Annotated in this window: 36 protein-coding genes, 1 rRNA gene, 2 pseudogenes and 2 riboswitches; of the genes and pseudogenes, 27 read left to right on the top strand and 12 right to left on the bottom strand. The window is 40.4% G+C overall.

Translation table 11 applies throughout. The annotated features are described in order from the left end of the window. Positions 1-1,977, top strand: a 1,977-nt coding sequence (locus tag ACO1D1_RS23170; RefSeq protein ID WP_423337303.1) for a glycoside hydrolase family 2 TIM barrel-domain containing protein, incomplete at its 5' end; no start/stop codon positions are given. A gap of 60 nt (positions 1,978-2,037) precedes the next feature. Here the strand turns inward: ACO1D1_RS23170 and ACO1D1_RS23165 are convergent. Beyond that, positions 2,038-3,429 carry a sigma-54 interaction domain-containing protein gene (locus tag ACO1D1_RS23165; RefSeq protein WP_423337302.1) on the bottom strand — a complete coding sequence of 464 codons (1,392 nt, stop codon included), beginning with the start codon at positions 3,427-3,429 and terminating at the stop codon, positions 2,038-2,040. A gap of 270 nt (positions 3,430-3,699) precedes the next feature. Here ACO1D1_RS23165 and ACO1D1_RS23160 point away from each other — a divergent pair, with 270 nt between their 5' ends. The 19 genes and pseudogenes from ACO1D1_RS23160 to ACO1D1_RS23070 all read left to right on the top strand — a co-directional run bounded on the left by ACO1D1_RS23160 (position 3,700) and on the right by ACO1D1_RS23070 (position 23,301). Next, the gene (locus tag ACO1D1_RS23160) at positions 3,700-4,821 is read left to right on the top strand and encodes an aminomethyl-transferring glycine dehydrogenase (RefSeq protein ID WP_423337301.1); all 1,122 of its coding nucleotides are present in this window, start codon (positions 3,700-3,702) and stop codon (positions 4,819-4,821) included. Between the two features lie 74 nt (positions 4,822-4,895). Then, positions 4,896-5,036, top strand: a complete 141-nt coding sequence (locus tag ACO1D1_RS23155) for a hypothetical protein (RefSeq protein WP_423337300.1) — start codon at positions 4,896-4,898, stop codon at positions 5,034-5,036. 1 nt (position 5,037) lies between these two features. Beyond that, a complete protein-coding gene (locus tag ACO1D1_RS23150) occupies positions 5,038-5,841 on the top strand; it encodes an ABC transporter substrate-binding protein (protein ID WP_149868565.1) in 804 nt (267 codons plus the stop codon). A 49-nt stretch (positions 5,842-5,890) separates the two neighbouring features. Further along, positions 5,891-6,604 (top strand): amino acid ABC transporter permease, encoded by a 714-nt coding sequence (locus tag ACO1D1_RS23145; RefSeq protein WP_149868566.1) that lies wholly within the window; start codon positions 5,891-5,893, stop codon positions 6,602-6,604. Continuing rightward, positions 6,570-7,292: an amino acid ABC transporter ATP-binding protein gene (locus tag ACO1D1_RS23140; RefSeq protein ID WP_423337299.1), complete on the top strand. Its 723-nt coding sequence runs from the start codon at positions 6,570-6,572 to the stop codon at positions 7,290-7,292. The genes ACO1D1_RS23145 and ACO1D1_RS23140 overlap by 35 nt, the downstream gene beginning before the upstream one ends. 70 nt (positions 7,293-7,362) lie before the next feature. Continuing rightward, positions 7,363-9,066, top strand: a complete 1,704-nt coding sequence (locus ACO1D1_RS23135) for a M20/M25/M40 family metallo-hydrolase (RefSeq protein ID WP_423337298.1) — start codon at positions 7,363-7,365, stop codon at positions 9,064-9,066. A gap of 48 nt (positions 9,067-9,114) precedes the next feature. Then, positions 9,115-9,867 (top strand): SDR family NAD(P)-dependent oxidoreductase, encoded by a 753-nt coding sequence (locus ACO1D1_RS23130; protein WP_423337297.1) that lies wholly within the window; start codon positions 9,115-9,117, stop codon positions 9,865-9,867. A gap of 60 nt (positions 9,868-9,927) precedes the next feature. Then, the gene (locus tag ACO1D1_RS23125; protein ID WP_423337296.1) at positions 9,928-10,710 is read left to right on the top strand and encodes an SDR family NAD(P)-dependent oxidoreductase; all 783 of its coding nucleotides are present in this window, start codon (positions 9,928-9,930) and stop codon (positions 10,708-10,710) included. A gap of 24 nt (positions 10,711-10,734) precedes the next feature. Continuing rightward, a pseudogene (gene gcvPA, locus ACO1D1_RS23120) lies at positions 10,735-12,123 on the top strand (aminomethyl-transferring glycine dehydrogenase subunit GcvPA); the annotation flags it as partial. A 38-nt stretch (positions 12,124-12,161) separates the two neighbouring features. Continuing rightward, positions 12,162-13,739, top strand: a complete 1,578-nt coding sequence (gene gcvPB / locus ACO1D1_RS23115; protein WP_423337295.1) for an aminomethyl-transferring glycine dehydrogenase subunit GcvPB — start codon at positions 12,162-12,164, stop codon at positions 13,737-13,739. A 239-nt stretch (positions 13,740-13,978) separates the two neighbouring features. Then, a pseudogene (locus tag ACO1D1_RS23110) lies at positions 13,979-14,746 on the top strand (GNAT family N-acetyltransferase); the annotation flags it as partial. A 152-nt stretch (positions 14,747-14,898) separates the two neighbouring features. Next, the gene (locus ACO1D1_RS23105; protein ID WP_423337294.1) at positions 14,899-16,356 is read left to right on the top strand and encodes an RNA-guided endonuclease InsQ/TnpB family protein; all 1,458 of its coding nucleotides are present in this window, start codon (positions 14,899-14,901) and stop codon (positions 16,354-16,356) included. 647 nt (positions 16,357-17,003) lie between these two features. Beyond that, entirely contained in the window at positions 17,004-18,260 is a 1,257-nt protein-coding gene (hflX, locus tag ACO1D1_RS23100; protein WP_423337293.1) for a GTPase HflX, read from the top strand. 90 nt (positions 18,261-18,350) lie between these two features. Then, positions 18,351-18,397: riboswitch (PreQ1 riboswitch) on the top strand. Between the two features lie 252 nt (positions 18,398-18,649). Continuing rightward, positions 18,650-19,150: a preQ(1) synthase gene (gene queF, locus ACO1D1_RS23095; protein ID WP_423337292.1), complete on the top strand. Its 501-nt coding sequence runs from the start codon at positions 18,650-18,652 to the stop codon at positions 19,148-19,150. Positions 19,151-19,166: 16 nt separating this feature from the next. Beyond that, positions 19,167-19,808, top strand: coding sequence for a queuosine precursor transporter (locus ACO1D1_RS23090; RefSeq protein ID WP_423337291.1), 642 nt, complete (start codon positions 19,167-19,169; stop codon positions 19,806-19,808). 147 nt (positions 19,809-19,955) lie between these two features. Continuing rightward, entirely contained in the window at positions 19,956-20,384 is a 429-nt protein-coding gene (locus ACO1D1_RS23085; RefSeq protein ID WP_423337290.1) for a hypothetical protein, read from the top strand. A gap of 1 nt (position 20,385) precedes the next feature. Continuing rightward, positions 20,386-21,057 carry a PspA/IM30 family protein gene (locus ACO1D1_RS23080; protein WP_423337289.1) on the top strand — a complete coding sequence of 224 codons (672 nt, stop codon included), beginning with the start codon at positions 20,386-20,388 and terminating at the stop codon, positions 21,055-21,057. A 176-nt stretch (positions 21,058-21,233) separates the two neighbouring features. Further along, positions 21,234-21,908 (top strand): response regulator transcription factor, encoded by a 675-nt coding sequence (locus ACO1D1_RS23075; RefSeq protein ID WP_423337288.1) that lies wholly within the window; start codon positions 21,234-21,236, stop codon positions 21,906-21,908. A gap of 46 nt (positions 21,909-21,954) precedes the next feature. Further along, complete coding sequence (locus ACO1D1_RS23070; RefSeq protein ID WP_423337287.1) at positions 21,955-23,301, top strand: sensor histidine kinase; 1,347 nt, start codon at positions 21,955-21,957, stop codon at positions 23,299-23,301. Between the two features lie 399 nt (positions 23,302-23,700). Here the strand turns inward: ACO1D1_RS23070 and ACO1D1_RS23065 are convergent, their stop codons facing one another. Beyond that, positions 23,701-24,411 (bottom strand): polysaccharide deacetylase family protein, encoded by a 711-nt coding sequence (locus ACO1D1_RS23065; RefSeq protein WP_149872575.1) that lies wholly within the window; start codon positions 24,409-24,411, stop codon positions 23,701-23,703. Between the two features lie 331 nt (positions 24,412-24,742). Here ACO1D1_RS23065 and ACO1D1_RS23060 point away from each other — a divergent pair, with 331 nt between their 5' ends. Next, positions 24,743-25,633, top strand: coding sequence for an acyl-ACP desaturase (locus tag ACO1D1_RS23060; protein ID WP_149868580.1), 891 nt, complete (start codon positions 24,743-24,745; stop codon positions 25,631-25,633). 63 nt (positions 25,634-25,696) lie between these two features. On the opposite strand, the gene ACO1D1_RS23055 is transcribed toward ACO1D1_RS23060, so the two are convergent. The 7 genes from ACO1D1_RS23055 to ACO1D1_RS23025 all read right to left on the bottom strand — a co-directional run bounded on the left by ACO1D1_RS23055 (position 25,697) and on the right by ACO1D1_RS23025 (position 31,602). Continuing rightward, on the bottom strand, positions 25,697-25,846 hold the full coding sequence (locus ACO1D1_RS23055) for a DUF3934 domain-containing protein (protein WP_149868581.1): 150 nt from the start codon (positions 25,844-25,846) through the stop codon (positions 25,697-25,699). Positions 25,847-26,037: 191 nt separating this feature from the next. Then, positions 26,038-26,166: an anti-repressor SinI family protein gene (locus tag ACO1D1_RS23050; RefSeq protein WP_223820880.1), complete on the bottom strand. Its 129-nt coding sequence runs from the start codon at positions 26,164-26,166 to the stop codon at positions 26,038-26,040. A 120-nt stretch (positions 26,167-26,286) separates the two neighbouring features. Further along, positions 26,287-26,898 carry a TetR/AcrR family transcriptional regulator gene (locus ACO1D1_RS23045; protein ID WP_423337286.1) on the bottom strand — a complete coding sequence of 204 codons (612 nt, stop codon included), beginning with the start codon at positions 26,896-26,898 and terminating at the stop codon, positions 26,287-26,289. 212 nt (positions 26,899-27,110) lie between these two features. Further along, positions 27,111-29,057: an FtsX-like permease family protein gene (locus ACO1D1_RS23040; RefSeq protein ID WP_423337285.1), complete on the bottom strand. Its 1,947-nt coding sequence runs from the start codon at positions 29,055-29,057 to the stop codon at positions 27,111-27,113. Then, a complete protein-coding gene (locus ACO1D1_RS23035; RefSeq protein WP_423337284.1) occupies positions 29,047-29,808 on the bottom strand; it encodes an ABC transporter ATP-binding protein in 762 nt (253 codons plus the stop codon). Before ACO1D1_RS23035 ends, ACO1D1_RS23040 begins: the two co-directional genes overlap by 11 nt. 101 nt (positions 29,809-29,909) lie before the next feature. Then, positions 29,910-30,914, bottom strand: coding sequence for a sensor histidine kinase (locus ACO1D1_RS23030; RefSeq protein ID WP_423337283.1), 1,005 nt, complete (start codon positions 30,912-30,914; stop codon positions 29,910-29,912). Beyond that, a complete protein-coding gene (locus ACO1D1_RS23025) occupies positions 30,907-31,602 on the bottom strand; it encodes a response regulator transcription factor (protein ID WP_149868586.1) in 696 nt (231 codons plus the stop codon). The genes ACO1D1_RS23030 and ACO1D1_RS23025 overlap by 8 nt, the downstream gene beginning before the upstream one ends. 118 nt (positions 31,603-31,720) lie before the next feature. Continuing rightward, a riboswitch (purine riboswitch) is annotated at positions 31,721-31,820 on the top strand. 59 nt (positions 31,821-31,879) lie between these two features. Between ACO1D1_RS23025 and add the strand changes: the two genes are divergently transcribed. The 5 genes from add (at position 31,880) to ACO1D1_RS23000 (ending at position 36,482) form a co-directional block, all read left to right on the top strand. After that, on the top strand, positions 31,880-32,872 hold the full coding sequence (gene add, locus ACO1D1_RS23020; protein WP_423337282.1) for an adenosine deaminase: 993 nt from the start codon (positions 31,880-31,882) through the stop codon (positions 32,870-32,872). 190 nt (positions 32,873-33,062) lie between these two features. Beyond that, on the top strand, positions 33,063-34,037 hold the full coding sequence (locus ACO1D1_RS23015) for an efflux RND transporter periplasmic adaptor subunit (RefSeq protein ID WP_423337281.1): 975 nt from the start codon (positions 33,063-33,065) through the stop codon (positions 34,035-34,037). After that, a complete protein-coding gene (locus ACO1D1_RS23010) occupies positions 34,037-34,747 on the top strand; it encodes an ABC transporter ATP-binding protein (RefSeq protein WP_423337280.1) in 711 nt (236 codons plus the stop codon). Before ACO1D1_RS23015 ends, ACO1D1_RS23010 begins: the two co-directional genes overlap by 1 nt. Beyond that, complete coding sequence (locus ACO1D1_RS23005) at positions 34,734-35,891, top strand: ABC transporter permease (protein ID WP_423337304.1); 1,158 nt, start codon at positions 34,734-34,736, stop codon at positions 35,889-35,891. Before ACO1D1_RS23010 ends, ACO1D1_RS23005 begins: the two co-directional genes overlap by 14 nt. 45 nt (positions 35,892-35,936) lie before the next feature. Further along, on the top strand, positions 35,937-36,482 hold the full coding sequence (locus ACO1D1_RS23000) for a PepSY-associated TM helix domain-containing protein (RefSeq protein WP_423337279.1): 546 nt from the start codon (positions 35,937-35,939) through the stop codon (positions 36,480-36,482). A 99-nt stretch (positions 36,483-36,581) separates the two neighbouring features. On the opposite strand, the gene ACO1D1_RS22995 is transcribed toward ACO1D1_RS23000, so the two are convergent. Genes ACO1D1_RS22995 through ACO1D1_RS22985 form a run of 3 tightly spaced genes read right to left on the bottom strand, consistent with a single transcriptional unit; the run spans position 36,582 to position 40,301 of the window. Then, positions 36,582-37,715, bottom strand: coding sequence for a Ger(x)C family spore germination protein (locus ACO1D1_RS22995; protein ID WP_423337278.1), 1,134 nt, complete (start codon positions 37,713-37,715; stop codon positions 36,582-36,584). Continuing rightward, on the bottom strand, positions 37,699-38,805 hold the full coding sequence (locus ACO1D1_RS22990) for a GerAB/ArcD/ProY family transporter (RefSeq protein WP_423337277.1): 1,107 nt from the start codon (positions 38,803-38,805) through the stop codon (positions 37,699-37,701). The genes ACO1D1_RS22995 and ACO1D1_RS22990 overlap by 17 nt, the downstream gene beginning before the upstream one ends. Next, positions 38,802-40,301: a spore germination protein gene (locus tag ACO1D1_RS22985; protein WP_423337276.1), complete on the bottom strand. Its 1,500-nt coding sequence runs from the start codon at positions 40,299-40,301 to the stop codon at positions 38,802-38,804. Before ACO1D1_RS22985 ends, ACO1D1_RS22990 begins: the two co-directional genes overlap by 4 nt. 402 nt (positions 40,302-40,703) lie before the next feature. Between ACO1D1_RS22985 and ACO1D1_RS22980 the strand changes: the two genes are divergently transcribed. After that, positions 40,704-41,286, top strand: a 16S ribosomal RNA gene (locus ACO1D1_RS22980); the annotation flags it as partial.

Here is a 41,286-nt window from a genome sequence, read left to right as displayed (position 1 = left end):
TGTTATGTCCTCTACTCGTTCAGTTATCCAGCCGCCGATACTCCGACCCCAAAACCCAACAGCCTAGATAGGCGTTTTCGCATTTATCGTGAAACGCTTTCGCGTTTTTCGTGCGCCGCTTCAACCGGTAAATATGATTGGATCAGCGACGACCCAGCATGGGAAACGGCACATGTTTCCCGTTTAGAGCGGATGATTGCACGGGATAAAAACCATCCATGTATTATTATGTGGTCACTTGGAAATGAGTCATCGTTTGGCTGTAATTTCAGGGCGATGGCCAAACGGGCGAAGGAAATGGACCCAACCCGCCTTGTTCATTATGAAGGAGATTTTGAAGCAGAAGTTACAGATGTTTACAGCACCATGTACACATGGCTTGAAGAGCATGGGGACAGGCTGACGATGGACAAAGTGATTGAGAAAACAAAAAAGCCGCATATTCTCTGCGAATACGCCCATGCCATGGGGAATGGACCTGGGAATCTAAAAGAATATCAGGATTTATTTTACAAATATGATAAACTGCAAGGCGGCTTTATTTGGGAGTGGTTTGATCACGGAATTGAGACTGTGGCGGAGGATGGCACAGTTTACTACCGCTATGGCGGGGATTTCGGCGATGATCCGACAAATGGGAATTTCTGTATCGATGGGTTAATTATGCCGGATGGGACGCCGTCGCCTAGTTTAGCAGAATACAAGAAAGTGATTGAACCGGTTCAAACGGAATGTATCGATATGAAGAAGGGATTATTCCGTCTCATCAACCGCTATGATTTCTTGTCATTGGATCATTTAGAACTTACCTGCTCATTGTTTGAAGATGATAAACTGCTAGAGTCCTTTAAGGTGGAACTGCCAAAGATTGCGGGACGAGAAACAGCAGAGATTCAGGTGCGATCAGGACAAGATATCGAAAGGATTAGTGGTGCCCATTATTATTTCGTATTTTCCTATACCTTAAAACAAGATATGCCATGGGCCGTAAAAGGGCATGAATTAGCGAATGCTTCCTTTGTTCTTCCGGGTAAGGGAAAATTGCCAAAGGTACATCCTGAGGGGAAGCTTCATGTCCGTAAAGATGGTGCAATTGTAACGGTTTCTGGTAATGATTTTACGGTCACTTTTGATCACGTCAAGGGGACAATGAAAGAGGTTACTCGCAACGGCAAGGTTCAGATCGAAAAAGGTCCGCAGTTCAATTTCTGGCGCGCACCGATTGACAATGATATGTACTTGCTTTCGGATTATCGTACCAAATACTTCATGCACTTAGGTCATGAAATCGTGGAAGACGTCCAGTATGTGTTGAAAGATGGGGTTTTTGAGTGGCAGACCGATGCATTCTACGGGACAACAAACAGCTCGTGGTTCTATCAGCTTCAGTATCATTACAGTATTTATCCTGATGGAGATATTGTGTGTACTGTTAACGGTATTGCCTCCGGGGTGAGGGAAAATGCACCAGTAATGCTTCCGCGCCTTGGGGTGAACCTGCGCTTAAATAAGGACTTTGACGAGATACAATGGCGCGGCAGAGGACCGGGTGAAAGTTATGTGGATTCGAAAGAAGCGAATCATTTAGGCGTATACAGACAGACGGTTGATGGCTTGTTTACGAACTATGTGAAACCGCAGGAAAACGGCAATCGTTCTGAATGTGACTGGGTCAGTCTAACAGATCATGATGCGAATGGGCTTAGTTTCATCACTGATGAAACGTTTGATTTTAGCGCATCACACTATGAAATTAGCGATTTAGAACGAGCGAAGCATACGATTGATTTGAAACCGCGTGACTATGTTGTTTTAAATCTCGATTACAAACAAAATGGTCTCGGCAGTAATTCCTGCGGTCAAAATCAGCTCGAAAAATATCGTTGTAAATTTGAAGATTTAACTTTGAAATTCAGGATTTCGCCATTCAATAGTGAACTAACTTCAGCAGTAGATTTAGGACGCAAACAGTGTTAATACGGTGTCAGCCACCATGTGAATTCTTCACATAGTGCCTGACACCCTTTTAAATATTCGCTATATACTATATTTCTCCATTTTCCTATACAATGTCCTTACACTGACTTTTAGTTCCTTCGCTGCTTGCTTTTTTCCTTCAAGATCATAGCCATATTGATTGAGTTTTTGTAAGATGATCTCTTTTTCTGCCTCTTGTAATACTCCTCGTTCCTTTATAGAGTGAGGGATTCTCGATTTTGATTTCCTTCCTATGAAATCAGGTAGTGACGATTCGGTCAATTGTGTGCTTTTTTCGATATTCATGCTGTACTCAATGACATTTTCCAACTCGCGGATATTCCCAGGCCAATGATATTCCTTTAATCTCTTCAAATAACTTTTGCTATACGTTTGAATGAACTTTCCTGTTCGTATTTGCAGCTTTTCCAATAGGAAGGGGAGTAACTCCTCGATATCTTCTTTCCTTTCCCTCAATGGAGTTAAATGGAGCGGAATTACCTTTAGTCTGTAATAGAGGTCTGAACGGAATTGTTTTAATTCCATCAGTTCTTCCAAAGATTGATTCGCTGCTGCAATGATTCGAACATTTACCTTTTTGGGCAGTGTCCCGCCTATTCTTTGTACTAAACCGTCCTGCAATACTTTTAGAAGCTTTGGCTGGAGATGGATAGGGAGGTCTGCAATCTCATCTAAGAAAAGCGTTCCCTTATCCGCTAGCTCGAAATAACCCGGTTTTCCTCTTTTTCTTGCACCAGTAAATGCTCCTTCTTCATAACCAAACAATTCGCTTTCAAATAAAGATTCTGGAATACTCGCACAATTTATTTCCACAAAATCTCCCTTTTGAAACATGCTTTGTTCATGAATCATCTTTGCCAATAAGCTTTTCCCTGTTCCAGTCTCTCCCGTAATCACAATCGAAGAAGTGCTGTTTTTGATGTTTTTCAGCAGCTCTTTTATTTTTTGCATTTCCAAACTATTTCCAATAATATAGTCGGTTTTTTCATGTCTTCTCCTTATTTTCGGTACCCCGCCGGTTTCAAGAAGGATGATCGTAATAATATCCATTAATTTAGTAATCCAGTAGTTATATTCCTTTTGACGGTCAATCAAATTTTTTTGACCATCTTCGGTAAAACTTACGAATGAAAGATAACCGTAATGGGTATTGTTTACCGTTAAATTCTGAACAATTTCTGCTGTTGAAGGACATTTATTTTGGAAATGACAGCCCCGGCACATATTCGTATGACCTGGCTTATGTACAAATTTAACAGGGTTTTCATATAGCTTTTGAAAAAAAGCCTGATGCACCCGGTTCCCTTTCTTTCTCCTATATTCTTCTGTCGAGGCAGTTAAAACCCCCTCATTATTGAAAAAGGCAATTTCTATCTTTAAAAGCTCGGCAAATGTATGAATAACCTTGGTGATAGACATGATTGAAGGCAATATAAGCCCTCCCTTCGTTTTTTCACTTTCAGAGTTTTTGGTCGCTTAAGAGAAAAAAGTAGTGGTTGGAAGTCTACAAGGTTGATATAGGTCTTGTTATCTATTATATAGAAATATTCCAAATATTGCGAATCTGTCAACTATTTGCCAATAATGGCAAATAAAAATCATTCTTTCAGGTGAACTTCCTGAGTTTTATGCATTTATTAGGTTGGCACATTTATTGCAATATAGTTCATTGACATGCTTACGGAAATAGGAGGTATTCATATGACAAAAAAGGTACATCCTAACTTGCAAAATATGGTATCTGGACAAAATGAAGGAATAGTACCGGAAATTTATGCGGACTGCTGGCAGAACAAAATACCGGCTGTTTGTGACGAAGGAGATCTAGGGCCGGAATTCCTAACATCTTTTGCTGGTGAACATCTTTGGAATCAAGGACAGCTGCAGATATTGTTAGAATCTCAAAGGTTACTAGCAGAGTTTATAGATATGGAAATTTTGAAGATTATTACCTTTGATTGGGGCAAAGCAGCAGCCATAGCGATTAGAATGGCTGCCCGTATTACAGGGAGAAAGAAGGTCCTCGTGGCAAAAATAGTATCCCCGGAAAGATTTAACATCATTAGATATTACGGCTCACCAGAGCTAGATTTTGTTGTTATTGCTTACGACAAAGATACTGGCCTGTTAGATTTAGAAGATTTGAAGAAAAAATTATCCAGTGATATAGCAGCGGTCTATTTCGAAAATCCCACCTATCTAGGATCGATTGAATCGCAGGGTAGTGAAGTGGCTGACATGATTAGGGAACATAGAGCACTGCAAGTTGTTAACGTTGATCCTGCTTCATTGGGGGTACTAGCCTCCCCAAGTCGCTATGGTGCCGATATTGTTTGCGGAGATCTCCGTCTGTCTGGGATGCATTGGAAGGACAGGGAAACACAAGTGGGATTTATTGCCGTAAGGGATGAAGAGAAGTATATTAATGAGTTTCCTCCCCACTTGGTTGGAACCGTTTCAACGGGGCTGCTTAGTCAGAATGCAATGTACGAAATAGGTCAAACCCTTATGCAAAATTGTCAATATGCAGTAATGGAACTAAATAAAATAGCGGGTGTAAAAGGTGCTAGATTTAGTTCACCTTTTTTAAAAGACTTTATTGTTGATTTTAATGGAACGGGTCTGTCTGTGGAAGTGATTAATGAAAGACTACTAGAAAAGAATGTTCTTGGAGGCAAGGATCTATCCATGGATTTTCCTGAGGTAGGTCAATCTGCCCTATACAGCGTAACAGAACTTCATACACGAGATGATATCGACTCATTGATTGAAGCACTTACTGAAATTTTGGAGGGAAACGAATGGGGAAGAAAGGAGGTTTGATTCGCAAATGAGAAGCAAAGTCCATCGTTTTCACGAGATAAACTGGAAGGAACGTTCAGGTAATATCGGAGCCCGTGGACCATGAATTATGCCATTGGATGCTTGATTTTGTCCGTATGGAAACAGAACATGGCGGAGCTGGATCCTTTCAGGAAGAAGAAACGGAATCAAACGTAAGACCGAATGTTATAAAACTAATTATAAGAGGTGAATGAAATGAAGAAGATGTCTATTGCTATCATTGTAGGTTTAATGTTCCTTTTTGTTTTAAGCGGCTGCAGTTCAAGTAAATCGAATGGATCAGAGAAGAAGGAAGTAAAGGATGAGAAAATGGATTTGGTCAACGATGGGAAATTAACATTTGCCATGAGTGGTTTGCTTAAACCGTTAAATTATAAAGACGGAGGAAAACTTGTTGGTTTTGATGTTGAAATCGGCAATGAAATCGCGAAAAGGGTTGGGTTAGAGGCTAATCCAGTAACAAACCCATGGGAAACGATTATACAAGGATTGAAAGGAAAGAAATATGACGCGATTATCGGAAGTATGACAGCAACGGAAGAACGGGCGAAACAGGTAGATTTTACAAATCCCTACTATATATCCGGCGCACAAATCTTTGTAGCGGACTCCAATGATACGTTGAAGACGAAAGATGACTTGAAGGATAAAAGAATAGGGGTAATGCAAGCAAGCACGTATAAGATAGTTGCCGAACAATATACAAAAGATATTAAAAATTATCCAAGTGATGTCTATGCCCTGCAAGACCTTGGACCAGGCCGTGTGGATGCAGTTATAACGGATAAAATCGTTGGAATCTCCGCTATGAAAGAATCAGGATTGAAAATTAAGGATGTTGACGAAATCCTACAAGAAGAAAAAATTGCGATTGCGGTTAATAAGGACAATCCAGTCCTTCTAAAAAAGATAAACGAAGCAATTAAGTCAATGGTTGACGATGGAACGTATGAAAAGATAAGCGTGAAATGGTTTGGCAAGAATCTCCTGGAAAAGTAATGCTTAGTGATTTGTTACAGTCGATTTTCCTAAGGGGGTACAAGTGACTATGAATTTTATCGAAAGTATTGCTTCTATTTTCCAAACCCATGGAATGGCATTTCTAAAAGCGACCGTGACTACTGTGGAACTTACGGCTGTATCCTTATTGATAGCTATGGTAATCGGTTTGATATTTGCCTTTTTCAAGGTTTCTAACATTACCATTCTAGAAAAAATAGCCGATACCTATATTTTTCTAGTTCGAGGGCTTCCTTTGATTGTCCAGCTTATGTTTTTGTATTATGGCATATCAAGCGTGCTCGTGTTAAATGATTTTACCGCAGGTGCACTTGCCTTGGGAATTCACTCTGGTGCCTATATAGCTGAAATTTTTCGGGGATCTATTCAATCGATTGACCGTGGACAAATGGAGGCGGCTCGCTCCTTAGGGATGCCATACACACTTTCCATGCGCCGTATTATTCTTCCTCAGGCATTTAAAAGAGCAATTCCAGCATTGGGGAACCAATTTATTATCGGATTAAAAGATTCTTCCCTTGTAGCTTACATTGCTGTTACAGAATTGTTTAACAACGCTCTCTCCGCCCAGGCTGAGAACTACATGCCGTTTGAGACCTATTTTGTTGTTGGACTTTACTATCTATTCCTCGTTCTTGTTTTTACCATAATCGTTAATAAGATCGAGAAGAAGTTAGATGTAGGAAAGAGCAGGGGAGGGAAACGTTTTGATCAAAGTGGAAAAGCTATGCAAAGCGTTTGATGGATTAGAGGTTTTAAAAAATATTTCATTAGAAATTAAGAAATCAGAAGTAGTCGTACTGATTGGGGCCAGCGGTTCAGGAAAAAGTACATTATTAAGGTGCATTAACTTTCTTGAAATTAAAAATAGCGGTGAAATTGAAATCAATGGACAATTAATTGATACAAACAAAACTGATTTAAATAAAGTAAGGGAAAATATGGGGATGGTCTTTCAGCACTTTAATCTATTCCCGCATATGACCGTAATGGAGAATGTGATTGAGGCACCTATCCATGTAAAGAAAATAAGTAAGCAGGATGCAATCGAGAAAGCGACAAAGCTCTTGGAAAAAGTAGGACTGGCAGATAAAGCACAACAATATCCTGAACAATTGTCCGGGGGCCAAAAGCAAAGGGTGGCCATTGCCAGGGCGCTGGCAATGGAACCTGATGTAATGTTATTTGATGAGCCGACCTCTGCTTTAGATCCAGAGCTTGTTGGCGAAGTGCTGGAGACGATGAAGAGTTTGGCAAGAGATGGAATGACGATGGTAATTGTTACACATGAAATGGGGTTTGCAAGGGAAGTCGCCGACCGTGTCATAATGCTGGCAGATGGACAAATGATTGAGGAGGGCCACCCCTCTGTCTTCTTTACCAAGCCAGAGCATGAACGGACACGACGATTTTTACAACAAGTTTTATAGAGTAAGAATGCCATTCGAATGAAAACTACTAAAAACCTTTTTTAAATATATTTAAGGAGCGTAAGATGATATGCTTTCTAGTCGCGAAGAAGTATTAAAAATAACAAATGAATTAGTAGAAGTGGAAAGTGTTGTTAATACCATTGGTGAGATCGATATGGCTAACAGCTTGTATCAACAGATAGGATCCTTGCCCTATTTTCAAAAAAACCCCTCCTATGTGATCAAGTCGGTAACAGAACATGATGAAATCGAGAGGTATAATGTCCTGGCATTGGTGAAAGGGACGAAGGAGAAGAGTAATAAAGCCATCATCTTAATGGGGCATATGGATACGGTTGGAATTGAGGATTACGGAAAATTAAAAGACAAGGCATGCTTTCCAGATGAATTAATGAAAGCGCTGTCTAATGAAACGATCCCGCCCCTTGTAAAAGAGCACTTAGATTCAGGCCAGTGGCATTTTGGCCGAGGAGTCTTAGACATGAAGAGCGGTGTAGCAAGCCATTTCTTTCTATTAAAATACTACTCCGAGCACCCTGAGAAATTATCTGGAAATCTTGTTTTTTTAGCGGAGTGTGATGAAGAAGATAGTTCCCATGGCGTTTTATCAGCGCTTGGAGATTTAAAGAGGTGGAGAGATGAACATCAATTGGATTATCTGGCACTGATCAACTCGGATTTCGTTGCACCAAGATTTGAGGGGGATCGGAACCGATATATCTATAAAGGGACAGTCGGTAAACTGCTCCCTTCCTTCTTCATTACCGGTTCTGAAACTCATGCAGGTTCCTGCTTTGAAGGGTTGGATCCGAACTATCTTGCAGCAGAGCTGACCAGGCAGATAAGCTACAATCCAGATTTATGTGATGAATCATTAGGAGAAACCACTGTCCCGCCCGTTTCCTTAAAGCAAACAGATTTTAAGCCGACATATACGATACAAACAGCCTTATCTGCCTATGTTTATTTTAATTTCTTTATCCACTCTTGGTCGCCGAAAGATGTCTTAATTAAGCTTAAGGATCAAGCAGAACTGGCGTTTAATCATGCGTTAAGTAAATTAGCAGAGAGGCATCGAAAATATTGTGAACGCAGTGGACAGCACTATTCCGAATTGCCATGGAAACCGAGGGTCATTATTTACGAGGATATGCAAAAGCTCCTTGTCGATCAGCATGGTGAGACCTTTTTGCAGCATATGGAAAAGTTTAAAACAAAGCTTCTATTAGATAATACGCTTGATACAAGAATGTTCGCAGCACGGGTCGTGGAAGAAGAATGGAACTGGATGAAAGACAAGAGCCCGGCAATCATCATGTTTTATTCGTCCCTTTATTCACCTCGTATTGAGATGACTGGGAAAAATGAACGGGAACAAAATTTGCTGAAGGCATTGGATGATGCTGTTGAAACTGTGCAGCCACACTATCCACATCCCATTGTGACAAGAAATTACTTCCCATATGTATGTGATATGAGTTGTGTTGCATTAAGTGATGATGAGGAAGGGATTCGTGCTGTTTCTGAAAACAATCCAGGGTGGGGTACAAAACATTACGTAAATTATGAAGCAATTCGTGAGATTAATGTACCTGTTGTCAATATCGGTCCATATGGCTATGATGCCCATAATCGCTATGAACGAATGGAAATACTGTATTCTACCGAAATAGTGCCGAATCTTACAAATGAAGTAATCTGCAGATTATTGGGGATGGATAGCAAGCAAACGGCCCAGCTTTTAGCTGACGAAACCATTACAAAAGGCTAAACAATCGTTTTGCCAACTTCGTTTTAATAAAGGAAAGGCGATGATGATTTGAACACAGGAAAATATTCAGACAGTCTTCAAGATAAACGTGTAGTTATCACAGGCGGAGCAAGCGGAATCGGTCTCGCCACTGCCATTCGGTTCGCCGAAGAAGGATCAGTTGTCACGATATTGGATATTAATGAAGAACGAATTCAGAGTACTCTCAAGGAATACCCAAGAATTAAGCATGGAATAACAGCCGATGTCAGTAACGCGCAAGAAGTTAAGGATGCTTTTGAGAAAATCGATTCTTTGATGAGCGGAGTAGATGTCCTGATTGCGAACGCTGGAATTAGTGCTAGGGCTAAGTTTATCGATATCACACCAGAACAGTGGAGAAGAGTACTCGGAATTAATCTCGATGGGATTTTTTATACCGCTCAGGAAGCTGCTAAACGCATGCTTTCCCAAGGGAATGGGGTTATTTTGATGACGGCTTCAACGAATGGACTGGTGGGACATCCATATTATGCTGATTACAATGCATCGAAAGCAGGGGTCAATCTCTTGGCCAGAACAATGGCATTAGAGCTTGCACCGACAATTCGGGTGAATACCGTCTGCCCGGGATATGTTTTAACACCTATGCAAATTGCAGAATATACCCCAGAGATGCTGGAACAAGTGAACGAAAAAATTCCTTTAAAAAGACATGCTCTTCCAGAAGAAGTAGCGGGTCTGTATGCCTTTTTAGCATCTCGGGAGGCCGCCTATATCACCGGCCAGCATATTCCCATTGATGGCGGGGAACTAGCGTGAATTTTTCAACAGTCAGCAGGAAAATAAAGGCGAAAAGTAGTAAAGGAGTGTTTCTTACTAATGATTAACTACGAAGAATTAATGCAATTAGATGGAAAAGTGGCATTGGTGACCGGCGGAGCATCTGGAATCGGATTGGCAGCGGCCAAACTTTTGGCCGAAGCCAATGTCCGTGTAGCCTTGCTTGATATAAATGAAGAGCAAGGATTAAAAGCGGTAGATGAAATTGCTAAAAATGGTTCGGAAGCAGTGTTCATTCGGTGTGATGTTACATCGAATAATGAATGTAAAAATGCCGTTGAAAAGGCAGAAGAATTATTTGGGAGAATCGATATTCTCTTCAATAATGCAGGTGTCATTAAGAGGAAAAATGTAGTCGATCATCATGAGGAAGAATGGGATTTAGTTTTGAATGTTTCTTTAAAGGGTGTGTTTTTATTATCGAAATATTCCATTCCGCTGATGGCTAAAAATGGCGGAGGGAGTATTATCAATACCGGATCCGGCTGGGGGCTGAAAGGCGGGGATGCAGCCGCTTCTTACTGTGCAGCGAAAGCGGGTGTAGTCAACTTAACAAAGGCAATGGCAATCGATCATGGTAAACAAAATATCCGTGTCAATTGCATATGTCCTGGTGACACAGATACACCGTTATTACGAGATGAAGCAAAACAATTACAATTTGACGAAGAATCATTCCTAGCATCGTCAGCAGTTGGCCGGCCGCTTGAAAGGATTGGAACACCTCATGATATTGCAAAGGGTGTATTATTTCTAGCAAGTGATATGGCGTCGTGGGTCACGGGCACAGTATTAACAGTAGATGGCGGGGGTTTAGCCTAAAACGAGTTTGGAGGAGAAAACATGATGAATAATTTAAAGAACACAGCGCATCCATATATTCCGAATACAGTTCCAGAAGTACAGGAAGAGATGTTAAGGGAGATTGGTGTAAAAACAATTGATGAGCTTTTCGACGGTATACCGGAGGAATTGCATTATAAGAAAGAAATGAATATTCCTAAGGCACTTTCAGAATTTGAGCTTAGGAGATATATCGAAGGAATTTTAAATAAAAACATTAATACGAAAGAATACTTAAACTTTTTAGGGGCTGGCTGTTGGAATCATTATGTTCCGGCCGTGTGCGATGAAGTGAATCAACGGGCGGAATTTTTAACGGCCTATGCCGGGGACCCATATGAAGATCATGGCAGATATCAAGCATTATTTGAGTATCAAAGTTTGATGGCAGAATTAGTAGATATGGATGTTGTCAATGTCCCGACCTTTGATTGGGCACAAGCAGCAGCCACCTCCATCCGAATGGCAAACCGGATTACGGGACGAAAGGAAGTCCTTTTACCGAAAACCATTGCACCAGATCGCTTGAAAATAATTAAAAACTATTGCTCACCGCATATTGACTGTATTCTCGTGGACTATGAAGAGGATTCTGGTCAAATCAATATGAACGATCTTAAAGCTAAGCTGTCAGCAAACACGGCTGCTGTCTATTTTGAAAACCCTTCCTATTTGGGATTTATTGAAACACAAGGTCAAAAGATTAGTAAACTGGCAAAAAGCTTTAAAGCGATTACGATCGTCGGAGTTGATCCGAGTTCTTTGGGAGTCCTTGAGCCTCCAAGTCGTTATGGGGCTGATATTGTATGCGGTGACCTGCAGCCGCTTGGTATGCATATGAATTATGGCGGCGGTCAGTCGGGCTTTATCGCTACACATGATGATGTAACTTTTATTCAAGAATATCCATCGCGGCTTTTTGGGATTGCCCCTACAGTGGTCGAGGGAGAGTATGGGTTTGGAGATGTATTCTATGATCGAACATCTTTTGCCCTTAGAGAAAAAGGGAAAGAGTCGGTTGGAACCCAAACCGCATTATGGGGGATTACAGCAGGTGTATATCTTTCCTTACTAGGACCAAATGGCATGTATGAGCTCGGTAAATCGATTATGCAAAAATCCCAATATGCGATGGGGCAACTGGAGAACATTCCGAACGTTGTGGCATCCCGATTTGTATCCACAAATTTTAAAGAGTTCGTTGTGGACTTTTCTCATACAGGAAAATCAGTGAAGGAAATAAACCAATATTTATTAGACCATGGCATTTTTGGGGGCAAAGACTTATCGGAGGAGTTCCCGGAATTAGGGCAGTGTTCATTATTTTGTATAACGGAAATTCATTCAAAAGAAGACATCGATCGCTTAGTAAGTACCATTCAAGATTGTGTGGAATCAATTGAAAATAAGGGAAGAAAGGAATGGTGTACATGCAAAAAATTAACCGGGATCATAAAGTCAGAAATTATCATCAGGCAAAATGGGATGAGCCCATTATTTTTGAACTCCATAAAAGCGGCGAACGAGGAGTCACGCTCCCTCCTGTTGAAGAAGAAATTACAAACAATGTCGGCGATGGAGTTTCAGCTATACCATTGGAAATGGTCAGAAAAAAGACTCCGAAATTACCTGAAATCTCGCAAAATAGAGTGCTGCGCCATTATTTACGTCTATCACAAGAAACATTAGGAGCCGCCTTTAATGTAGAAATTGGGCAAGGAACATGCACGATGAAATACTCTCCTAAAATTAATGAAATGTTTGCCTCTTCACCGAAAATGTCTGAGCTGCATCCATTGCAGGATGAAAGAACTGTCCAGGGAATGCTTGAAGTTACGCACAAATTAGATTTATGCATGCGAGAGATTTCTGGTATGGACTTCTTTAGTTTTCAACCAGGAAGTGGGACACAATCATTATTTACGATGGCGTCAATTGTTCGGGCGTATCATGATGCCAATGGTGAGGGAGAGCAGCGGAATGAAATCATCACGACGATTTTTTCCCATCCATCACAAGCGGCAACTGCTGCCGTAAAGGGCTATAAAATTATTACATTATATCCTGATCAAGACGGCTTCCCAGATATTGAGAAGCTAAAAGCGGCCGTTTCCGAAAGAACAGCAGGTTTTGTAGTCGCTAATCCCGAAGATACAGGAATCTATAACCCAAGAATAAAAGAGTTTACTAAAATCGTCCATGATGCTGGGGGAATCTGCTATTATGACCAAGCGAATGCAAACGGTTTGTTAGGCATCACAAGAGCGAAAGAGGCAGGCTTTGACATGTGCTTCTTTAACCTTCATAAAACCTTCTCAACCCCACACGCATGTGGCGGACCAGCAACTGGTGCATTGGGTGTCGTGGAAAAGTTAAAGGAATTTATGCCGGGACCGTTAGTTGAAAAGCAGGGTGATAGCTATCATTTGATTGATAACTTGAAACATAGCATTGGGAAAGTCCGGTCATTTCAAGGGGTTCCTCAAACTGTGCTGCGTGCCTATGCATGGATCAGGGCCCTTGGTGCCGAAGGTCTTAAGGATGTAGCGAAAATTGCTGTGTTAAATAACAATTATTTATACCATAAAATACTTACTATTCAAGGCGCCGATGCACCCTACATCAAAGGAAAAAGACTTGAGCAGGTTCGTTATAGCTGGGAGCAGTTAACGAAAGATACAGGTGTCACAACAGATGATATTTCCCGCCGTATGGCTGATTTTGCCCATCATTATTGGTCAAGTCATCATCCATTTGTTGTACCTGAGCCGTTTACGCTGGAACCGACTGAATCCCTTTCAAAAGCCGATTTAGATGAGTACATCGCGTCATTAACACATATCTCACACGAAGCATACACAAATCCGGAAAAGGTGAAGCATGCCCCGCATAATAGCACAATCCATCGTGTGGATGAGCAGGATTATTTCGAAAATCCGGAAAAATGGTGCATTACATGGCGGTCATATTTAAAGAAGGCAACTAAAACGGAAAAAGTAAATTCTTAATTCGAATTAGGAGGGGTCAGTCGAAAAACTTGCCTGTTCATTGTGCGAGGATGATAAACGGCTCGAGTCCTTCAAGGTGGAAATGCTAAAAGTCGCGCCGAGATGCTAAATAAGGGTGTTAAAAAGCGAGGAGCACATTTTGATGCTCCTCGCTTCTATTTGTTGGGAAAGTACTTAATTTCTTAATAAAATGGGAACCTTAATGATGTATATTTTTATTTAGTTAAGGGTGTGAGCGTGTGCCAGATACGGATATGTCCAAATATGAAAAGAAAATTATTATTCGCAATATTCGCTTGGATGACATTGATGAAATTATTGCACTAGGGAAAACCTGCTTTCCGAATATGGATCCATGGAAACGGGAGCAGCTGCTTAGTCACATTCGCATCTTCCCTGAGGGGCAGTTTTGTGTAGAATTTGAGGATAAAATTGTCGGTTCCTGTTCAAGTCTAATTGTTAATTTTAACGAATATGACGACCAGCACACCTGGGATACAATCACGGACAATGGATATATCACCAATCATGACCCCGACGGATTCAATCTATACGGAATCGAAGTGATGGTGGATCCGGAATATCGCCGGATGAAACTGGGACATCGTCTTTACGAGGCTCGGAAAGAACTGGCCGTTCGCTTAAATCTGCAAAGCATCATTATCGGCGGCCGAATCCCCAATTATCACAAATATAAGGATGAAATGACGGCACGTGAATATGTTCAAGCTGTGGAAAAGCACAGCATCTATGACCCCGTGTTATCCTTTCAGCTTCTGCAGGGTTTTACAATAAAACGGATTAATACAAGTTATCTTCCAGATGACAAAGCATCTGCTTCGGCGGCAACCTTAATGGAATGGAACAATGTCGATTACCGGCCGAAGAGTAAACGGATTTACCGGACCGCCTTCCCTGTTAGAATCTGTGCGGTCCAGTACATGATGAAAAAGATTGATTCGCTTCAGGATTTTAGCAGACAGGTTGAATATTATCCAAAAGCAGCGTAAAACCCCTAACTTTGAGATATGGGAATATAAGCTGCTTTTTGTTATTTTTTTTATTGAAAACCAAATAACTTACTATACTTTTTGGTGTAATCTGGTATAATTAAATTATGTTTAGAACACATGTTCCTTGGTGGAAGGAGGTGAATACGGTGTATAGATCCTATAAAATACAAATTCATCCTCAACATGAGTTGTTTGAATACTGTGATTCTCTATGTTTTAAGGCGAAAAATTTGTACAACATCACCAATTACTATATTCGTCAAGTATACACATCGGTAAGAAAAGAAATAAGAAATGAAAATCAACTTCAAGTGTTAAGGGATATTGAAACTCATTTACCACAAATGAATGATATTCGTCTAAAAAGCTATGAAAAAGCAAAAGCAAGACCTAGGAAGGTAGACAAAAAAGGCAAAATTATAGAACCAAAGTTGAAACTCTTCAAAATGCCAACCCAAGAGAAATCATTCATAGGATATACCTTTGTAGAAGCGCTATTCAAGGTCATGAACCAGATTGATTACACCTCAATGCCCTCTCAGTCCAATCAACAAACGATGAGGAAAGTTTATGATGATTGGAAAAGCTATTTTGAAGCCTCTAAGAAATATAAACTCAATCCTGCCAGCTTCTCCGGTAAGCCTAAGATTCCAAAATATAAACCTAAAAATGGCCGAACAACGTGCTATTTGACGAATCAAATTACTGAAATAAAAGATGGGAATATACTAAAATTACCAGGAACCCATCTTCAACTAAACGTGGGGAAAATCTCTCTTTCTGAAGGAAAATTACAACAGGTTCGGATTGTACCGTCCTATGGCCGCTATGTATTAGAGATCGTTTTTAAAGGTGAACAAGAAAAGGAAATCAAACGAACGGATAAACAAAAAAATGAATTTATTTTTACCCCAAGACGGGTAATAGGTATTGATTTAGGTGTTGATAACCTTGCAACTATCGTCGATAACACGGGGCTGAAACCTCTGCTTATCAAGGGCACAGGGCTAAAATCAACCAATCAATACTATAACAAATTAAGAGCTAAATACATGTGTATTATAAGAAATGGAAAGGGTCCAAAAGAAGGGATCTATAACACCAACCGGCTGATTTCCTTGGATCGAAAAAGGAATAACCGCGTCATGGACTTTTTACATAAAGCAAGCGCAAAAGTGGTGGAGGTTGCCTTAGAAAGAACGATCGATACCATCATCATAGGAAGAAATGTTGGTTGGAAATCGGGAGCAGAAATGAAAAAGTCTGATAAGCAAACTTTCATTCAAATTCCGTATGCAACTTTCATAGAAATGATTCGATTCAAGGCCGAACGTCAAGGTATTCAAGTCATCGACCGTGAAGAAAGCTACACCAGTAAGTCTAGCTTCTTGGATCAGGATCCAATCCCGACATTCGGAGATGAAATTCATCCCAATTTTAGTGGGTATCGATGTAGTAGAGCTTTTTATAAGATAAAAGGCTCAAAAGTTCTCATTCATGCGGATGTAAATGGCGCCTTTAATATTGTCCGCAAACATGTAAAGGATGCCTTTGAAGGACTTGAAAGAAAACATTTCCTTCAAGCTCCTAAGAAATCATCATAATGAGAAAAAAAGCAAAGCTGAAGGCCTTGGCCTGATGTGGTAGCGGGACTTGTGGTAGCCCGTGAAAAGACAATGGGCTATTAAAGCCTATTCTTTCGAAACCCCTAATATAAAGGTATGGGGATACTCATTAAGACGCTCGCGAAATTCCAGCTCGATGCGTCAATCACGCGACAGACGGCATGATTTGTATCAGATTGTCTGGAAAAATAAAAATTAGTCCTTGAATGCAAGGAATCCATTGATTTCCATTTCTGGTAATGTTATGATTTAAGTAATTATAGAGAAATGGAGGTTTTCCTAGTGTATTTTTGCAGATTGCGATTCCAAATTTTGAACCGTTAATTGAATACGTTCAAATCTCTGCCGGCTGTGCAGAGTAAATGGGATTGGTCTGCCTTTTTTAAGGAAACCTTTATTTTACGGTAAGTGAAAAAAGGGGGCGAGTCGGCCCTCTTTTTTGCTGTCTATAAAAATAAAATACGGGATATGAGAAATGCTTTTTTCCCATACCTTCTACTTTCTCCCCAGCCAAGATTAGTTTTTGGCCCCTTTTGGGCATCTTTCGTGATGCATTCATCCCTTTACTTTGCACAGGCAGGTCGTCTGTGTTTTTTGTCTGTTTTTAAAAAAGGAGGAATTTACTCATGAGAGAAAATCAAAAAGCGCTTATTGTTGGTGTCAATATCAATCATCAAGCTGATTTTTCTTATTCGATGAAGGAATTGGAGAACCTGGCAGCTGCCTGTGAAATCGAAGTTGTCACCGAAATTACGCAAAATTTAAATCGCATCAATAAATCACATTATATCGGTACTGGTAAAATCGAGGAAGCGAAACGGATCCTGGAAGAGACTGATGCAGATGTAGTCTTATGTAACGATGAATTATCGGCAACGCAAATTCGGAATCTGGAAGAAGGGCTTGATCGAAAAGTCATTGACCGGACAATGTTAATTTTAGATATATTTGCCGAACGAGCCAAAACGAGAGAAGCGCAGCAGCAGGTGGAAGTGGCACGCCTTAAGTATTTGCTGCCGCGAATCATTGGCTCAAGGGAATCCCTGGGGCGTCAAGGCGGTGGCGTTGGTTTGAAAAATAGAGGTGCCGGTGAAACAAAATTAGAACTGGACCGCCGGAAAATTGAAGCAAAGATTGCCGACTTAAATAAAGAACTAGAAACGCTTGTCTCGCAGCGGGAAACGAGGCGCAGCCAACGGAAAAAAAGCGGCATTCCGCTCATTTCCTTAGTAGGCTATACAAATGCCGGCAAATCAACAATCATGAATGCCATGCTCCGAAGGTCACATCAATCACCAACGAAACATGTGTTTGAGAAGGATATGTTATTTGCAACACTTGATACTTCCGTTAGAAAAATAAAGCTTGCCAATCACCAGCCGTTTTTGCTTTCTGATACAGTTGGTTTTGTGGATAAGCTTCCGCATCACCTTGTAAAAGCATTTCGTTCAACATTGGAGGAAGCGGCAACGGCAGATTTGCTCATCCATGTGGTTGATTTTTCAAGTCCGTATGTTGAAAATCTCATTAATGTAACAAATCATACGTTAAAAGAGATGGGAATCAATCAAATCCCAACGATTATTGCTTATAATAAGTCGGACATAGCCGATGTTGAATTTCCTGTGGTGAAGGATCGAAGCGTTTATCTTTCTGCTAAACAAGGAATAGGAATAGAGGAATTAGTCGATGTGATCAGTGCGCAGATTTTTAAACATCCGATCCATTGTGAAATGCTGATTCCATTTGATGAAGGCCGCCTCATAAATTACCTGAATGAGAATGCAAATGTACTTTCAACGAGCCACGAAGACAATGGCACCAAGTTAACGATGGAATGCAATCAAGATGATTTTGAAAAATACCAGGAATACGTTGTTTAACTGTCTGGAATAGTTTCCGGAGGTAAATTTTTGTTTGACGTTTTAGAAACAGTTCTTTATGATAATAGGGAAACGAATACCCGTACTTAAACGGGAGAGGTTCATAGCTGATACCCTCTATAAAAAACTATGGATACATGACTCTATGCCATGTCCATAACGGACATGGCTTTTTTGTTTTTTATCCCGAAAGTTTGTATAGGATCTTTGGCTGAAACTCTCTTGATAAAGTGTGGGAACACATTTTTATGTCTAGCTCCAGCGCCTAGCCCCTCGAGGTCACAAGCCAATCCGTCCAAAAGGTTAAAAAGCAACCTTTCGGCCGGCTCGTCTTGTGCTTGTCGGGGCTGATCAAGGCGCTTGCGCTTTTCTTACTAGGGGGTTTTTTTATGTCTGGCCGCAAGCCTACAGAAGGATTAAAGGATTTAACATTATTAGGGAATCAAGGGACGACCTATTCATTTGATTATGCACCCGAGGTATTGGAGTCAGTAGACAATCTGCACCCAGAGCGTGATTATTTTGTAAAGTTTAATTGCCCGGAGTTTACGAGCCTTTGCCCGCTGACCCGGCAGCCGGATTTTGCGACAATGTATATCTCATATGTTCCGGATCAAAAAATTGTCGAGAGCAAGTCTCTGAAACTGTATCTTTTCAGCTTTAGGAATCACGGCGATTTCCACGAGGATTGCGTTAATATCATCATGAACGATTTAATTAAATTGCTTGATCCGCGCTACATTGAGGTATGGGGTAAGTTCACTCCAAGAGGAGGAATTTCCATTGACCCATGGTGTAACTACGGGAAGCCTGGAACGAAGTATGAGGAAATGGCCAGCTACCGGTTGATGAACCATGACCTTTATCCAGAAAAGGTTGATAATCGCTAAGGGAGGCAGGAAGAAAATGATTTTTTATTTAAATGGAATTTTTGTAGGGCTGTTGATTTTGGCGAACATCGTTGCGGTTAAGCTTTTTAGCATCGGGGATTTTGCCATACTGCCTGCAGCAGTCATTGTGTATATTTTTACCTATCCTCTCATTGATGTAATCGTCGAGGTGTATGGAAAAAAAGAAGGACGGAGAACGGTTCAGGCGGGACTGATTATGCAAATCCTTGCTTTAATTTTCATAATAATTACGATTCATCTCCCGGCCGCACCTGTATTTAAAGAACAAGTGGAATTTGAAACGATCTTAAATGGAAGTTTTCGGGTTATTCTAGCGAGTTTAATTTCTTATGCAATCAGCCAAAACTTGGATGTATTTGTTTTTAATAAATTAAAAAAACGTCATGGTCAGAATAAGCTATGGCTTCGCAATAATGCATCCACAATGCTGAGCCAGTTGATTGATACAACAATCTTTATCACGATTGCCTTTTATGGAACAATGCCAATCGCTATCCTGGGAAGCTTGATTCTAACTCAGTATATCTTTAAGTTTGCAGCAGCCATCCTAACAACACCATTAGTTTATGGGCTCGTCCATTTCATACGGAAACAGGAAACAAAAGAACAGCACACCACTGTAATGAGTGATTACTAAATTGCATGTTTCGAAGCAGTCGTTTTAGCGGCTGCTTCTTTTATTTTTTCTATTTCTATTAAATTTTTTAATCTCTAGTTAATCTTTCACCAAGTTTTCACCGTTCTTTTATACACTTCAATCATCAAGAACGAAAGGAGGAATAAAGTGATGAATGCTAGAGTGAAAAAAGGGATCTTTTGGGGTGCTGCTATCACTACCATGATGTTGTTCATTAATGTTATCCACTATTTTGTAGGAGGTACCAGCGCCTTTGCCGAAGGACGGCATGGCCATGGACCTGGAGGACCGGGCGGCATGAGGCAGCATGGCGATTTTGGACCGCCGCAGCATATGATGAACGGTCCCCATCAAGGCAGCGGATTTCATTGGCTTGGAACCCTGCTGTTCCTAGTAATCGGAATCGTCATTTTGGTTTTAGTAGTGAAATGGCTAAGAAGGAAAGCAAAAGCTGCTTCAATGCAGCAGTTTATTGATACATCGTTAATGAGTTCACACCAACCGTTTTTGAATCAAAATGCACGTATGTTAGATCAGTGGGAAAAAAATATAACAACAAAAAAGGAGAGTTTATAAAATGGGTATTTTTAAAAGATTAAAAACAATTGCGAAGGCTGATATCAATAGTTTGCTTGATGGAGTAGAAGATCCAATTGCACTGTTAAACGAATACTCACGTGAAATGGAGCAGGAAATGGCAAAGGCCCAAAGAGCATTATCCCGGCAAATTTTTGTTGAGAATAAACAGGCTGCCCTTATTCTCGAAACGAAGGAATTAGTCGATAAAAGAACCCGTCAGGCTAAGCTTGCTATTGATCAAGGCGATGATTCGATAGCAAAACTGGCAGTACAAGAAAAGTTAAACCAAGAAAAGCAGTTAAGTTTCTACGAGCAGCAATATGATGTGATAAAAGGACAGACAGAAACCCTTCGAGAAAAGTTGGCTGATCTGCAAGAAACCTATCGCGAATTACAGCAGAGGAAAATCCTTTTAGCCTCTCGGGCAAATGTGGCGCAGTCGATGAAACAAATTCAGAAGGCAACGGTTTCCTTCCAGACAGACAATATCTTGAGAGGAGTAGCCCGGGCAGAGGATAAAATATTAATGATGGAGGCGGAAGTGCAAGCTGGCAGTCAGTTTGCAAGTCCATTACTCCAGCATGATGCGGTCCTTCAAAACTATGTCAACGAGGAAGATTTACATCGTGAAATTGAAAAACTTAAAAATGAAAAAGTGACTCTAAGTTAAGTAGAGATAGCTAGGAAAGGGAGCCCCAGTAATAAACCTGGTGCTTCTTTTGTTTTTAAGCTGCTGTTACAATTTCTTAAGTTAACGTTAAGATTGTAATGGTAGGATTCGAGTTGACGGGGAGCATTTTTTTAAAAAACCCCCAATTAACTTGAATTTAAAGGGGTTCGTGAGAGATGAACATTTTGTTAGCAGAAGATGATCAGAGCCTGGGCGAATTAATCATATATATGCTGAAAAAGAAGGCCGGTTACAAGGTCGAGTGGGTGATGGATGGTGAAGACGCCTACGATTATGCCGATTATTCTCATTATGATGTGTTAATTCTGGACTGGATGATGCCGAATGAGAGTGGGGTGGATGTCTGCCGTCGCCTGCGAACACATGGCTATTCCGGTGCGATTTTAATGCTGACTGCTAAAGATACCGTGCAAGACCGGATTGAGGGATTGGATTCAGGTGCAGATGATTATCTGGTGAAGCCGTTTGAAATTGATGAACTTTTGGCCCGTTTACGTGCACTTGCCCGCCGCAATTATGCACCGATTTTGGAAGAGGAAATCCGGATTGATAATTTAGTTTTGAATCGGTTAAGCCATATGGTTTGTTTGGGAAATGAGAGTGTTCAGCTGAGCCCCCGCGAATTTCAGCTATTGGATTTATTGGTGCAAAATAAGGGACAGGTGCTGCCGCGCGAGGTTATTCTTGAGCGGATTTGGGGCTATGATGCCGATATTGCTCCTAAAACCATTGATGCAACGGTGAAATTAATTCGAAAGAAGTTAGTTGCTTTTGGTAAGCAAGATCTACTTCAAAGTATTAGAGGGGTAGGTTATAAGCTTGAACACTAATTTTCTTTCATTCTTTCGTTTATTCATCAACCATAGGGAGAAAGATGTGTTTAAAAACACTCAAGGTCGATTAACTCGAATTTATAGTGGATTGCTGATTTTATTTCTAATCCTTTTTATTGTCATTGTGTATTCGGTTCTATATGTTGTGATTTTAAAAAATGAGGAACACGAACTGCAAACATTGGTGAATCAGGAAGCTAGATTCATTGAAAATGATTTGTGGGAAAATAACAAAGGTGACCTTCGTGGATTTCAAAATCAAGAGGTTGTGTTTGCGGGTGTGAATCAATTTTTCTATTATGTCGTCGATTCAAATGGAGAAATGCTAATGGGGAGTGAGACGAATCCCCGTTTTCGCCCAGATTTGCTGCGCCTTGTGAGCGCTGGATTCCGGAAGGGTAATGAAGTTCGTCAAGAAACATTGCGGGTTAGGAATTTTCCGAATGGCGGGGGGAGGAAAGGGGAATTTCATTCTCCTAATGAGGATCAAGATGTCCGCCTGATGATTGCGAGACAATCACTTTACTATAAAGGTCAATTCGTCGGAGAGCTGTATGTAGGAAAGGACATTTCATTTATTTATCAGCTATTTAGCTGGCTAATCATCATATTTGCAGTATTAGGGATTTTATTTATAGGTATCGCCCTAATTATTAGTGTGAAGATGTCCGAAAGAGCAATGATTCCTATTAGTAGTGCATTTAAAAGACAGCGTGAATTTGTGGGAGATGCCTCGCATGAACTGCGGACACCCTTAAGTGTGTTGTTGTCTTCGATAGATGCGATGGAAATGACAATTGAGCTGGAAAAAGGGGGAATGATCGCGAAACTACTCACGAATATGAGGCAGGAAGTAAAGAGAATGACCCATTTAGTTACTGATTTATTAACGCTAGCACGTTCTGATTCCAATACAATCGAGCTTAGAACCGAAGTGTTTGACTTTCGGCCGCTGGCGGAAAAGGCGCTGGAATCTGTCCAGCCGTTGGCTGCTGCAAAACAAATAAAGCTTGGCCTGTCTTCGCCATCTTCTTTGCAAGTTGCTGCGGATCATGAAAGATTATCACAGCTGCTATATATTCTATTAGACAATGCAATAAAATACACCCAAAGCGGAGGGGAAGTGAAGCTCGGTCTCTCCAAAAAGGGGAATGAACTATATATCGTCGTTCAAGACACCGGAATTGGTATTAAAAAAGAGGACCTTGGGAAGATTTTTGAACGTTTTTACCGGGTAGATAAATCCCGTTCACGACAGGCCGGCGGACACGGATTAGGCCTCTCCATCGCCAAATGGATAGTAGACACACATAAAGGAACGATAAAAGTAACCAGTGCTGTTGGAAAAGGAAGCACATTTGAAGTGAGGGTGCCTGACACCAATAAATAGTTTGGTACGGTGGCAGAGTTGTAAAAGGTGCCTGACACCAATAAATAGCTTACTACAGTGGTAGAATTGTAAAGGTGGGGATGTACCAATGAGGGGGATTTACTGGGCGTTTTATGGGCCGAGTGCAATTTAAAAGATGTATCTAGTATTATTCTACTTGGAGGTTCGTTTGGATTTTGGGCCTCAACATCGAAGTAGAGCCTGTCTACTTCGATGTTTGATTGAATTTTTAGTCCAACCCCCGATGTAGAAGCAGTCTACGTAGGGGTTTGGCGAAATTTTAAGCTCCAATCCCGATGTATGAGTGGTCTACGTAGGGGTTTCGTGTATTTTTAAGCCCCCACCCCAATGTAGGATTGGTCTACAACGCACTTCCCTCCAACTACAACATTCGCCGGCTCATTTACGTCCATCTAAGTCCTGAAGTTCATTTACTGTTACAAAGTTATATCCTTCTTCGGTAAGTGCTTGGAGAATCCCTTCAATGGTCTTAAGTTCCTCCCCGGTTTGATCATACATCGGATGCAACAAAATAATCGATCCGGAGCTTACCTGATTCTTTACATATTCCACTTTGTCAGCCGCACTAGTGTAAAAGGTGTCCGGTTCAAGATTCCATGTGATGGTGTCTCTATTATGTTTATTAAGAAAGTAGGGCAATCCTACTAGTTTCTTCCCGTTTGGCGGACGCACATCTATTTCTCCAGTAAAACCGGCATCACGAATCAATTGATCTGTTTGTTCTATTTCCTCTTTATAATAGGCAGGCATTTTAAAAATCATCCGCTTATGAGAATAGGTATGATTGCCGACTTGATGGCCTGCGTCGACAATTTGCTTAGCCGCTTCCGGATTGTTCTCTATCTCATTCCCGATAAGAAAGAAGGTCGCCTTTGCGTGGTATTGATCCAAAAGTGGCAGGATTTGATCGACATTGTGTGTCGGCCCATCGTCAAATGTTAATGCTACTACCTTTTGGTCCGTCTCCACTTGATCCGTCAGACCGCCAAATAACTGGAAGGTTCTCGAATTCATTAATTTATAAGTGCTAAAAAGCAGCAGGAACACAACAAGAATTCCAACTCCCATATATACTAATTTCTTTTTCATATATACAGCCTTTCTATTCATTATGTATAAAACCAAAATCCATTTCATTATAACAAAAACCAAGAAAATCTGCCCGACACTAAAGCGATCATGCATTTCCTCAAAGAAAGTGGTGACCTGGAATATCGGGCACCTAGGAATATGAAAGGTCCTACTATTAGTTAAAATCAGAATAGTTGTGCTATAATTAAATTGGTAACAGGTACTAATATCAGATATAACAAAATAAAGTTGATTTGAGGATAGTTTTCAGGAGTAATATCCAAACCTTTTAAAAAGAAATTTCATTAAAATATGGAAACAAATGATCAACGCGAATGGAGGGGTTATGTTGTTAACAAATGATTTGGACTTTCGGTTAGAGCCTAAACTTATAGAATTATATGAAGAACATAAAAAGCGGGCTGAAAAAATAGATTGGGGTTACCATGATTTCTTGCCATGGGATAAGGCAAAGGACTTCCGGCGTGTTCCGTGGGATGAAAGTCAGGTCACACTTCCGGCATCCATTGTAACTGCAGTTGAAACAGCGCTTTTAACGGAAGTAAACCTGCCCTGGTTCACCTCTCATCTGGATCAAACCTTTAAAGGCTCTTTAACAGTTATTAAAGATTTTGTTCATACGTGGACAGCGGAAGAAGACCAACATTCAAACCTTCTTGAAACGTATCTTTTAATCACACGTAATGTCGATCCGAAGCGTCTTCGCCAATTACATAAACAAACAGTTGAGAATGGCTGGAATCCGGATTACCATACACCTTTTGAAACCATGGTCTATACATCTTTGCAAGAACTGGCAACTATGGTGTTTTATAATAATGTAGCGAAAGTGGCCGGAAAGCATGATAAGGATTTGGCTAGTTTGCTCCGGCGGCTAGCAAAGGATGAAACATTGCATTATGCCTTTTACAGGGATGTGATTAAATTCCATCTGCAATTAGAGCCTAATTACTGTTACCATTTGGGAAATGTTATTATGAACTTTCAAATGCCAGGGACAGTAATGCCCGATTTTGAAGATCGGATGTCCATTATTGCAAAAGAGGCAAATTATGGCCCATTGGAATATTTTGATCAGGTTTTAGATGTGATTGTTGATTATTGGGAGCTGGAAAAGCTTCGGCCAATTGCACCAGAAGCAGAAAAAGCCAGGCTGGACATTCTAAAGTATCATGCCAGGTTGAAAAGAGTCAGAGACCGCTTTTATAAAAATAAGTAAATGCACAGAACAAGAGCCTGCCCCCGATGTGGTTAACCCTTAACGCACTGGGGGACAGGCTCTTTACTTGTTATTTTCGTCAGCAGATTTTTTAACCCCTTTGCTGACATATGGCTTGGCACTTTTTGCTTTGTTGGCACTGGCTTGCCAACGATTCCAGCCCTTCTTACCTGTTCCCTGGCCAATTCCGCTTTTCCCTTTAGCTTTAACCATGTAACCACTCCAATATATTTTTTTGTCCAGATATAAGTCGTGGTTTAGTGTACCATAAACAGTTAGTATTCGTAAAAAAGTGTTCTAAGTTATACAATTGGAGGAATGAGAAACAGGAACCTTCCACCAGATGATGAACGCTTTATCATACTGAGGTCAGGTACCTGTCTATGCCCTTTTACTTTGACATCTTATCCTTGCTGCTGCTTCAGAAACTCTTTGACTTCGGCTGGCGTTAATCCGATTTGTTTTGCAAGCAACATTAGATAAATCCATTCCTCGTCAAGCCTTTCGACCCGTGCGCCAAGCTTGGAATCCACTCCTATCATCCCCTAGGAAAAAAATTTATGAATAAATGTATGTAAAAACTGTGATTGTCTTTTAATGTAACGATACTATTGAGCTAGCAGTAAAGGGTTATTATGAAACTCGAAAATTTATCACTGTGTACTGCAACCATGATGTATCATTATCCCGTTTAGAAAAAGTGTGACAATTTCATTTGCTAATATCTCTGGTGATTTTTGACCTTGCAGCAATTTTGAAATCGTTAGACGTTCGATGGCTCCAACTAAGCTTTCCGCAACAATAGCCATGTCAATATTGGGGCGAAAATAACCTTGCTGCTGTTCAAAAGTCAGATTGTCTTTTATTTGGGATGCTAAAGTATGCTTGATGTCATCTGCCTCATCCGCAATAAAGAATCCAATTCGAGCCAGGTCTGGCTCCTCAACAAAGAAACGAAAAATGGCTGCTAGTCCATTGCTGATTCGATTTGCAAGGGAGGAATATTCAATTCCTGGTTCAAGGCGACTTTTTGTCGTAAGATCAGACAACTCTTCACGAAACAAATCGACCAATTCACCAAATAGTGCTTCTTTACTATCAAAGTATAAATAAAAGGAAGGCTGGCTTAAGTTAGCTTGCTTCACAATGCTGCTCACTTTTGTTTCGTAGAATCCTTTATGAGCAAATTCCTTTGCAGCGATTGAAAGCAATAATGCCCTGCTTTGTTCTCCTGATGCTCCCTTTTTTCTTCCCCTTTGACCCATTAATGTCCCAGCTCCTGATGGAAAAAATATATTACTTAAGAGTATTATATTTTGGAAAATCCTTCTAGTCAACAATAATACTCTGAATCTTTAGTAATATTAACCTATTAACATTGACCCTGAGACCCTGTACGGTAAGGCACAAATATGTGCCATTTTTGAATAAAAAAGACACCGGCGATTGGCCGGTATCCCAAAATCAACTTTATCTATTAGAGTGCTTCCTTAATCACCTTTTTATAATAAAGAACAGAAAGGATTCCAAAAATCGAGTACAATCCTGTATAAATCACCATGACGATAATCATCGGTGTCCACACCTCGGTACCGAATAAAAACCAGCCAGACTGCACGGCGAAATAGCTGTGGAAGAGGCCGACGACTAAAGGAATGCCGAAACTAAACAGCTGTTTTGCTTGAATACCTTTAAGCAGATCTCCCTGAGTAAAACCAAGCTTCCTTAGGATCGTATAATTCGGTTTTTCCTCTTCACCCTCACCCATTTGTTTAAAATAAAGAATACATCCGGATGTAATCAGGAAGGTTAACCCAAGAAAGCCTACAATAAACATCACTAGCCCCATATTTTGTTTCTGATTGTTGCTCATTTCAAGACGAGAGAAATTTGTAGAATTCTCACTGAAAGTCATTTCTTGGAAAATATCATTAGCCTTGCTAATATTAGCTTCATTCTTAATATTGATCCCGATATATAGGGTGGATTCTTTCTGAATCTCTGGGTTGAGATCGTTCTTTAAGCGCTGAAAAATTGTTTCGTCCACAATGGCAACGGGCAATCCACCATTGGTGAAGTTGTAGGGAATGATGAATTCCTGTTCCAAACCTGTATATTTCTGTGAAATGGTTTCCTTTTGTCCTTTGAGCTCGATTTGTCCGGAATCTTTGAGGGACATAAATTTTTGCAACATATCATTATACCCAGTAAACAGAGTTTCATCCGCAGATAAATCAACGTCTTTGACGGCTTTATCACTAACCACTGGGAGGGTCATAATATTCGGATCAAAGTTTAATTCTTTTAAATTTGTTTCCATTATTTGCTTTACATTTGCATTTACCTGTAAGACATCAGTTCTTTTTTCACTATAATCAATTCCCTTCGCCTCTAATACTTCTTCAAATTTCTTTGCATCGTCGACATTTGTCAGTGAAAAATGGGCAGGTACACTATTTTCAGCGCTTTTTTCTGCTGAATAATACGATATATAACTTAACGATAATAAACCAATCGCAAGCGCTGATACTGTCGTAATGATCGTTAACAATAGAGCATTCGATTTCATTCGAAACATAATCGAGGATAGTGATAATACTTGATTAATATTTAAATACCCCTCCTTCTTTTTCCGAATGACATTAAAGATAAAGCTGACGGAGCCTTTATAAAAAAGATAGGTTCCGATAATGACTGACCCGAGAATAAAAATCATCGCACCAAAAAGTTCTGTCATTGTGACGAAATCGCCACTAAACAATTTAGATGAAATATAATAGCCGGAAATAATCGAAATTAACCCAATAATGCCGATGATAATTTCGAACCATGACATCTTTTTCACTTTTCCTTCTGTCGATGAAACCACTCTAAATAAGGAGAGGATACTTTGTCTCTTAATAAATACATAGTTCATCAGCATGATAAACAGGTAGATGATTAAAAACACCACAACTGTTTGAATCAGTGCTTTCGAGGAAAAATGCAGTGAAGCAATTGCATCTACACCGGTTACTTTAAATAGAATCATTAAAATTAGCCGAGAAACCGAAAATCCGATAAAAATTCCGATGACTAACGAACCGAAATAAAGGATAAAATTCTCAGCTGTCAGGATGTTGAAAATCTTGTTTTTTGTCATCCCGATTAATTGAAATAAGCCAATTTCCTTGCTGCGCCGTTTAATAAAGATGTTATTGGCATAAAGCAGAAAGATGGAAACAATCGCGACCAGTAAAACCGAAGCTGCCTTTATCGCTGCGGCCCCTTTCATGGAGTCCTTTGTTTCGTTCATCGCCGGGTCATACTGCAGGGTGACAAAGGCGAAGTAAAGGGCAACACTAAAGATCAGCGCAAACACATAAAGATAGTAATTTTTTATATTCTTTTTTAAGTTGCGAAAAATGAGTTGCTTAACGCTCATTTGGCACACCGCCTAATACACCTTGGGTTTTCATGATGTCTTTAAAGAACGTCTGCCTTGATTGCTCGCCTCTATTTAATTGGGTGTAAATCTGTCCGTCCTTGATAAAAATTACCCTGCCACTGAAGCTCGCTGCCACCGGGTCATGGGTTACCATGATAATCGTTGCTTTGCGATTTTGATTCAATTCGCTTAATTTGTTTAGTAAATCTGATGCGGATTTTGAATCAAGGGCACCTGTGGGCTCGTCAGCAAAAATAATGCTTGGTTCGTGAATAAACGCCCTTGCCGCAGAAGTTCGCTGTTTTTGACCGCCGGAAATCTCATTTGGATATTTATCCTTGATGTCAGTTATCCCAAGTTCCGCTGCCACTGCGTGAAACATTTCATCTGCTGCTCTCTTTGAAATTTTTGAGATGGATAACGGCAAGAGGATATTTTCTTTCACTGTTAATGTATCAAGTAAATTATAATCTTGAAAAATAAATCCTAAATGATGCTTGCGGAATTCTGCAAGCTGGCGCTCCTTCATTGCTGTCATTTCTTTTCCTTCGATCGTAATCGTGCCGCCGCTCACCTTATCAATGGAAGATAGCACATTGAGTAAGGTGGTCTTTCCGGAACCAGAGGCGCCCATAATACTGACGAATTCCCCTTTTTCAACACTTACATCAATCCCTTTTAACACTTCCTGTTTATTTAATTTATTGCCATAGCTCTTATGAATCTTATACGCTTCTAATATCTTCATACTGACACGCTCCCTCTAAATCGATACTTTTATTATAATTAGCAAGATAAATCCAATCCTTCGATTAAGCGAACAAATGAGAAAAGCATGTGACATTGTTGTCACATGCCTGCAATATGGACGAAATCATTTTTTTTGGGAAAGGTTAGTGTAAAAGTGGTTCCTTCTCCGGGTCGTGATTGGACATTCATTTCAATTAATAACGGCTTGGCGATTCTTTTTGTTAAATATAACCCCATACCTGTTGCGGCATGATCATGATGAGACGTTGTCGAGGTAAAGCCCTTGTCAAAGATGCGAGGCAAGTCTTTAGGGTCAATCCCTCGCCCAAAATCGGTCACTTCAAGAACAGTCTGCCCATCTTTATAATGGCTTGTAATGATGATGTCTGACGTTTCACTGTATTTCACCGCATTTGTCAACAGCTGCCTGATGATAAAGGCAAGCCACTTAGCATCCGTCAAGGCGGCAGCGGCATCTAGTTCAACATCAAAGCCAATCCCTTTTTGCATGCACCATGATTGTAACGTCTTAATCTCTTTAAAAAGTAACGTCTTTAAATCAGTTTCTTCTATATATAAATCATTTTCCATAAACGGGATGCGTTTTTGATGAAGCTGCTGGTCTAAAAGCAGATGAATTCGCAGCCATTCGTGTATTAATTGAGCTTTCATCCGTTCATTGTCTAGGCGGTCGATCATTAAATGCATCGCTGTCAATGGTGTCTTGACTTCGTGAATCCAGGCCAATAGGTCATCCTTCTCCTGTTCCAGCATCAGCAGGTTTTGCGAAGCCTCTTTTTTAAGCCATTCGGTTTGGTTCACAATGCATTGCTCAATCATTTTTTCAAACGGGCTCTCAGGCGCTGCTATATTGGTTAAATCAAGATTGTTTTCCCACTCCGCTAAGCTTTGATAAAACCTTGTTTCCTTCTGATAACGAAATATCAAAAAGAGAGAAACAACAAGCATTGAAAGGAAGACAATATAAAGCAGCGGCAAAAAGGGAATCGCCGTATCCAGAAAAGAAACAAATAGAATCAGTGCTTGAATAACCAAAAAGAGAAGGATCCAGCTGCGCCGTTCGATAAGATAGTTTTTAATCATAGCCATTTGCCTCTTCAATCGCGATGTAGCCCTGGCCCACCTTTGTTTCAATAAATCGTCCCAGGCCGAGCTCGTCCAATCTTTTTCGCAGTCGATTGACATTAACCGTTAAGGTATTATCACTGACAAAGCGTTCATCCTCCCAAAGGCTTTTAATTAAGTCCTCGCGGCTGACAATCTTATTTTTTTGCTCAATCAGCTTTTTTAAGATGAACGTTTCATTTTTTGTCAGTTCCACCGTACCATCGTCATTGCTGACGGTATTTTTTTCGTAATCTACTGTTGCACCGCACCATGTTTTCAGAGTGATCTGCTCGGTATTATAATTATAGACGCGCCTTAGCGTCGCCTGGATTTTGGCAATCAGCACATCAAAATGGAACGGCTTTTGGATAAAGTCATCGGCACCAAGCTGCATCGACATCACCATATCGGTGGGATGGTCGCGGGAAGATAAAAATAGAATTGGAACATTTGAATGGGAGCGGATCATCCGGCACCAATGAAAGCCATCAAATTTTGGTAATTGAATATCAATGACCACTAAATCCGGCTTGTGTTCCGTAAATTCCTCCATGACCTTATTGAAATCCGTAATCCCATATACATCATAAGACCAGCCCATCAGCCGTTCTCTAATTTCATGAAATAATGTAACATCATCTTCAATTAACAGTAGTTTAAACAATGGATTCACCGCACTTTTTTCACATATCTTCATTAATTGTATAATATATCCTAATATGGTGCTATAGGAGGCCAATTAAATTACCATTGACAATAAATATAAATTTTATTATTCTTTATCATAATTGAATCATTGTATTCGTATAACTCCAATGATATGGTTTGGAGGTCTCTACCAGGAACCATTAATTCCTGATTACGAAGAAGGTACATGTGCGTGTATTTTCTTCGTAATCAGGAATTTTTTTTTATAAAAAAATTTACGGGGAGGAAACAACATGAACTTTTCAACATTACCTAAAATTGAACTTCACTGCCATTTAGACGGAAGTCTACGGGCTGAGACAATTATTGATATAGCAAAAAAAGAGGGCATCAGTTTGCCGACGTTTGATTTAAAGGAAATACAAAATGAGCTGATTGCTCCAATAGATTGCGAATCCCTTGATGAATATTTAAAGCGATTTGCTATCCCTAATTTAGTTATGCAGTCAAAGGAAAACTTAAGGAGAATTACCTTTGAGCTTTTTGAAGATGCGGCAATGGAAAATGTGAAATATATGGAGGTGCGGTTTGCACCATTACTTCACACGGCTAAGGGCTTATCCGTTACCGAAATTATTCAGAGCGTGATCGATGGAATGAGGGAGGCGGAAGCGGAATACGATATTCTAGGCAATGTCATTCTATCGTGTATGAGAACGATGTCGCCTGAAAGTGCGTTTGAAGTCGTTGAAAAAGGCAGGGAGTTCCTTGGAAAAGGAGTGGTTGCCATTGATTTATGTGCATCGGAAGAGGAAGGGTTCTGCGGTGATTTCGTCGCACCCATCACATTAGCAAGAGAGTATGGCTACCGGGTCACGATTCATGCGGGAGAAACGGGAGTCGGTAAAAATGTGCTTGATGCTGTTGCATTATTGGGCGCGGAAAGAATTGGCCACGGCGTCTTCATTAAGGACTGTCCTGAGGCCTATGAAATCGTGAAGGAAAAACAAGTTGTCTTGGAAATGTGTCCAACAAGTAATGTCCAAACCAAAGCAGTGAACCTTTATAGTGAACATCCCATCTATCCATTTCATCAAGAGGGTATCAAGGTGACGGTCAATACGGATAACAGAACGGTATCTGATACAACAATGGCGAAGGAATGTACGATTGTATTTAATGAATTCCACCTGACAGAAGAGGATTATCGAAAAATTTATCTGACAAGTGTGAATGCTAGTTTTGCGGAGGAAATCACAAAGGAAAAGCTTAGAAAATATTTATAAACATTAGATGGCCGCAGCCATCTATACACAAACCATTTCAAAAGTGCCTAACGTCCAATCCGGATACCGTATTGGAAGTTAGACACTTTTTTTATTTATTAAGGATAAGTTAAGGCTTGCCCATGATAATGGGTTCATGAAATAAATTGCTTTGGTGTTGGATCATAGATAAAGGAGCAGAGGAACGAACATGAAAAAATGGATTTGGATTTTAATAAGTGTATTAGTAATCGGTTTTGTCGGATATCAATGGTATCACTCAAAAAACAGCACAAGCGGGGCAGCTGTACAGGTTCGAACGGCTGCGGTCCAAAAAGGAAAGTTAGAAGTAAAAATCAGTGCTTCGGGAACAGTAGAACCCGTTACAAGTGTTGATATTAAAGCAGCAGCGGATAATCCAGAAATCGACGAAGTATTAGTGGCCGCAGGGGACAAAGTAAATGAAGGGGACGAATTGGTGACCTTCACAGACGATAGCGATCCGATCACGGCACCGGCTGCAGGAACGATTACAACGGTTTCAGTAAATGAAGGAGAGCGGGTGACAAATGGAACAGTTGTAGCCCATCTAACAAACTATGATGATTTGCAAACCGTTGTCCAGGTGAATGAATTAGATATACCGAAAGTGAAAAATGAGCAGGTAGTGGACTTAACTGTTAGTGCGTATCCTGATGCAGCCTATACAGGGAAAGTAACGAATATTGCAGCAGAAGGGAACTCACAAAACGGAACAACGACATTTGATGTCACGGTCCATATTGATCAACCAACAAACCTTAAAGTAGGGATGAGTAATGAGGCAAGTATCCTAACAGAGAGCAAAGAAGATGCCCTATATGTACCTATTGATGCTGTCCATACAAACAATGGTGAAAAATATGTCATTGTTACTTCGGCAACATCAGGTACAGAGGAGGACGGTGTGACAACCGATCAAAAGACTGTGAAAACAGGGATTGCCACAGACGAATATGTGGAGATAACAGAAGGAGTTACAGTCGGTGATAGGGTTCAATTACCACAGCTTTCTTCAGGTAATTCCACCTCTAATCAAAAAAGCAGGATGATGCAAGGTTTGGGAGGTATGAATGGCGGCGGTTTCGGTGGAATGCCTCCAAGCGGCGGTGGACAAGGAGCACCCGGCGGAAGGAGTGGCAATTAATGAACTCACCAATTATTAAAATAAGCAACATGATGAAGACGTATAAACTTGGCGGAGAAACAGTCCATGCCCTAAATGATGTTTCCCTTGAAATCCAAACGGGTGAATTCATCGCCATTATTGGTCCATCCGGTTCAGGTAAGTCGACGTTAATGAATATGATCGGCTGCCTGGATCGTCCGGATAATGGTTCTTATCTGCTAGATGGGAAAGATATTGGAAAAATGGGTGACAACAGTCTAGCAAAGATTCGCAATCAAAAGATTGGCTTTATATTTCAAAACTTTAATTTATTGGCCAAACTTTCAGCGCTGGAAAATGTTGAACTTCCGTTGTTATATGCTGGTATTTCAGCTCGGGAAAGACGCGGACTGGCCTTAGAAGTCCTATGTAAGGTTGGTTTAAAAGAACGGGCAGGACATTTGCCAACCCAGCTATCTGGCGGTCAGCAGCAAAGGGTGGCAATTGCAAGAGCACTCGTTGGAAAACCTGCGATTCTGCTGGCCGATGAACCGACTGGTGCTCTTGATAGCAAAACAAGCAAAGAGATTCTCGGGCTAATGAAGGAATTAAACGAGTTAGGTCATACAATCATTCTGATTACTCATGATCTTGAGATTGCGAAAAAGGCAAAACGGATGGTCAGTATTCAAGATGGCCAATTGGTAGAGAACGGGGGTGTGCTGCTTGGGAATCATGCAATCTATTAAAATGGCACTTCGAAGTATTAAAGGCAATAAGCTCCGGGCAGTCCTCACCATGCTCGGCATCATAATTGGTGTCGCTTCTGTTATAGTGCTTGTGTCGATTGCTCAAGGCTCAACAAAAGCTGTGACAAGCCAGATCAATCAATTAGGAACGAACCTTTTAACGATTAATACCTACAGTACAGATATCGATTTAACAGAAGATAAAATTGGCGAATTAAATCAATTGACCGGTGTAAAAGCCGTATCACCTGTTGTTTCAGGCAGAGTCTATGTGAAAAAAGAAAGGACATCTTCGCAGATTATATTAACAGGTACGAATGCAGCCTACGCCGATGTTCGTGATACGGAGGTTAGTCAAGGGCGTTTTATTACTGACTTGGATGTAGAGTACCGGCAAAAAATAGTTGTCCTTGGCTCAGATACAGCAGAAACCTTCTTCGGAGCCGATAACCCTGTAGGTCAATCAATTCAAATAGAAGGTACTTCTTTTAAAGTCGTCGGTGTGCTTGCTTCTAAAGGAAGTTCTTTGGGACAAAGCGGAGATAATGTCGTGATTGTTCCACTTAGCACCGGTCAGCGTTTAGTAGGGAGCACCACAATCAGTACGGTTTATTTGCAAGGAAAAAGTGAGGAGCAAATGGATTTTGTGATGAATGAGGTCAAATTAGCGCTTGCTGGGATGTATCCGGGGAAAACAGATGATTATGGTGTATCAAATCAGCAGGATGTGATGGATACGATGAGCTCTGTCAATGATACGATGACAATGATGCTCGGAGGAATTGCAAGTATCTCATTACTCGTCGGTGGAATTGGGATTATGAATATCATGCTTGTCTCTGTTTCGGAACGAACAAAAGAAATTGGGATCAGAAAGGCAATTGGGGCGAAAAGGAGAGATGTGCTTTTGCAATTTTTAATAGAGGCAATAGTCTTAAGCGCACTGGGCGGATTAGTCGGTATCCTTTTAGGACTTGGTTTAGGAAAAATTATTTCATCTCTCATGGATATGAGTATTTCCTTCTCGGCACCCGTGATTCTATTTTCATTTTTATTTTCCCTGCTGGTAGGAGTTGTGTTCGGGGTATTCCCAGCAAATAAAGCATCAAAATTAAATCCGATTCAGGCACTGCGCTATCAGTAGGTTTGAGTACTTTATGAAAAATATTAATTAAAGAGGAGTGGTTTTATGAAGAAAACAAGAAAAGCTCACTTATGGATTGGTCTCATTTGTTCCATATTTATTCTAATGGAGTCTATAACTGGATTGATTATGAATGAGCCTTGGCTTATTGGTCAATCACAGACTGAACAAAGAGGTAATTTCCAGCCGGGGATGATGACGGGGCCAGGACAACAGCGAGGAACCGACGTTAATCCAGGAGCGCTATCAGGTGAAACCAGGGGTCAGTCAACTGGACAATCACAGTCTAACAATCAAGCAAATTCAACCGGTCAGGCTCAAGGACAAACAAGTCCTAATTCCTCGGGGCAATTTCCTGGTTTTGACGGACCACGAGAATTTGGCCGGGAAAGTCGTTCACAAGGTTCCTTCATGAGCATTATTAGAGGGCTTCACGAGGGGAGACTCGGAACCATCAATATTAAGTGGTTAATTGACCTTACTGCAATTGCGATGATTTTCTTAACTGCTTCCGGAATTTATTTATCATTGAAAGTGCTTCGTGCCGGAAAAAAGAGAAAGAAAGCAGCGGGGGACAGTCTTCCGATTTGAAAAAGATAAACTCACGGGAGTTCTGACACCTTTTTCCCAAAGAGTAAATGTAGCGAACAGTGCCAAGCACTGTTCGCTTTCCCTTTGCCTCTAGGACAGTTAATTAATAATTCCGGAATTAATCAGTTCAAATTCAAGCTTCGTTTTTATGGGTATTTCCTTGAGAGCAACATTTTTGTATTTCTTCTCCCACAATTTAGTATGATGTACTTTAATCTCCTCCTCAATGCCAAGCCCGTCACAATTGGCTTTCTGCAATTTTGCGATAGTTCTCTCGGCGGTTTTTGTTAAACTTTTTTTAATTTCTTTGTTCAGCTGCTGTAATAGAAGTGAATTGGTTAAATGGTTTTTCGGATACTCTGAAATCCGATATTGCAATTTCAGCGAGATATTTGCCGTAACAGCATCATTGTTCACCTTTAATTTTGTTTTTTGCCTGTTATGAAGAATCTCAATGATGGCAAAGTTCTCTTGGTTAACTTTTTGTTGATCACTGGTCATCACCCAAAGTGAGACCTTTTGATTTTTTTTACCACTAAGCAGCATAAACATCTTGGCTTCTGTAATATTTAGTTTTCCCGTCATTTTTTCATTATTAAATAGCGCCATTCCTACTGAATGGGCCCGATGACTGTTTTTATGAACCTCTATAAGCGGCAGCAGCGGGTCCTTTGTGTGTTTTAGCAATAAGGGGCAGACCGATTGAACATTAAAGTTTGTATAAAAGCCGGTTGCTTCACCGCTTTTTAAAAATTCATCATAATATTGCCCATTTAAATCGGCTTCCTCTTGATTAATGCGCACTGCATCTATTGCTTCGCCTTGAATAATTGCTACTTTTGCCCCAAGAGCCCCTTTTGGATTCCGGTAAATATGATCGAGCTCCGGATAAATTCCCTTTTTCGCAAGCTGTTCTCCAAATAAGACCACGCGGGTTTTAGAAATATCAATCCTTTCCGAGATTCTGAAATCAGCATGCAGCAGTGACTCTAAAGCTGTTTTCCCCTTTGTCGTAAGAATCGTACTTTTCGTTGTAGCAGGTGAATTGGATTTCCCTATGCCCCCTTTACCAATGGGGTATGCGGTGCTGGCAGTTACCTCACCCTTCTGATTAAGATCGAAGCCTACCAGCAAGATTAATTTTTGCTCCTTTAAGAGCCGCTGATCCCAGCAGCCGGTTAATATAATGGGAATACAACAGATTACCAGGAGCCTCCTAATAGTTCTCCTCATTCACTTCACCCTTCTGCCGTTTTTTAAAAAGTAATGAAATCACTAACAGAAATACAGGTATGGCTATCAAGAAGATGAAACCGGTATAGGTAGTATACTTTGTTAATCGTTCCATCTTATCTTCTCCATTAAAAAAGAGGGCAAAGAAAAAACAAATACAGGCAGCTGCATACACGAACGGTTTCCTTGTTCGTTTTTTAAACAGATAGACTGAAGCGAACGATGCACCGTAAAGATAGCTAATAAAGGATGTCCCGACTAAAATAATCCAAAAAGAAATAATAATTAAGTCCGGCCGTTCAATAATTTTAAAGGAAAAAGATTTTAACAGGTAAAGGACAGGCTGTGGCAGCAACCTAATTTCATCATTACTAAAGTAAATTAAGCAAATAAACGTTAAGAATGAATAGAAAAAGGTGATCAATACGTTTGCCAGGGTAACAGCTTTTGCCTTTTCTTTTGCGGTTGCCATGACAAACGGGGCAATTAAAAGAAAGGTTTCCATTCCCTGCCAAGCCAGTGTAGCATGGGCCGCTCCCTTTATGATATTGGTCATACCTGAATAACCAATAGGCATGATGAAATGAAAATTTCCATCTTTAAAAGCAATAGGAGGGATGACAATAAACAAAAAAAGAATAAACGTGGCAATGAAGTAAAACCTGGCGATCACATTTAAATTTTCAATGGCAATATAGATCCCGATAATAACCATTAAAAAAACGATGACCCAGTAGGGAGTGTACGGTAACATCCACTTTTTCAAAATATAAACAAATAAAACGATAATAGTGGAACCGGTTAATAAGAAATAACCAATATATAAAAGGGTAAAGCATTTACCGGCTGCTTTTCCGAAAATCGACTCCAGGATTTGAAATAAATGCTGATTAGGAAATCGATGACATAAAATAAGATAGAAAATAACGAGAATCTCCATAAAAAGGCCTGTCAAGAGGAGCGAGATCCAGCTATCCCCTTTGGCATATTTGTGAATATCAAAAGGGAGTGAGAGAAAGGCCACTCCTATTTGGGTTTGTAATAAAAAGGTAATCATCTGGAGTTTGGTCATTTGATTTTCGTTTTTCATTCTTTTTCCCATCTTCTTGGACGATGTAGTCGTTTTTGATTTTTTACAAGCAGGTCCCTTGGACGCTCCGATAACATCCAAACCGGAAAACGTATAATCGCATCCTTCATCCCCTGCAAACTAAATGGTGCAACAGGGGTGAAATAAGGTGTCCCCAAAGACTCCAGTTTACAAAGGTGGCCAACGATAAACATTAAGGAGAAAATGATCCCGACGAAACCAAAGCTAGCAGCGGCAAGCATAATAGGAAAAGTAAGAATCCGTACCGTGTTGCTCATTTCGTAAGATGCAATGGTAAAGGATGAAATGGCAGTAAGGGCAATGACAATGACCATAATATTCGATACTAATCCAGCAGAAACAATGGCATCTCCGATAATTAAACCGCCAACAATCCCAATGGTTTGCCCGATTGGTGTAGGAAGGCGTATCCCTGCTTCGCGAATTAATTCAATCGTAAACGCCATGATGATTGCTTCAATTAAAGGAGGAAAAGGAATGTTTTCTACTGAATTTTTGACGAGCACTAAGATTTCACTTGGTATAATTTCAAAATGGTAGCCAATAATCGCGATATACAAACCAGGTAAAAGAAGGGAGATAATAAAACTCATTACTCGTAAACAACGAAAAAAAGAACCCGTGATGATCCGGCTGTTATAATCATCTGTCGTTTGAAAGAAGGAAAAAAATGAGACAGGCAAAATAATCACATCACAGCTTCCCTCCGACATGAGGACGATTCTTCCCTCCATTAATTGGGCAATTGTCCGGTCAGGTCTTTCTGTATAAAGGATTTGAGGAAATGGTGATAACGGCCGATCCTCAACAATCTCTTCTAAGTACCCGGGGCTAAAAACCATATCAATGGATAAGGTTTTTATTCGATCTTCGAGTCTTTTTACCAACTTTGTATTTGCAATGCCCTCTACATAGATAATGGCTATTTTGGTGTTGGAGTATTTGCCGATATGATGGAAATTAATTGTCAGGTGCCTGCTCTCAATACCTTGCCTAATAAAACCGATATTGGTTGATAGACTTTCAACAAATCCAACATGTGATCCTCTTACAGCTTTTTCACTATCAGGTTCTTTAGGGCTCCTTGTCAGGTCTTTAATAGTATTAAATGAAAAAATATCATCAATTCCGTGTATAATTACAATTGAATTTCCTTGTAACAGGGCAGAAACTGTGTCACCAAGTGAAATCTTATGATGTGTTTCTGCTGTAAATGGAATGTCTCCAAAGTCCACTTCAGTAGGATGAACTAATGGGAATAAGATGCTTTCTTGAATCTTTTCTGAATCAGAAATAGTTGCTAAATAAAATATAACACCTTGTTCATTTTTATAAATAATAGGGATCTTCAATAAATCCTCTGTAGTACCGAAAGAATTCTTAATGAACTCTATGCGGTTTTCAAAGGAGGAATCGTCAATAGCTGATGGCTGCTCATTCTTATCTTTGTGAAAGGGAGATTGCTTTTTCTTCATATAAGGAACTCCTCGGTAAGAAATGTACAGTTTATGTTTTACAGTAATCTTTCACTTTATTCTTTTTATAAAATTAATAGTTGACTTTCATGAAGCATGATAGTAATATAGTAATCCTGATGAGGGAAATGACACAATGTTGAAAAATAATTCTTTCATTAGTTGACAGAAATGGTAGTGTTTGATAAAATAAAAACCTCGCTGATTAGAAAAATATTATTTTAAAATAGTGTTTGACATTCTAAAAGTGAAATGGTATAGTAATAAAGTTGCTTCTGAAAGAAGCGGCGAAATTGTTCTTTGAAAACTAAACAAACAAAAACGTCAACAAACAATAAATTATTAGTTTTTTCTTATAGAAACTAAGCCAACGTTTTATTTTACGAGCTAATCAACTCAACTTTTTTGGAGAGTTTGATCCTGGCTCAGGACGAACGCTGGCGGCGTGCCTAATACATGCAAGTCGAGCGAATCAATGGGAGCTTGCTCCCGATGGTTAGCGGCGGACGGGTGAGTAACACGTGGGCAACCTGCCTGTAAGACTGGGATAACTTCGGGAAACCGGAGCTAATACCGGATAATTCTTTTCCTCCCATGAGGAAAAGCTGAAAGTCGGTTTCGGCTGACACTTACAGATGGGCCCGCGGCGCATTAGCTAGTTGGTGAGGTAACGGCTCACCAAGGCGACGATGCGTAGCCGACCTGAGAGGGTGATCGGCCACACTGGGACTGAGACACGGCCCAGACTCCTACGGGAGGCAGCAGTAGGGAATCTTCCACAATGGACGAAAGTCTGATGGAGCAACGCCGCGTGAGCGATGAAGGCCTTCGGGTCGTAAAGCTCTGTTGTTAGGGAAGAACAAGTATCGGAGTAACTGCCGGTACCTTGACGGTACCTAACCAGAAAGCCACGGCTAACTACGTGCCAGCAGCCGCGGTAATACGTAGGTGGCAAGCGTTGTCCGGAATTATTGGGCGTAAAGCG

This window comes from Neobacillus sp. 19 (assembly GCF_049463095.1).
In the GTDB taxonomy this organism is placed as follows: domain Bacteria; phylum Bacillota; class Bacilli; order Bacillales; family Cytobacillaceae; genus Neobacillus.
This window is presented reverse-complemented; position numbering and strand designations above follow the sequence as displayed.

Bases quoted from the DNA above. Each gene is read 5' to 3' on its own strand.
- ACO1D1_RS23160 (WP_423337301.1), top strand. From the start codon at position 3,700: ATGACAAAAAAGGTACATCCTAACTTGCAAAATATGGTATCTGGACAA.
- ACO1D1_RS23150 (WP_149868565.1), top strand. From the start codon at position 5,038: ATGAAGAAGATGTCTATTGCTATCATTGTAGGTTTAATGTTCCTTTTT.
- ACO1D1_RS23145 (WP_149868566.1), top strand. From the start codon at position 5,891: ATGAATTTTATCGAAAGTATTGCTTCTATTTTCCAAACCCATGGAATG.
- ACO1D1_RS23135 (WP_423337298.1), top strand. From the start codon at position 7,363: ATGCTTTCTAGTCGCGAAGAAGTATTAAAAATAACAAATGAATTAGTA.
- ACO1D1_RS23125 (WP_423337296.1), top strand. From the start codon at position 9,928: ATGATTAACTACGAAGAATTAATGCAATTAGATGGAAAAGTGGCATTG.
- gcvPB (WP_423337295.1), top strand. From the start codon at position 12,162: ATGCAAAAAATTAACCGGGATCATAAAGTCAGAAATTATCATCAGGCA.
- hflX (WP_423337293.1), top strand. From the start codon at position 17,004: ATGAGAGAAAATCAAAAAGCGCTTATTGTTGGTGTCAATATCAATCAT.
- queF (WP_423337292.1), top strand. From the start codon at position 18,650: ATGTCTGGCCGCAAGCCTACAGAAGGATTAAAGGATTTAACATTATTA.
- ACO1D1_RS23090 (WP_423337291.1), top strand. From the start codon at position 19,167: ATGATTTTTTATTTAAATGGAATTTTTGTAGGGCTGTTGATTTTGGCG.
- ACO1D1_RS23080 (WP_423337289.1), top strand. From the start codon at position 20,386: ATGGGTATTTTTAAAAGATTAAAAACAATTGCGAAGGCTGATATCAAT.
- ACO1D1_RS23075 (WP_423337288.1), top strand. From the start codon at position 21,234: ATGAACATTTTGTTAGCAGAAGATGATCAGAGCCTGGGCGAATTAATC.
- ACO1D1_RS23065 (WP_149872575.1), bottom strand. From the start codon at position 24,411: ATGAAAAAGAAATTAGTATATATGGGAGTTGGAATTCTTGTTGTGTTC.
- ACO1D1_RS23055 (WP_149868581.1), bottom strand. From the start codon at position 25,846: ATGGTTAAAGCTAAAGGGAAAAGCGGAATTGGCCAGGGAACAGGTAAG.
- ACO1D1_RS23045 (WP_423337286.1), bottom strand. From the start codon at position 26,898: ATGGGTCAAAGGGGAAGAAAAAAGGGAGCATCAGGAGAACAAAGCAGG.
- ACO1D1_RS23040 (WP_423337285.1), bottom strand. From the start codon at position 29,057: ATGAGCGTTAAGCAACTCATTTTTCGCAACTTAAAAAAGAATATAAAA.
- ACO1D1_RS23035 (WP_423337284.1), bottom strand. From the start codon at position 29,808: ATGAAGATATTAGAAGCGTATAAGATTCATAAGAGCTATGGCAATAAA.
- ACO1D1_RS23030 (WP_423337283.1), bottom strand. From the start codon at position 30,914: ATGATTAAAAACTATCTTATCGAACGGCGCAGCTGGATCCTTCTCTTT.
- add (WP_423337282.1), top strand. From the start codon at position 31,880: ATGAACTTTTCAACATTACCTAAAATTGAACTTCACTGCCATTTAGAC.
- ACO1D1_RS23015 (WP_423337281.1), top strand. From the start codon at position 33,063: ATGAAAAAATGGATTTGGATTTTAATAAGTGTATTAGTAATCGGTTTT.
- ACO1D1_RS23010 (WP_423337280.1), top strand. From the start codon at position 34,037: ATGAACTCACCAATTATTAAAATAAGCAACATGATGAAGACGTATAAA.
- ACO1D1_RS23005 (WP_423337304.1), top strand. From the start codon at position 34,734: ATGCAATCTATTAAAATGGCACTTCGAAGTATTAAAGGCAATAAGCTC.
- ACO1D1_RS23000 (WP_423337279.1), top strand. From the start codon at position 35,937: ATGAAGAAAACAAGAAAAGCTCACTTATGGATTGGTCTCATTTGTTCC.
- ACO1D1_RS22995 (WP_423337278.1), bottom strand. From the start codon at position 37,715: ATGAGGAGAACTATTAGGAGGCTCCTGGTAATCTGTTGTATTCCCATT.
- ACO1D1_RS22990 (WP_423337277.1), bottom strand. From the start codon at position 38,805: ATGAAAAACGAAAATCAAATGACCAAACTCCAGATGATTACCTTTTTA.
- ACO1D1_RS22985 (WP_423337276.1), bottom strand. From the start codon at position 40,301: ATGAAGAAAAAGCAATCTCCCTTTCACAAAGATAAGAATGAGCAGCCA.